Below are 57,671 nucleotides of genomic sequence, written 5' to 3' on the forward strand. Positions count from 1 at the left end.
ATTAGTGGTCAACAAAAAGATGGATAACCAATAAACGGTCAACACTTTTCAGGACGGGTCACTATCAAAACCGTTCAGAAAAACCTCCATATTTCTGAACGATCTGGAACTGTGTTACTCATTATCGAGAGTTCTATATGTTATTTAGATCGTTCATTTAAATAGATTGGTAAAAAAATTAAGCTGATAGGTAATAAAATCGATTTGAGATTAGCGGTTATTGGCCGTTCATAGAGAAGCGCATAACTATGCTTAGCGTTACTTTTCGGTCTTAGGCCCCTTTTTGTCGAGATCCACCGCAAAAGACTTTGTAAGCGCCTTTTTAGGAAAACGAATGGAGAGGGTATCCAGGGGCAGTTGAACAAAGACACTTAGTTGCTCCCCAACCGGTTGGCGGGCAGGCGATGTGGTAGGTAGGCAGTGACGAAGAATTAACTCAGCCAAGCTTATCTTTTGGGCCTGAGCTTGCTCGAGTAGGGCCTGTTTCTCCACTGCCGTCACGCGCATGTGGATGGTTTCAGATTTACAAATTGCCTTCCGGGGGCGACCACGGCCATCCATACACAATCAGGGTTATGACAAAACAAAGATGAAAAATTATTTATTGTCTCACAAAAAATAAACTAGAACATACTCATTAGCTTTAGCTACTCTGATGACAGAAACGTAGTTGGGGAATAATTCAACGGTCTCTCGAAAGCCTGCGGTTGTGGAGCGTGGACAACCCGCTTTGAATCGGTTCGGAACCTTTCTCCCAACTCAACCCCTTATATGACTAGCTAACAATCGCTTTAGCCAGTGAACCTATACGTATGCATGAACCCGTCTACACCGAGATTCCCGATACCTCCGACTCCACCTACTGGGAAGTCCAGGTCCGCCCCAATGAGCTCCGCAGCACCACGTTCCTGCCTCGGGACAAGGACTTACATTTAGTCTTAAAAAAGAAAGCCTGGGCCACCATTCAGGCCTCCTTAGGGCGGAACCGTAGACGCTAAACCAAGCCCTGCCAAGTCAGGTTAAGCATACGCCGAAAAATACCCCCTGGAGCAAAGTGTGTCCGTACTCACCAAGAATTAACTGCCACTCTACTCTACACGAGTGTAACAGCTTGGCGTATGGCCCTCACAAACAGAGCTATAGATAATCAACTTGTATTTCATTCGGACCGAGGCATCCAATATGCGTGCACGGAATTTAGGGATGAACTGAAGGACTTACCGGTTGAGCAAAGTATGAGTCGCAAAGGAAACTGCCGCGGTGGCGGACCACTGGGATAATGCGGTTGCCGAGAGCTTTTTCAGGACACTCAAGTGCGAAATGGCAAACCACACTTATTTTGCCACGCGGGCAGCGGCCCGGTTAGCTACCTTTGAGTATATCGAGGGTTGCGGGGCCGCCCGTGCGGTACAACCGCCGACGGAAACATTCAGTATTGAATTACCGCACGCCTAGTCAACAAGAATCCTATTTTTACACTTCCTCAATGGCGGCCTAAAAAATCTCCACTATACTATTGCAAGTCCACTTCTTCGGTTTGCAGGAATTGAGCCAGAGTGGCTTCGTCCTGCCGACGAATTCGCCCCCAGATGTCCACTTCCCAAGATAGAGACAGGTTAGCGGAGTAATCTTCCAGGTGCCGGGTGACGATAAGATTCTCCAAGCTTAGGCCGTTCGAACTGTTGCGGGATAGGCGTCACCGTCGAGCCTGCAAGCTCGGCGGGCAAACGCGTTTGGCGGACATAGGCCTGATTTCCCTCGATCCGTTTGATGGCTATCTGCAAATCAAAATTGTTGGTCAATGCCGTTCCGATCAGGTTATGCAACTCGGTATCTCGAAAGAACTGCCGCCAAGGAATCAGTGCTACGCTGGTGGTGTCAAATCCATTACGCCCGCTGAGCTGATCCGGCATCGGCACCGTTGGGCGCTGGTAGTTTTGGCCAACTTTACAACCTGAGTCAAACAAGGTAAGCGCAAACAGGACGATTGACAGGCGAGACGACGAAAATAAAGGTCGTGACATGATTAATTATGAGTTATCGGATTGTTGGCAAACGCGTCTTCGGCCAGTGCCTTCCGTTCTTCGGCGGTTTTGGGCCGCCTGATTTTCTCCTGAATTCCTTGAAAAATGACAAATAGGACCGGAACAATGAATAGCCCCAGCATAACCCCGGTCAGCATGCCTCCTGCCGTACCGATACTGATCGAGTGGTTTCCTTTAGCCGATGCCCCGTAGCGCTCATCAACGGCACCAGACCGACAATGAACGCAAACGAGGTCATCAGAATCGGGCGTAGCCGCAGTTTGGCTGCCTCCAGGGCCGATGCCAGTAAGCCCATATCTGCCTGCCGTCGCTGGATAGTGAATTCGACGATCAGAATCGCATTCTTGGCCAGCAAGCCGATCAGCATGATCAGGCCCACCTGTACATAAATGTTGTTGTCGATTCCGGCCAGATTAATAAACCCAAAAACGCCCAGAATTCCGGTCGAAATAGACAGTAACACCGCCCGGATGGCATCGCCTGTACTATAGATGGCGACCGAGGTAAATAGGTTATTACGGGTGATGGCTTCCGGTCCGTACACGCGTTTCAACGTAACCAGTGTTGTCATCGGGACCATCGGCCCCGATGCATCCTTCACATAAATGCAGTTCAGCGACGACGGATCGGCCCGATACTGAGCATTGGCCGGGGCAATCACGCGGTAGAATTTACCGAACCGGTTAAAGTCCGACGCGAATGTGCTGCCGTAATACACCTGCATTGTTTGCAGAATGTCGCTGGTCGAAACGCCGAGTTGTTTGGCTTTTTTACGTCCAGCTCCAGTTCAAACCGGGACGTACCCGTATCGAACGTCGTGAAGGCGGCCGCGATTTAGGGGCGTTTCTGTAGTTCCTCGATAAAGGCATTGGCCGGGGCGCTAAGTTTATCGATTTGCCACCGGTTCGGTTCTCCAACAGCAATTCGAAACCGTCGACGTTGCTAAAGCCCGGAACGGTTGGCATGGTGAACACATCGACTCGTCCTTCTTCTATGCCCGTCACCTGTTTACTAATCGAATCGACTACCTGCTGAAGGTCCTTGAGGGTTCCCCGGTCAGCATACGGTTTCATTTTGACGAACCCAGCCGCATAAGACGGGCTGGCCGAGTTGGCAATCATGTTGAAACCGCTAATTTCGATGTGCTGCTCAACAGCGGGCGTTTTGTGCAAAATACCTTCAATCTTATCGACTACTTTCTGCGTGCGCTGTAAGGATGCCCCCGCCGGAAGTTTCAGCGAATAGGCAATGAAACCCTGATCCTCAGACGGAATGAAGCCCGTTGGTGTGGTCCGCATCAGCATAACGGTTACAGCCGTTACCAGTGCCAGTCCACTCAGACCGACTCATTTGTTACGGATTAGAAACCGAAGACTCCTCCCATACTTGTTTGTGAGCGACGTGAATCCTGCATTGAACGCGTTGGAGAAGCGATTCAGAAAGCCTTTTTTCGGGTGACCGTCGTTATCTGATTCGCCGTCGCCGTGCGGATTTTTCAGTAGCAGCGCGCACAGCGCCGGACTCAGCGTGAGCGCTTTAATCGCCGAAATCAAGATGGCAATGGCTAGCGTGAACGAAAATTGCTGGTAGAAAACCCCCGCCGGTACATTCATGAACCCGACCGGCACGAACACAGCGGTCATCACCAGCATAATGGAAATGATTGCGCCCGAAATTTCCTGCATGGATTGGATGGTTGCCGACCGCGCTGACAGTCGGCTTTTCTCCATCTTGGCGTGAACCGCTTCGACTACCACAATGGCATCATCGACCACAATGCCGATAGCTAGCACCAGCACAAAGAGCGTCAGCAGGTTGGTCGTAAAGCCGAACAGCTGCATGAAAAAGAACGTACCAATAATCGCAACGGGCACGGCAATGGCCGGAATGAGCGTGGAGCGGAAATCCTGTAAAAACAGGAATACCACAATAAACATCAGGATAAAGGCATCGATCAGTGTGTGCGTCACCTGATCGATGGATTCGTCGAGGAACGTTTTGGTGCTGTAGCCGATGGTGTAGTTCATGCCTTTGGGGAACGCACCGGCGGCTTTGTCCATGATCGACAGAATCGCCACCTGAATGTCATCGGCATTCGAGCCCGCCATCTGGTTGATGGCAATGCCGACGCTGGGTTTCCCGTTGACGCGGGTATCACTACTGTAGGTGAATGAACCGAATTCAACCCGCGCAACGTCTTTTAATTGAATGGTCGATCCATCGCTATTGGCTTTCAGTATGATGTTTTCGTACTGCTCCGGCTGATTCAGCTTGCCTTTGTATTTAATCACATACTCGAACGCTTCGCGACTGTTCTCCCCAATTTTACCCGGTGCCGCTTCCAGATTCTGCTCCCGAATGGCCCCGATCACCTCCTGGGGCGACAGGCCAAGCGCCACCAGCCGGTCCGGTTTGAGCCAGACCCGCATCGAATAATCCTTCACGCCAAAGACCATTACTTGCCCTACCCCATTCACCCGCTGTAACTCCGGGATCAGATTTATTTTAGCGTAGTTCTGCAAAAACGTTTCGTCATAAACGGCCTCATCGCTCTGTTCAGGTTGAGGATCATGATCATGCTGCGTCGAAATACCCGCCTAAATTACTTCAGTAGGCAGCAAACTCGTCGCTTTGGCCACCCGGTTCTGTACGTTCACAGGCGCCAGATCGGGATTCGTGCACAGCTTGAAATAAGTGTTGATCGCCACCGATCCGTCGTTACCCGACGACGAGGTCATATAGGTCATATTCTCGACCCCGTTGATAGCTTCTTCAAGTGGGGTCGCGACGGAGCGAGCTACCACTTCGGCGTTGGCACCGGGGTGTGAGGCCGCTACCTGCACACTGGGCGGAGCAATTTCGGGAAACTGCGTAACAGGCAGCGAAACCAGGGAGATGACACCCAAGATAACCAGCAGGATAGAAATAACCGTAGCCAGTACCGGGCGTTCGATGAATAGCTTAAACATAGACGAACCAGAAGCGTCTCAACCCAATGTGCTGGGCCGAAACGGTGAATAGGAACTTGTAATTACTGTACGCGAGCGGCTGTCAGGCTGTCGGTTGCAATGAGTCGCGGCTCATTACGTATTACAGCACTACGTTGAGCAGGTAGACCGACTGGCTCTGGTCGGCAGTTGCTATCATGCACTCGAAGCCATCAATTTCCTGCATCGTCAACCCGTCGATCTGTTATTTCTGGATATCAATATGCCCCAGATGAACGGCCTCCAGATGCTGGAAACGCTGACCCATCCACCCAAAGTCATTCTCGCAACCGCTCATTCGGAGTTTGCGCTGGAAAGCTACAATTACAACGTAGTGGATTACCTGCTAAAGACCATCGAGTTCGCCCGGTTCCTAAAAGCGGTCGATAAAGTTGTTACGGCACACGCTGAGGAAGAAACGCAACGGGTGAGTTTACCTGTACCCACCCCGGCCTCGTTCGTGATCAAAGTAGACGGCGACTGGGTACGATTGGCCCACGATGATCTGCTGTATGGCCAGAGCTGGGGCAATTACGTCAAGCTGTTTACGACGCAGCAGGTCTATGTAACAGCGTTGACCATGACTGAACTAGAGCAGCGATTACCCGCTAATCAATTTTATACGCATTTATAAATCCTACCTGGTTTCTCTGAAGAAAATCAGGCGCCTGAGCGGCAACGAGGTTCTGGTGGGCGAAGCAGCCCTTCCCGTTGGGCATACCTACCACCGGGAATTAGTAGACCGGCTCCAGTGAGGATAAGTCACCAAGTCAAAACGGTTGTTTACTCGAAGTGGGCGTCAGAAGAACACCTTCGCGGGGCTCACGAAGCAGGATACTTTTTTCGTCGATCAGTGTTTTCAAGGGCTCGCTGGCTAAGGTATCCAATAAGCGGTACTTCAACTGAAACGTTTTGGTTTGTTTGTTCGACTGTACCCATTTCATGATCTTACAATGGCAGTTCGCATTTTCCGGTGTATTAATAATTTCTTCCAGTGAACCACCTTTGCCCTGTTTGATAAACACATTTCGGATACCGATCATATCATTGCCACTACCCATGTCAAAGCTCCACGTAGTAGCAATACTAGTGAGGTAACGTTCCTCCTTGTCCAGCCGTAAAAGAGCATGGATGGGCGACTCTACGGTGCCGCTCTTGTTCTTCACCCGTGAATAAATGGATACCAGCGCTGGTGCTTCAAACTGCATGTAGCCGATATGATCGATGTTGGCACCATGTCGGTTAAAGATAAAATAACCATCCTTGTACGTGATTTCCACCAGGTTATTTGCCACCTGATGAAATCGATTAGGGTCATTGGCCCGTGCCTGGGGTGCCCCAGTATAGTATAGCCAGATGCCTGACAAACTGTCAATCTCGGCCTGGCTGGGTTGGTAAGGCAGAATGTTCAGGTCTTTACGAACGGTAGCCCATTCATTCCGGTCGGCCACCCAGCGGGTACTAACAAGGCCGAGTAAAGCCAGACAAATCAGCAAACTGGCCATCCATACTCTCTTCTGTTTCCCCAAAGCCTCCTTTAATTGATGCGTGATGGCCTCCTGTTCCTGCTGACAGGTAGCTAACTGCTGCCGGAGTGCTGCTTGCTCATCCAACCGTAACGCGACGGAGGCATCTACTCCTTCGATGAGATTGGTGTCCAGCGGATTTTGTTCGAATCCTCTCCGTCCTACCCCGTACAGATACAGGTAGCAGGCATCGATCAGAAAGGGTCGAGGATTAGCCACTAGTTGGTTGAAGGCGTCTTTCACCTGAACGCCCGTTATGTCGTACTTCCGGTGGGGATACTCTACCTGTTTTGGATTGGGGTCTGGCGGATAGGCGTCATGGTTGAGCGGCTGGGCTGTGTTCGGTAATTCGTTGCTGATCGTGCTAAGCAACCGGGCGATATCCTCGTAGTTTTTCGGGTTGGTGTTCCGTATAACGCCCTGACCAGTCGCACGCTCGTACGTGTCAATGACTTTTCCGAGTAGGTACCCGACTTCCTCCTTACCCGTCTTTATTTTCATGCAATATGCTCGTTTTTAACTGATTAGGAAATTTCATTAACCCTGCTGAATTTTCCTAAAGATACGGCTTCATTTAATAAGCCTGATAACTACACATTCATACTCGACACAGAGTGATTGGACTGAACGAGCACCTATATTTGGCCAACTCTGTTTTTTGTACAAAAGAATAACAAATAAAGCTTAATCAATATGCCCCGTCCGACAATGGCATTAAACCGGTATCAGCGTCAAAAAATCACCCAATCAGTACGTACAGTGAAGCAGTCTGAAACATCTATTCGCCAGCTACTATTCTTTTTTGGCTTCTTTCTTACCCTTCCGCTGCAGGCGGCCAAAGTCGATTCACTGGATGTGCCCAGCGCGGTTATGAAAAAGAACCTGCGGGCGGTAGTCGTTTTACCCGACTCCTATGCATCCTCGGCCAGAAACAAAACGACATACCCGGTGCTCTATCTGCTCCATGGTGGCTATGGACACTTCAATGACTGGATCACTAAAACGCCGGACAAGACACTGATTCACCGGCTCGCCGATCAGTACAACCTCATCATCGTCATGCCGGAAGGCGAAGTGTTCAGCTACTATCTGGACAGCCCCGTCGTCAAGGACAGCCATTTTGAAACCTACCTGACCAAAGAGGTCATCGACAAAATTGACAACACATACCGCACCGTTCGCACCCCAAAAGGCCGGGTTATTACGGGCCTGTCGATGGGTGGCTACGGGGCGTTGTACCTGGCTACTCGTCACCCTGACCTCTACTGCGCAGCTGGCAGTATGAGTGGAGCACTGAATCTGGACATGAACACCTGGAAACTACCACCCGATGCGTTCAAAAATATCAGAGCCGAATTTGAAAAGATTCTGGGGCCCTTCAGCCAGTCGCCCGATGGGTGGGCCGCTTATTCGGTAGTGGGTATGGCCGACAAAATGAAAACGAACGGCCTGAAACTGGTGATCGAATGTGGCGTGGATGACTTTCTGATCGAACCGAACCGGGAGTTACATCGTCGGCTGGTTTTCAACCAGACACCCCATGATTACAGCGAACGACCTGGCGGCCACAGCTGGGAATTCTGGCAAAATGCCCTCCCTTACCAGGTACTGTTTTTTAGTAAGGTACTGAACGAAAACTAAGTTGTCAATTCGTTAGCACACTGACCTTCCCCTTATCCCAAGTTTCCCGAAATGATGGTTAACCCCGAGCATGCATGAACATCAAAACAACCCTTTCGTCCCTGTTAATGATCGCCTTACCCCTGCTGGCTGTTGGACAGGCTAAAACCGGATTGACCGACCCCATTGTGGCCGGTAAAGGCATCGCTACCGTACTAACCGAATCCGGTTCGGTTCGGGGTTATATCCACAACGGCACGTTTACGTTCAAAGGAATTCCCTACGCCAAGGCCGAACGCTTTATGGCCCCTACGAAACCCGATTCGTGGACGGGCGTTCGCTCGTCAATGACCTACGGGCCCGTTTGCCCAATGGACGTAACCACGACAACCTACGATGAGATTGAATTCCCGTTTCAACACAATTGGGGCTACACCAACGAAAACTGTCTAAGCCTGAACGTCTGGACGCCCGAAATCAACGGCAACAAAAAAGGCACTACTGAAGGGCGTCCCGTCATGGTGTGGCTACACGGGGGCGGGTTTACGGCCGGTTCTTCGGTTGAGCTACCGTCGTACGATGGCGAAAACCTGACCAAAAAAGGGAACGTGGTTGTCGTTACGGTCAATCACCGCTTAAACGTGCTGGGTTTTCTGGATCTGTCGGCCTACGGGGATAAGTACAAAAACGCTGCGAATGCGGGTCTGATGGACTTGGTGTCGGCCTTGCAGTGGGTGCAGCAGAATATCGCTCAGTTGGGGGGGGATCCCGCAAACGTAACCATCTTCGGCCAGTCGGGCGGGGGCGGCAAAGTAACCAGCCTCATGAATGCTCCTTCCGCGAAGGGCCTGTTTCACAAAGCCATTGTTCAGAGTGGCAGTTACATCACCAGCTTTACCGAAACCGATCTGGCCAGGAAAGTAAGTGCAGCCCTGCTTGCTGAATTAAATCTACAGCCCAACCAGATTGATTCACTGCAAAAAGTACCGTACGAACGGCTGAATGCGGCCAGCAGAAAAGCCATGCGTACGGTGGCCGAGAAGTTGAAAGCCGACGGAAAGCCAATCGCCGGCCTGGGCTGGGGACCGGTTCATGATGGAAGCTTTCTGCTGTATCAGCCCATCGAACCAGCCGCGATAGCCATGTCGAAAACGATTCCGCTGCTCGTAGGATCAACCAAAAATGAGTTTACGCCCTTCATGCCGGGCACCCGCGATCTGACGATGGAAGGCGCCCGGGCCAACCTACAGAAAAAATATGGCGATAAGGCAGAAACCTATATCGCAGCAGTGAAGAAGGCGTATCCCGAAACGGTTAAACCGTCTGATTACACAGACATTGACGTCAATTTCCGTCCGCTCACGGTTCAGCAGGCCAATGCAAAAGCCATTCCGGGGGCGGCTCCGGTGTACATGTATCTATTTACCTGGCAGTCGCCGGTAATGGATAGTATCTACAAAGCCATGCACTGTATGGAACTCCCCTTTGTGTTCAATAACATTGACTACTGCGAAGAAATGACGGGCGGTGGCAAAGCCGCTCATACGCTGGCCGATAAAATGAGCCAGGCCTGGATTTCATTTGCCAGAACGGGCAATCCGAACCACAAAGGCTTACCAACCTGGCCCGCCTACACGCCCGAAAATGGGGCGACCATGATACTCGACAATACGAATCAGGTGAAAAACCATCCGGACAAGGAACTGTTGCAGATCGCTACGGGCAAGTCGCTGTAGATGCATTTCGACAGTATTAACAGGATCGACAAGATTTCTATTGGCTAAAATTCTGCCTATTCTGTCAAAAATAACCTCACTCACCTATATGCCATATGCTTTCACTACTTGGCTTTACCACCATTGCCGTTTTCCTGGTGTTGATTATCACCAAGCGTCTGTCCGTCCTAACGGCACTGGTGCTGGTGCCGGTCATCATGGGCTTTCTGGCCGGATTTGGTCCGAAAGAATTGGGCGAGATGATTCTGGTAGGGATCAAACAAGTAGCGCCGACGGGTATTCTGCTCATGTTCGCCGTACTTTATTTCGGGACGATGCTCGATGTCGGCCTGTTCGATCCCATCATTGCGGCCATCATCCGTTTTGTGAAAGGCGACCCGCTCAAAGTTATTTTGGGAACGGCGGTATTGACCATGATTGTCCACCTCGACGGTGATGGAACGGCTACGTTTATGATCGTGATGTCAGCTTTTCTGCCCATCTATAAACAGTTACGTATCAAGCCGTTGATGCTGTCGGGGATCGTCGCGCTGAGTGTTGGACCGGTGCACCTGGTGCCCTGGTCCGGCACCTCGGCACGGGCTATCTCGACGCTGAAAACTGATGCCGCGCAATTGTTCAACCCGAATATTCCAGCGATTATAGCGGGCATTTGCTGGGTACTTTTTGTGGCTTACTGGTTCGGATTGAAAGAGCGAAAACGTCTGGGCATTATCGAACTGCGTTACATTCATCACGAAAATCTGACCTATGAGCAACGACAATTCCGTCGCCCTAATCTATTCTGGTTCAACGCCATCCTGACGGTTGGCCTCATCACAACCCTCATGAAAGGCTGGGTACCCGCACCGGCGCTGTTTATTTCGGCGGCTGTCGTCGCGCTGTTGATCAACTACCCCCGCTTACCCGATCAGCAGAAAGTGTTCCGAAGCCACGGGAACAACATTTTCATGGTGTCGAGTATGATCTTTGCGGCCGGTGTTTTTTCGGGAATCCTGACCGGCTCCAAAATGATCGACGCCATGGCAACATCCGTCGTTTCGCTGATTCCCCAGCAACACGCAGCCTGGCTACCCACGCTGACGGCCCTCACGAGCATGCCCGCCAGTCTGCTCTTCACGCCTGATGCCTATTATTTCGGCGTTGTTCCGATCCTGAGCCAGACCGCCACACAGTTTGGTGTCGACCCGCTGGAAATTGGCCGGGCCGCGCTGCTAGGCCAGATGACAGTTGGGTTTCCGGTAAGTCCACTCACAGCCTCGACATTCCTGCTGGTTGGTCTGGCCGAAGTCGATTTAGGCGATCACCAGAAATTTATTCTCAAATGGGCCTTTGGCACAACCGTCGTTATGACGCTGGCAGCTCTCTTAACCGGCTCGATTCATTTATGAAATCCTCTATTCGAATTGGGTGTGGGGCTGGTTTTTCCGGCGACCGGCTCGAACCAGCCCTCGTGCTAGTTCAGCAAGGCGAGTTAGACTACCTGGTGCTGGAATGCCTGGCCGAACGCACCATCGCACTGGCGCAGAAACGAAAACGGCAGGATGCCACGCTGGGCTACGACCCCTTACTGGAACGTCGAATCGACATGTTACTACCGCATTTACTGGCCAATAAGGTCCGCCTGATCACCAACATGGGCGCGGCTAATCCGCTGGCGGCTGCCCGAAAAATTGTCAAAATCGCCCAACGATTATCGCTTTCCGTAACGGTAGCAGCTGTCACTGGCGACGATGTGTTCAGCCTGTTGTCGGGTAACGAAACGGCTCTGGAAACGGGAAAGCCCCTAACCGATTCGGGGCTCCTTGTTTCGGCTAACGCCTACATGGGCATCGATGCTATTTTACCCGCGCTGGCAACGAATGCCAATATCATCATTACGGGTCGCGTCGCTGATCCGTCACTATTTTTAAGCCCGCTGGTTCATGAATTCGGCTGGTCGCCTGATGATTACAATCGCATTGGACAAGGTACGGTCATCGGACATTTACTGGAATGTGCGGGGCAGCTTACGGGTGGCTACTTCGCTGATCCGGGCCGAAAAGACGTACCTGATATGGCACATCTGGGCCACCCCTTTGCCGATGTCTCGCCGGATGGCGCAGCCATTTTTGGTAAAGTAGCCGGTACGGGCGGAATGCTGAGTCTGGCGACCGCCAAAGAGCAACTGCTCTACGAAGTGATGGACCCCAGCCGCTATATTACCCCCGATGTAGTGGCTGACTTTATGCAGGTAAAGTTGGTAGAAATTGGACCAAATCAGGTCCGGGTCACGGATGGGCAGGGCACCGCTCGGTCCAATACCCTGAAAGTGAGCGTAGGTTACGAAGGCGGTTTTATTGGCGAAGGCGAAATTTCATACGCCGGCTCAAATGCCCTTGCCCGCGCGAAACTGGCCGGAACCATTATCCAGGAGCGGCTACAAGACCGGTTCACCGATCTGCGAGTCGACTACATTGGTAGTACGTCGGTGCACCGAACCAACTTTGGTCAGTACTCTGACCCTTACGAGATTCGGCTCCGCGTAGCCGGAAAAGCTACTACAGCGCAACAGGCGGCTTTGGTTGGCGAAGAAGTCGAAGCCCTCTATACCAACGGACCCGCTGGTGGGGGTGGTGCCCGTAAATACATTCATGAAGTGGTTGGCATCGTCTCAACGCTCATGGACCGCAACAAATTAACGCCACAGGTAACACTATTTCACGCATGATTATCAAACTCTACGACATGGCTCACAGCCGGGCGGGTGATAAAGGCAATACGCTAACGCTCTCGCTCATTCCGTACAAGGTTGACGATTATCCCTTGCTTTGCGCTCAGGTTACGGCGGAGGCCGTCAAACAACATCTGGTCGATATTGTAGCGGGCGAGATCACCCGGTACGAATTACCGGACTTACCCGCGCTTCATTTTGTCTGCCAGCAGGCATTGACAGGTGGCGTGACAACCTCACTTACTATGGACACCCACGGAAAAAGTTTGAGTTATGCGCTACTGGAAATGTCGATAGAAAGCTATAAAGTCAGTTAACAGTGATAATTCGTATGCTCTCGGCTTATCATTGATAGTTGGTAAAAAGAGGTTCGTACGAACGAAGCAGAACTGGTCGGACTTGATAGTCTTCATCTTGCAAGTAATCTGCCTAATCGTCTGCCGAGCGATTAGGCAGATTACTCTTACACAACTACTTGTTGACCAGACGATTGAAAAAATTTGTAGCCAAGCTCCAAAAGTATGTAGTAACGAGTTAGTTGAGGTCTTATTCGAGTACCCGTACAGTAACATTGACTATTTGGTTAATCGGTTACAAACAGACCGGCGCACGGGGTCCAACTAGTTGCATAGCTTAGAGCAATTGGGCGTGATTCGAACCGAACAGAAGTGAAAAGAAGCCCTTTTTATTCATTTTGACCTCTTCAATCTATTGCGTCAATAGTCAGGTAATTAATCAGTGTTTAAAATGTAACTTATAGTTTTTGATTTATATAAGTCAGTTCGTTTGTAATCGTTCACAAAAAGGCCACTTCTCATCATTAATTAAACTTGTCATAATCAGCTATAAAAACCGTTCATTTAAGCGTCCGTGACTGATGCACAACCCTTTTGACGATGAGAAAGCCATTGCAGTAGCCCATCCAATAAGGGCAAAAAAAGAGTTATCTGGATACAAAGCCAACACTTGAGTAACCACTTTAGGCCAGCGCTTAGCCAACAGCCACTTCTTGAGATTGTAGGCCGTTGCCGCCATCACCATCCGCTTGTGAGCACTATCTTTCCCTCTGCCAGGAGATCGACAGGGCCGCCGGTGCGGCATTCCAAAGTAGTTTATTAAGCTCCCGAAAACTGGCTCAACCACCGCACTACGTCGCCTTTTCAGCCGCTTCCCTTTCTTACTCGTCAAACGAGCTTCCATCCGCTCATACTCCCGATAATACATGGTCTCACTGAGTGATTTACGATCTCGATTTCCACAACAACTTTCCTTGATAGGACAATTTTGGCAGGCGCTGAAGCTGGTAATGTAGCGGTAGTTACCATACCCACCCGCCATCTTGATACCATGATTACGTAAAATGGCTCCGTGAGTGCAGCGGTATTGATCCTGATCCGGCTCATATGTAAAGGGATATCCGGCAGGCGGAGCTTGCCCTGCAAGCCACTAATATCGATACTGAGATAGCCCGTGCCGAGTTTCTGCCCAGCCTGAACCTGACGGCGTACTTAGGACTGAACGCTTTCCGAACAGGTGTGCTGTTTAATCCGGCTTCCATTGCTGCGGGTTTGCTGGGTGGTTTGTCGACCCCCATCCTGAACCGGCGCTTTGTGAAAGTCAATTACCAGCAGTCAGTGGCCCAGAGTCGGGAATCGCTGTATCGGTATCAGCAAACCATTCTGACGGGTTTCAGTGAGGTAACGACCAGTTTGCGGGGCGTCGAGAATTATCGGACTGTCGCCGATCTTCAGGTGCAGGAAGTAGCCGTTTTAGAACAGGCCGTCTCGACATCAAATGATTTGTTTCGGGGTGGATATGCGTCCTATCTGGAAGTGATCACCGCCCAACGGAGTGTACTGGAAGACGAATTGGCCCTGATCACCACCAAACAGTCTCAGTTCCTGGCCCTAACGGATTTGTATCGGGCATTGGGTGGCGGTTGGGAATAATGGTATAGCCAGTAGGCAGAAAAACAATCAACCTGCCACAAGGTTAAAACCATAGCCGACCGTTTGGTTTGCCCATGTATTACCTAACAAAATCGGTTGATTATGAAACTCGCTTATTCGGTTATTTTTTGCCTCACCGGAGGCCTACTTGTATTCTTGAATAACCCCGTTACGGCCCAGACCCTGCCCTCATCGGCCTCACCAGATGCAACAATTAAGGCTAGTGGTGTAAAGACCGGCACCAATCTGGCGTTCAGTGCGGCCAAATCGCCCGACCACACGACCCTACTCCAGTTATTGAAAGCCTCAGGTTTAACTGAACAGGCATCGGGCAAGGGGCCCTACACTGTATTTGCCCCCAATAACGGCGCGTTTTCGGCTTTGTCAGAGCCTTCGTTGTCCGAACTATTACTACCATCAAGCAAAAATCGGCTTATCAACCTACTAGCTTACCACGTTGTAAAAGGTCGGATAACATCAGACCAGTTGAAAGACGGTCAGACGCTAACCAACCTGACGGGCCAGATTTTAACCATTCATAAACAGGGCAATGATATCACGGTGAAAGACGGGCGTGGTACCGTGGCCGATGTAATTCAAGCCGATGTCAGAGCCACGAACGGGGTGGTGTATTCGATTAACAAGGTACTTCAGCGCGACTCCCCCAAAGGCCCAATTGTTCGATAATTGCGGCTCTGGTTGACTCAATAGATCCATGCCCTTTTTATGCCGACCCGATTTCGCCAGTATTGGCAGCAATTGCAGGAATCCCTCTGGTTTGTACCGGGCCTGATGGTCCTGGCTTCCTTCGGACTCGCCTACGGACTGGTGGCGTTTGATACCCATACCAGTTGGCACGGCGAAAAACGGTTCCCCTTGCTATTCGCGTCAGGTGCCGATGGGGCCAGAGGGATGCTATCGGCCATTTCGGGCTCCATGCTGACGGTAGCGGCACTGGCCTTCTCCCTGACACTATCCACGATTTCCCAGGTGAGTAGTCAATATTCGCCCAGGGTGCTGCGCAATTTCATGCGCGACCGGGTCAATCAGGTTGTCATGGGCTATTTCGTCGGGGTGTTTGCTTACTGCCTGATTGTGTTGGGTACCATTCGAGGCACCGACGAGATTAAGTTTGTGCCCTCAACGGCGGTTTTGGTGGGACTGCTGCTTGCCTTGGGGGGCGTGGCGGCCCTGATTTTCTTTATTCATCATATCGCTGAATCACTCCAGACCGGCACGATTGTCCAGCACATTTTCCACGAAACTAACAAAGCTATTGATGAGTTATTCCCCGATCAGTTTGGGGAGCCTATCGACGACCCTGAGAAAGCAAAAGCGGCCCTGGCCTATGCTGATGAGGAGGCTGGCTGGCGACCCGTTTTTGCGAAGAAGACGGGCTATCTCCAGCAGATTAACACAGATGGTTTACTGAGTTGGGCAACCCGGCACCATGTAGTTCTACGGATTGAGAAAGAGATGGGCGCCTTTATCGGCGAAGGTTCTTTGCTCTTTAGTGTTCGCAGCGGTATGGAACGGCCTGAACCTGACGAAGCTGACTGGCCAAATGACCTGATGGACTATGTCAGTATTGGGCGACACCGAAACGTGGAGCAGGACGTAGCGTTCGGCATTCAGCAATTGGTTGATATTACCCTGAAAGCCCTCTCCCCCGGCATCAACGACACGACGACCGCAATTATGGCCGTGGATTACCTGGGAGCCGTTGGCGAACGACTGGCTCGACGGGAGTTTCCTGCGCGGTTGCGCTCCGATGGGAAGCACCTGCGCGTGCTGGTACGAAGTACAGATTTTGATGATTATGTACGGCTGGCGTTTGACCTGCCTCGCATTAATGCCAAAGGCAACCACGCTGTATTTCGGCGTTTACTGCGGGCACTGTCGCTAGTGGCCTCAGCCGCCTGCTCCGACGACCGTCAACCGATCTTGCGTCTACAGGCTTCGCTATTGATGACCTACGCAGGGCAGACGCTGGCCACGGACTATGAAAAGAAAGAGGTTTGGGCGTTGTATAGAAAACTTATGGAAACATGGCCCGGCTGAGGATGTACCGATGGAAGAATTCATCAAAACAATTATCGCTGTTACTGGCCTACTGGATTGAAGCTGGCGCGACTACAGTCCATTTATCGGGCGTTATTTAAACAAAAACCGCCTATTTGGGACAAGTAGCGTTTCGATTTCGGGATCGTTTCTGTTTTTTTTAATTGCAGTATATTCTGCCGGCTACTTACCAGAAAAGATTAATTCTAAGCACTTTATAAGCATTACTTAAGTCCTTTCCAATACGACTATCCGTACTTTACAATCAATTACTACAACTTAATACCAACGTTATGGCTTTCAAGCCTGAAACAGTCGCGAGGATAAGTCACGAACCGAAAAAGCGGTTGAAAATACGGGCGACGCTATAGAGGCAGACACCAAAGACGCAGCCGATCAGGTATCTGATGATCTCCAGACGGAGCGGTCTAAAGCCGTAGCTAATATGGAGGAGCAACGCGACAAACTCAATCAGAAAATCGACGAGCTAACCGATAAGATGAATGATAAAAGCAACAAAGCAGACAAGACAATGAGCCGACAAGTAGATAAATTAAAAACAGAGCGCCAGGACTTGGATAAAGATATTGATGTCGCTAAAAATGCAACGGCCGATGCCTGGCAGGACGTAAAAGCAGGCTTCAGGAAAGCAGGACGTTCCGTTGGCGACGCCTTTGATAAAGCGGGTGATAAGCTCGATAACAAGTAGTCATTGGCCCGTGAGCTGCGGCAGAAGGTGTATTTTACGTCTACGGTAGTCCCGTTGCCGTGGCATAAAAAAAGCAGCGACGAGTCCAGCAGAAGGCCGAATCAGCGGATGACTTAACTGAGCAACCAGTATAACCTGAATAGCATAATTAACTTATAGTTAAACGAGTCAATCACGATATGGAAAGCGAAGATAGAGAAGACATTATCCGGGCCAAACAGGCCATTTCGCCCAATGGGCTGGAAAACCAGTCGGCCGAAGGGCACAGTGGGGTTAGCAGTGAACAACCCGTCAGTGATTTACCCGATGAAAAACTTCCCAATGAAGAACTGAGGGATAAGTACACGGACGGCCCCGACGAGCCGAGTGAAAACGTGCGGGTCATGAATCCGAATCGGAACCCGAACGACAAGCCAAACATCGACAAACCAGCCTACGATTAGTCCGGTGGAAAGAAAAAAACTCATTTCAATACTCAATAAGTATGAAAAGTTTAGTGATTGCCCCCGGTTTATTCCTAGTGGCCAGCCGACACAGGTTCAGAATGTAACGGTGGACACCGACAAAAAAGTGAATACCGATTTCAGTAAGTACAAAACCTGATCTTCGAAAAATACACGGATAGGGCCGAGCCGATAAGTATTAACGGATCGAAGCGCATGAAACGACGGTTTCCCAATTCAGATGGATCATTGTTTTATGCGCTTCTTTACCTCTTGGCATTCGCTTTGACTGGCCGCTAACTCGGCAAACATTATATCCATGCAGGAAACAAAACTCCATGAATCTTTTATCATAAACCTTTTACGATGGCTACCGACCAACGAACGCACCAACCCACTTTTCCATCCGGCTCAAACACATTATATATACTCTACGGCGTTATCATCCTCCTGGTTCTGGGTGTGGGCTATTTGCTCTATAAGAACATAGCCTCAAATAAAGAATTCGAGCAGGAACGAAGCCAGTTACGCGAAACCATACGAAAAAATCAACTTACCAACGACCAGCAACAACTCCAGTTTGGTATGAAAACCTTTGTTTGGGCGGTTCGCAACGCCTTACTTCACAACAAACCCGGCGAAATCAATGAGTACTTCAACACACTGATCAAAGACCGGGGCATCAAGGAAATGTTGCTGGTTGACCCTGCCGGGCAAGTGACAATTTCAACCAATAAGAAAAACCAGGGTATCGCCTTCGCCAGCCGTTTTCCAGCCTATCTTCTTCAACAGCAGGATATTTATTTTAAGGAAAATGTACTTTATGAATTATCGGCTCCTGTTACCTCACCCAACAAACGGCTCGGTACGCTAATCATGTTTTATAAGTCTGCTCCCATCTTGCCTGATTCGTCAGTAGCAAACTAATTCCACTCGTTTTGACCTACTCCGCGTTTCTGTTTCTCCAGCCAAATGGTGTCAACGAGCCCCCGTTTACGTTCAATGACGGCATTACCCTATTCTGGCATACCGTTCGTGACTTTATGAAAGGGACCGTCGAACGGTTGCCATACCTCATCGTTGGCGCGCTTGTGTTTATGCTGTTCTGGCTGCTGGGAAAAGGTGTCAAGAAAATTATCAATAAAGTGGCTGTTCAGAACCACTCTATCGACGACACGCTGGCCAGCCTGGTGAGCCGTATTGTCAATGCATTCATTACCATCATCGGCTTTCTAGCGGCCTGCGTGGTTGTCTTTCCGTCCTTTAAGCCCGGCGACATTATTGCGGGCCTGGGCGTTACCTCAGTGGCTATTGGCTTTGCCTTTAAAGATATTCTCCAGAATTTCTTTGCTGGCATTCTGATTCTGTGGCGTCGGCCTTTCAAGGTTGGCGATCAGATAAAAGTCAAGGAGTATGAAGGAACTGTCGAAGAGATTAACATGCGTTCTACGCGGCTCAAAACCTACGATGGTGAGCGGGCCATTCTGCCGAACGGCGATGTATACACGAGTTCGATCCTGGTTCGAACCGCCTATCCTAAACGTCGCATAAAATTTGTGGTGGGCATTGGCTATCCCGATTCCATTGAAGAAGCCCGGCAAGTTATTCACGACGTACTGGCGGGCATTGAGAGCGTCCTGAAAGAGCCTGGCCCCTGGGTGTACGTAACGGAACTGGCCGGGTCGTCGGTGAATCTGACCGTTTATTTCTGGGTCGAATCCCAGCAGGCTAATGCGCTGAAAGTGAGCGATCAGGTGGCGACGGGCATTAAGCTGGCGCTGGATAAAGCGAGTATCGACATGCCGTTCCCACACACGGTGGTCTTATTGGAGAATCAGCCTGACGGCCCTGCCGTTCTATCCCGACCACCTGCAAAGTCAAAAGCCGTTGGCTAGTCCGAACGACACCTATTTCCATCCTGAATTACACGCCTAAACATCCGTTTCCTTTCTGGTATTTTTTCTCTACTTATAAACGTCTTAAAACAATGAAAACGATTCACACGGTCTCTATGATGTTGCTTACGATCATAGTACTCAATTCATGTACCCCTAAAATGACTTTTGTTACGTCGGCTATTGTTCCGGCAGCAACCGGATCAGTAAACATAAAAAAGGATAAGAACAAGAATTATGTCATTGACGTAAACGTGCAAAACCTGGCTGAGCCTAAAAATCTAAGTCCAGCCAAAAACACGTACCTCGTCTGGATGGAATCAAGTGAGAATTCAGCTAAAAAATTAGGCCAATTGATGCCGAATGGCAAGGCGCTAAAAGCATCCCTAAAGGCAACCGCCATAAACGAACCAAAAACAGTTTACATTACGGCTGAAGACAATGCAGACGTTCAAAATCCAGACGGCCAAGTCATATTGACGACCAAACGATAACAAATATACCCCTTCCAGAAATTGTAGTTAACCTTGGTCGGTGACCTCTGAAAATATAATGCCTATACACTCTACTCAACAAGAGATAATAGTATGGAAAAGAACATGAATATGCAACAGAGGAGTTACCGAAAATTCGGTCTAATGCTCGCCGTTTCCTACATTGTCATGCAGGCGGTTATGTACTTGAACGTGGACCAGTTCAGCCATGTCTATATTGGTCTTACCCGGCTCTATATGACCATACTGATGGTAGCTCCCATGGCACTGATCATGTTGGCTTTCATGGGATCAATGTATAAAAACAGGCGAACAAACGGTCTGATCATAGGCGCTAGTATTGTCACGTTTATTGGGGTGTTTATTCTGCTACGAACGCAGACTTTTGTGAATGACGAACAATATATGAAAGCCATGATTCCGCACCACTCCTCAGCAATTATGGTTAGTAGGGCAGCTGCGCTGAAAGACCCGGAATTACGTAAATTGGCAACGGGAATCATTGAATCGCAGGAACGCGAGATTGCTGAAATGAAAGCAATTTTAGCCCGAATGAACAAGTAGCCGAATCCATACGGTTGTTACCTGTGGCCGCAAATAATGTAATGCCAAATGCGCAACTAAAACCATAGGCGCTAGCTATTCGGCTTTCCGGGTAGCAATTTTTGAGAATGGCACTCTTACTGATAACTTGTTCGACAAAATCAGTATCTAAGTCCGGTAATACCTTTGCGAATTCTGATCGTTGAAGATGAGCTTAAATTGGCTATATCCTTAAAAAGGGGCCTCAAAGAGTTTGGTTTTCAAGTCGCTGTGGCATTTGGTGGGGCGGCTGCCCGCCGGGCAATTGATTTTAGCGAAGTTAATCTGGTCATTCTAGATGTCAACCTGCCTGACGTAAGTGGCTCTGCCCTATGCCGGGAAATTCGTACCCGTAATGTTAATCTGCCCATCATTATGCTGACGGCGCTGGGTACCATCGAAAACAAGCTAGCTGATTTTGACGCCGGAGCGGATGACTACGTGATGAAACCCTTTGAATTAACTGAACTCCTCGCCTGAATTCAGGCCATTCGAAAATGGGCCCATCAGGCTGGTAGTCCATTCAATATCAGTCGGTTAACAATTGCAGATTTAGTGCTTGACCTACGCAAAAAAACAGTCAGTCGAGCTGGGTACCCCATTCGTGTTACCCCCGGGAAATTGCGCTGTTGGAGTATTTTCTGAGGAATTAGGGCACGATGCTTAGCCGAAATGAAATAGCCGAGCATGTCTGGAACATTCGTTTCGACACGGGTACGGATCTGATCGATGTGTGCATTAATTCACTTCGTAAAAAAATCGATAAAGACTTTCCCAACAAGCTGATTCACACTCGAAAAGGTATTGGCTTTATCAAGAAGGAGTCCCACGACTTATAGCTGCCGATGACACTTCGCACGCAACTCTCGCTGACTTTTATTGCCGTCGTATCGCCGATTCTGTTACTATTATTAGTTAATTTCTATTACTATTTTTCGCTCTCGAAACAGGAAGACTTTCTGACAAAGCTTAAGAGCCGGGGCATTCCCATGACCCACCTACTGCTCGAAAAACAGTCGATCAACGAACCTCTGCTTCGGCGAATTGACAAGGATACGTACACAGCTTATTCCGACCGACGAGTCGCTATTCATGATCAGCGGAATAATCTGCTCTATGACAGCGGGGAGCTCGACAATCGGGAGCACCTGGTTCCTGCCTTCCTCATCACATTGACATTACTTGATCAAATTGGTCAACAGCACGAGGTGGCGCTAAAAGACAGTCGGCACCTGGGGTAGGTCTGTTGTTTCGATATCAGGGTCAATCGTATAAGATCGTTAGCTACGCGGTGGATGATTACGGGATACGCAAAACGCAAGAAGCTATTTTTGTGTCGGGAGCTTCATTTTTAGTGGCTTTCCTAATGGTCATCATACTGAGCCAGGTTTTGCCAAACGATCAATTAGGCCCATTTCGAATATGATGCATCAGATCGATCAGATCACCATATCGAATTTAGATACCCGATTGACGACCAGTAATGATAGAGACGAACTAGGTCGGCTGGCATATACATTTAACCAGATGCTCGACCGAATTTCATCCTTTGAACTCCAGCGTATTTTTGTTGCAAATGCCTCCCATGAATTACGTCCCCCCTAACGCTGCTGACGAATCAGATTGAGCCGGCATCAGTTCGTAGGTCCGACAGAAGCGGAGACACGATTGCCAGGCGGTTCGATTAAACGGTAAATGATTGGTCTATAAACGGCTGGTCTGCCTCCACAGGGTAGTCAGCACCACCACTAGTTATGCTTGCAGCATAACTGGACAATGCTAGCACCGCAATACTTCACTTGACTACATTTGATTTCAAGACTTTGAGCCATTCCAGTGAGAGAAGCTAATTAAAGTTAAACTTGAAAAGGGAAGGAAAAATACAACTGCACCGGACACGACAAGTCGATTACGGAGACTCGTTGCTATTGCCTTAAAGCTAGGTCGCTTCAAGGCAGCATGTAAAGGTCAAATGGAACTCTATCTGGGGTGGTTGAAACAGTATGAAATGTTAGAAGGCGAAGCTTCGCCGATTGGCCTAATTTTGTGCGCCGAGAAAACACGGGAGCACATCGAACTGCTGCAATTGGACAAGGGCGATATACGAGTCGCTGAATATCTACCCCATCAGTAGGTACCATGTCAACAGATTTTGTTCAGTTGACAGATTCTCAACTATGATTATTGAACTAGATCATTTTCATCTCGCCCTTTCTATGCATTAAGCCCCAGTCAATCATGGCATCAATAACAGTAATAATATTTTTGCCGGATTCTGTTAAGTTATACGCCACTAAAACAGGGGGGTGATTGGTTACCTTACGTTCTATCATACCATTGATCTCCAGTTCTTTTAGCTCCTTTGATAACATCCTGGGAGTTATCCCCTCTAGGCTGTCCAACAAATCTTTAAACCTGTTTTTTTGATAAAACAGGGCGGCAATGATGGGCAGTTTCCATTTGCCGCTTACAACATTCATCGTGTCTTTTAAGGCAAGGGTGAATTGTCGGGGACACTGATTCACCTCTGCCTGTTCTATCAACTCTCTAAAACTACTCATAATCAGACGATTATAGACTTACTATACAAAAGTATATCGTTTAGCACCAATAACGAATTTAGTTTTGCATCACATTCAACGAAACACAAACTATGATTCTTGTAACAGGGGCAACAGGACAATTGGGAGCTAAAACCATTGACCATTTATTGACCAAAGGCGTTAGGGCTGCTGACATGGCGGCATTAGTTAGAGATGCCGCAAAAGCACAAAGCCTAAAAGAGAAAGGAATTGAGGTACGAGTTGGTGATTACACGGACTACGATTCTTTAGTGAACGCTTTTACGGGTGTTGATAAGCTGTTATTGGTGTCCAGCAATGACAGAGGTGCGGTTGAAAACCGAACAGCTCATCACATCAATGTGATTAAAGCCGCCAAACAAGCAAACATTAAGCATATCGTTTACACCTCTTTTGTCAGAAAACCAACGTTTGACGAAACGGCCATAGCCGCTTTTCAAAACGCTCATGTTGAGTCAGAACTGTTTCTAAAAAATAGTGGCCTTGCCTATACTATATTGCAAAACGGCATTTATTTGGAGATGATTCCAGTTTTTGTCGGCGGCAACGTAGCTGAAACAGGGGTTATCCTGTTTCCTGCCCAGTCAGGTAAAGCTAGTTGGGTGCTTCGGGACGAATTGGCTGAAGCCGCTGCTCATGTGTTGGCTACTAATGGACATGAAAATAAGATATACGCCTTGACCAATACGGAATCGATTTCTTTCGACGAAATAGCCACCGATTTGTCTGCTACATTCGGGAAAGAAATCACGTATACATCTCCACCGGTAGATGAATTTGAATCCATTCTGAAAAAAGCAGGTGTGCCCGATTTGTATATAGGAATGTTTATGATGTGGGCTGTGGCTCAAGCACAGGGCGCCTTAGATGTAGAAGATACTACGTTAGCGTCTTTTTTAGGCAGGAAACCGACGAGTGTCAGGCAGTTTATCAATACTATCTACGGTTAAGCTGTTCTTACCCTCTCACCTACCGCTTACTTCAGAACAAAAAGTGTTTAGTAGCTTCAGGTTGCTACATTTACGCTTCCAGCCCGAAATCTGACTGGATTTACTCTATTTTTACTGGACACTAGATTAAGATTAATTCGAGTCGTGTCCAGTAAAAATAGAGTAAATCCACTAGACAGTTTGTTGCGGCAATTGCCAGATTATCAATCAGAATTAAAATATGACCTATTTTGCTCTATTTGCATAGATTAGTTCATTTGTTATCGTTCACGAAAAGGTCAATGATCATCATTAACTGAACTTGTAGTAATAAGCTACCAAAACCGTTCAAAAAAACGTCCTATTCAGATCGTGGTCCACTTCATAAATATTTTATTTATTCAACTACAATCAGTCGCATACGGCCTATTTCTAAATGGCCAAAGCCTTTCTGAAGTGAATTATATATCCGGGATAGTTACTAAACTAAAAACTACTGGTAACTGGAAATCAGCTAGTGTCGCATCGGAATATGCCACAGAAGTTGGTTCATTGGCCTCTATACTGGCAGAAGGTACTATTTATATCTTAAATGCAAGAGTAACCGAAATTGTAACTTGAAATGGTCTAATAAGTCGGCACAGTGAACTTGTCTAATTTTGCATGATTGAGTATTAAAGGTAGAGCCTACTCCCTGTTATAATAGGACGGCCCGGCTATCTGTAAAATCCATCTATGTCTCTGTGGATCTTTTGGACATCAGATGGATCTCTGGTTTTGGAAAGGTTCGCCTTGGCGTGAGTATAGACAAATTTGACTCTGAGTTCATATAACCTAAATTAATCCTGATCTGACACAAGAAAAGGGAGCAGATATACCAGTAACTGCTCAGGTTGTTCTTCCGCTAAATAATGACCACAATTCTTAATTAGTTGGGCATCGACTTTGCTTGCCAACGTTTCTACGGATTTTATACTAGCAGTTCCCAAGCCATGATCGCCACCTAATACCAGCGCAGGCATGGATAATTTGGCTCCCATCGTGTCTGAATCGGTCGGGCTGTTAAGCAGGCTTCGGTAATAGGAGAAGCCCGCTTTCATTCCTCCAGGGGCTGAGTAGCAGCGAACGTACTCCCGAATAGCTTCCTCTGTTATGGCCGATTGGGTAAATGTAGAATGCGTGAAGAACCAACGCAGGTAAATTTCTTCGCGCCCTTTTACCAGTAATTCGGGCAAATCTGCTACCATCTGGAAGGGGAACCACCACAATAATGGTTTATCGTTTGCAAAAAGCGGAGCCTGACCCACCTTAATTAGAGGAATGATTACGTCCAGAACGACTATTTTAGTAACGGTCGTGGCGTGCTTAGTAGCGTATTCATAAGCCACTTGCGCTCCCCAGTCGTGACCCACCAAGCGTATCTGTGAATAGCCAAGGTGTTGAATAAGTTAATGAATGTCTTCGCTGCGGGTGAGTGAGTCGTATCCGTGGGACATTTTTTCGGAGTCTCCGAGTCCGCGCAGGTCGGGTGCAATGACTGTATACTTTTGAGCCAATTGGGGCATAATGGTCAGTCTTGACTATCTCACAGCTACTTAGTAGCGAAGAAATGCTTTTGGGCCAGCATCGCTTCATCTAACGATTGCTGGATGTAGCTAATCCCTGCAATGGCCTCGGGGGTTGAGGCCCGCTTACCAATCTCAGGATTAGTAAAATCTACATCCTCTATCCGCTGATTGATCCACCACAGGTTACCAAAAGGATCTAGAATACGACACACTTTTTCGCCGAACCACAGCTCCGTGATGGCAGTCACTGAAGTAGCACCCAGTGCCAGCGCTTTCTGATAAGCCTGTTCAATATCGTCCACATACAGGTTGAGCAAACTAGGCGTAGGCCCCCATCCGGGGCGGGTATCAAAGAGTTGAAGCATCGCATCACCAAGACGAACGACAACATGAATAACCACGCCGGTGTTGTTGGTGATGCGACTGTTAGGCACTTCCTGGGCCCCAAATGCCGCTTGCATAAAATCGATTACTAGGGCCGAGGAGGGCGAAATAAGCCAAGGTGTTACGGTGGTATAGTGATCGGGAACCGTCTTGATTTTTGGCGTTTGATCAGCGTTCATTGTGCGTCTGGTTTTAGATGATAAGGCAAAGTAACGGATACTAAATGACAGCCTTATGTCAGGGGTTGCTGCTTATGTCGATACCTAAGTAAATATTCTTCCAGCGTCATTTTGTGAGGGGCAAATGTTGCTTCTGTAACCGACAGCTGTTGGATCCGGTCAAAGCGAAAAAGCCGGTAGTCTTTCCGCAGCTGGCACCAACCGATCAGGTACCAACTCTCCCCCACCCGATTGATGAAGGCAAACGGTTCAACCAGCCGAGAGGTAGTTTCAGGGCTGTTAGGCGACTGATAGTCCAGTCGGATAACTTTACGATCTGTCAGGGCCATTTGGATGGACAGCAATAAACGTCACATGGTTTATGTCTTCTGCACCAAAGAGGATGCGAAAAGCAGCGGTCTATCAAATCTGCTCGCTGTACTGAAAGCGACTCAACAGGTCGCGAATGTGGTCTTGCATAGTTGTCAATTTTAGGTGAAAATTGACAACCTATATCAGGCTAAGACAGCAAAATCACATTACCATAAATAAAACCGTGGGGTATAAGCAGGAATCTGTCACTTCGAAAAATCAAGATTTTCGGTGATGCGGGTACCCTCTTTCGCCAACGTATTCATGTATAAGTTGATCCTGTTCTTAGCCACATCAAGATTCGTATTGTTAAGGTTTATGTTTAGTAAATCAATAAACCAGGGAGGTTTTGTTCCGCTAAGAATGTAGGTGTCAGCTATTTCGCGGGCGATGGGTAGCGTAGTGGTTTTCGAAGAATCATAAACATCTTTATTCCCCGCATTTAGTAGTTTTTCATACTCTTGAACCAATAATTTTCTGTACAATGTTTCAGAAAAAACATCTCCGGCTTTTATATCAATTTCCGAATCATTTTCCGTGAGAATTGCCCCTTTATGAGCCCATTCCCAGAGAATACTTAACCGGATTTCGCCAGTGGCCATATCCTCCATTAAGTATAAGATATCATCATTGCCAAAGAAATCGGCTGGTTTCAACGCGGCTGCCTGCATCCCTTGCCCAAAGGCATTTCCGTATTGCAAGGCCACACTCAATAGGTTACGGGCACCACGAATATCGGTTGGAGCCGGTTCAATCAGAATCAGTCCATCAGCATCCTGCTGTGAGTAAGTTAGCCGGGCGAATTCTCTTCCCAGTTGGTTTGCTTCACCAACTTTCTCCCATACAGGTCTGACGATGTGAACCATTTTCCAGTGAGCAACCCATTTCCCGCTAGCCCCTTCGCCCTGTTCGCGTTCGGCACCAGCCACTGCTTTTTTCATACTAGCCGAAACGCCCGCTGCTGACCCAACTGGTATATCAGGTTCCATTCCACCCTGCCACAAGGCAAAATTACCATTGATATCAGGCGTATTGACGGCCCGGCGGACGCGGTCTTCGTAATTACGCATGTAGCCATATTTCATGGTAATGGCTTCAATATTGGGATTGATGAAGTCCTTATCCCACGCCATCGCATCAGACACACTATTGATATAATCCCAGCGTCCAGTGTTATAGCCCACAAAATGCTTCCCGAGAGCGGCCCGAATTTCCATCAACTGATAGGTTGCTTCAAGTTGTTCGACCAATACATATACCTTAATCGTTCCGATTTCCAGACCGAGGTGGTTTTCAAGTCCACTGAGCAGTTCATTCCATACACCAGCTTCTTCGGCAGTCTGTATTTTGGGTAGATATAATACGATAGACGAACCAGCTTTTTGCAGTGCTTTGTAATTATTTACCACATAGAGCATCGAGTCAACAATGGACGCGGCCATGGCCACACCATCCGCGTCGCGAATGTGACGGTCATCGAGATGAAGACCACGAGCCCGAAATATCTTGGTAGTGAAGTTTAGTTGTTCTTCCCAGTCACTAACAATGTCCCGCCCTAAAAAGGACCTCGACCAGCGGTTCATTTCCTCCGCCACGTTGGCTGCTACGATCAAAAATACCGGATCTTTATGAATAGCCAGTTTCAGGTTACGCTGGTTATCGAGCGACATAGTTGTAACCTGCCCTAGCGCATCTTCACCGTCGAACATCCAGCCGTCGGCACCAGATAACAGGGCATATGCTACATTTCGGATACTGTTTTCGACCGGCGTATTGGGTTTTGCCGCTGGTCCAGTTCCCTGAATCCATTGCCGTTGCAAATCGGCGGGAATTACTGACCCCTCAAATTTGCCCTCTCGCGCATCCTGAACGTTGATGGTTGTTCCGTGGATAGTACTCGCCGGATCGAGAAAGTCAATTCGTGTTTTATTTTGTTGACGCGCTGCTCTTCGCTGCATCCGCGTAGCCATGACCTCCTTGATACGTTTGTTGACGTGAGTTAATGCAGAAAGGGCCGAAAGGGTTTCATCCGTATAAACATCTTTGTAAGTATTTTTCAGATCGTTCCGAATGGTAATATTGCTGCTCATACGTCTAAATCAGAATGTAATGTAGTTTAATGATCGACTAAAGAGGTTTAGCCATTATTCAGCAAATGTGATCCCGACAAATACTGTGTCGGCGTTAGGCACAAATTGATTATCTGACGCCCAACATAGTAACGCTCAGGTGAAGATGAAAACTCATTGACTAATGCTTTAGGAAAGTCAAATCTTTCCCGAATACCTTCTCCGTTTTCCAGAGAAAGGAACTGGCAATCGTTGTAAGTTCTGCGAGATCGGCCCTGGTAAAGCCCTATAATAAGATTCCTGCTAGCAAGCCTCCAAAAATCAGCACATAAGACGGAATTTTCGTATATAAGAGTATACCAATCGTAAGAACCACCACTGCAACCGACGGCCAATAAGGAGCCATCGGCTCGAAAAGGGCAATGGCTGCTGCTGCAGTAAGTCCCGTACTGGCTGCATTAATACCCTCCAACGATGCACGAACCACACGGTAGCGTTTCAACTGTTCCCAAAAACGATAGACGAAAAAGATAAGAAACGTACCCGGCAGGAAAATACCGGCGGTGGAGACGAAGCTACCCCAGAACTGACCGTGCATACCGGCATCGCGCATGGAAAGCGCACCAATGTAAGACGCAAAGGCAAACACCGGCCCTGGTACGGCTTGTACTAGTCCAAGGCCCGACAAAAACTCTTCCCGCGTCAGATAATGCTTGAAGGCCACAAACTCGTTGTAAAGCATGGGCGTCAGCACCTGTCCTCCACCGAATACAAAACTGCCGTTCCGGTAAAAGTTCTCAAACAACCGAACCGGCAATGACTGCGTAAATGCCCCCAGCGTGGCCGCCCCAATGAATACGCCTAACCACAAAAAAAAGTTAGCCCACTGCACACGCAGGGGCTGCTTTTCCATTCGCTCCTGCTTGGCGTAAGTAAGCGCGGTAGTGAGCCCACCAACCAGAAGTACAATGGGCGTCATAACTGGCGACCGGAACAAATAGGCCACTACGGCGGCTGTAATAGCCAAGGCCAGACTAATCTGATTCTTAATAACTTTCTGCCCAATCCGGTACCCTGCCACCACCATAAACCCCACCGCCATCGGTTGAATAAACCGGGCGAATTGCAGCGATAATTTTTGTTGTTCGAGGTAATAGATACCCATTCCGGCGGCTGTCATGATGCTGACAGCGGGCAACACCCAAATGAACAACGTGATATAAGCGAGGTTCGGACCACCAATCTTAAAACCAATGGCCGTAATGGTCTGTGTGGAAGTTGGTCCTGGTAGTACTTGCCCGAGTGCATTTAGTTCCAGCAGTTCTTCTTCTGTTAAGTACCGGCGTTTTTGTACGAACCGGTCATAAAACATGGCCAAATGAACCTGCGGCCCACCAAAGGTCGTCAACGCCAGAATAAGCACATCTCTCAGAAAGATGATGTAGCGTATTCGGCGCACGGGTTTGGTGGTCGTCAGGTAAGGCAGCATTGGCGAAAAGTCAGGATTAGTCAAATATAGTCAGGCAATTGGCTTGCATCAATACCTGACCATCCTAAACCCTAACCGACTATTTCTTAAGGCCTAGTTCTATTAACCGTTCGTTCAGAAATTCGCCAGCCGTCATGTCCACGTAAATCTTCGGATGTTGAGTATCAATGCAACTATCCAAACTGGTCAGGTCCATGTTGGCGCGGGGGTGCATAAAGAACGGAATCGAATAACGCGATTGGTTCATTTTCTCGCGAGACGGGTTTACAACCTGATGAATCGTGGACTTTAGTTTATGGTTAGTCAGCCGGTCGAGCATATCGCCAACATTTACAACAACCTGATCGGGCAAGGCTGTAATTCCAATCCATTTGCCATCACGCCGGAGCACTTCAAGGCCATCAGCCGATGCTCCCATCAACAGCGTAATGAGATTAATATCACCATGTGGAGCGGCCCGAACGGCCCCGTCCGGCGTGGTGTTTGGGTCGAGTGGAAAATAGTACAACGCCCTCAGAATACTATCTCCGTTCTTTACTTTGTCGTCGAAATAAGTTTCGGGGAGTTCCAGATAAAGGGCAATAGCGCGTAAAAGTTGCTTACCGGCATTTTCGAGCGTCCGGTAAGCCGTCAAGGTAGCGTCGCCAAATTCGGGATATTCCTCGGGCAGCACGTTGCCGGGCATATCGCCTTCTGGTTCTGGTTGACCAATATGGTAAAACTCCTTTAAATCAGCTACTTTAAAGCCTTTGGCCGTTTCTTTACCTTTACCGATATAGCCACGCTGACCATTCAATTCGGGGTGCTCGTACTTCTTTTTTAGGGTATCGGGCGACGAGAAGAAAGCTTGAGCCGACTGGTAAAGTTGCTTGGTTAACTCGGAGGTTAAGCCGTGATTACGAATGGCAACAAAGCCAATCTGGTTAAACGCCCGGCCCAAATCCTGCACAAAGCGGGCCTTACGTTCGGGATCTCCTGAAGTGAAATCCGCCAAATCTAATGACGGTATTTCGTTGTATAATTCTTCGCCTGCCATAGAGTAAACTATTTTCACAAAAATACAAAAGATTGCGAAAACTACCGGTTGCTGGTTAACTGCATTCGTTTGTGTCGATGCTAAAATGAACCCTACTAAATTATTAAAGGGGTAAAAGTGTAAGTGGAAAACCTACGCCTTTTACCCCTTCTATAGAGTTTTTATATACCTTTTATGCGCCGAAGTTCTTACCGACTTTGTTCCAGTCAACTACGTTCCAAAATGCAGTCACGTACTCAGGACGGCGATTTTGGTATTTCAGATAATACGCGTGTTCCCAAACGTCGAGACCCAGAACGGGTGTTCCTTTTTTCTCAGCTAAGGCCATTAGCGGGTTATCCTGATTAGGGGTCGAAATGATTTCAACGTCGTTTCCGTTTTTGATGAGCCATACCCAGCCCGAACCAAAGCGACCCGTTGCGGCTTTGCCCCACTCGGTTTTGAAGTTATCGAACGACGTGTATTTTTTGTTGATGGCATCGGCCAGCGCACCCTTTGGCGCACCACCCGCACCTGGTCCCATAATGTTCCAGAAGAATGTGTGGTTCCAGTGCCCACCAGCATTGTTCCGAACAGCTGCCGGAGTCGTGCTACTCACACTTTTAACCAACGCTTCGATGTCCATCTTCGCCATATCGGTTCCAGCGACGGCTTTATTGAGGTTATCCACATACGCCTTATGGTGTTTGTCGTGGTGAATCTCCATCGTCATCTTGTCGATGTGCGGTTCGAGCGCACCAGCGTCGTAAGGCAGTGGAGCCAGTTTAAACGGCCCTTCGGCTTGAGCAGGCGAAAAGCCGAAGGATCGGAAGGCGATTAAACCGGCCGATGCACTAAAGGCCAATTTCATAAACTCGGAGCGATTCATACGAATGTTGGTTTATAGGGAAATAACAATGTTTTTCGATAACTTATCTTTAACCTCAAGTCTTCGATATTACGGCTTTAACTACAGAGCCGTCAAAACGAAACCTACCTGACAGGCAAATGTTCAGTAACCCATCGTTACAGGTCTAAGGTCGAAAACACAAAGAAAGGGACTTTTCTGAATCCAACAGCATTCTAGTCGTAGGCAATTCGACTAATGATGCTTCGTCCAAGCGTTACCTCATCGGCATATTCGAGATCGCCCCCGATGGGAATGCCCCGCGCAATGGTGGAAATTTTGAGATTAAATGGCTTGATTTTTTTCTGAAGATAAAAGGCCGTTGTGTCACCTTCCATCGTGGGACTGATAGCCAAAATGATTTCGCGCACTTGTTCTGCTTCGGCCCCACGCAGCCGGTTTATGAGCGAATCGATTTGCAAATCGCTTGGCCCAATTCCTTCGACGGGTGAGATAATACCCCCCAGCACATGATACAGCCCTTTATATTGCGCCGTATTCTCGATAGCTAACACATCGCGGGTATCTTCTACCACGCAAATTATTGACTGGTCGCGTCTGTTGCTGGCGCATATCGTGCACAAGTCGTTATCGGACAGGTTGTGGCATTTGCGACAATATTTAACTTTTGTACGCATAGCCGTTAGACTCTGAGCCAGCGTTTCGGTTTGTTCTTCATCGCGTTTGAGCAGGTGCAGTACCAGCCGGAGAGCGGTTTTCTTTCCGATTCCCGGCAGTTTCGACACCTCGTTCACCGCGTCTTCTATAAGTTTGGATGGATACTCCAAGAGGTTAGTGATAAGTTAAAAGTGAAGAGTAAAGAATACCGGTTTACGCAGCTATTCTTCACTCTTCACTCATCATTCTTAACTAATTTAAGACTTCCGCGCTGATGCCCCGGCGGCAAATTTCGTTGCGCATTGGCACAAGTTCTTCCCATGAGCCGTTCTTGACGGAACATTTTCCTTTGTAGTGAATGAGCAGCGTACATTGCTCGGCCTGCTCGGACGTATGTTTACAAACATCGATCAGCGTTTCGATTACATGCTCGAACGTGTTGACCTCGTCGTTGAAGACCACAAGGTTATGAACGTCGGTTTCAACGACTTCGTCGAGCACGTCCACAACGGTTTCTTCAAAAGGTTGCATAGAAGATAAAATGGTGTTTACTTAGCAAATTTACGGCAAAATGGGCACTTTTGAAAGCCATTGCCTTGCTTTAAAAGAACTCCATTTCGGCCCGAAAAGTTGCCTGATTCTCTATGAATACCACCCTCGCTTTAGTCATCCTGATCGCTTATTTCGGGATGCTGATTGCTGTTTCATTCTACACCGCCCGAGGAGCCGACACCAATGCTTTTTTCACCGCCAACCGGCAATCGCCCTGGTGGTTAGTGGCCTTTGGCATGATTGGTACGTCGTTGTCGGGTGTTACTTTTATTTCCGTACCGGGCGCAGTTGGTAAAATCGGCTTTTCGTATTTTCAGGTTGTGCTGGGTTATATCGTTGGGTATTTTGTGATTGGATCGGTACTGATGCCCCTCTATTATCGACTAAACCTGATCTCAATTTACGGCTATCTCGAACAACGGTTCGGGTTTTGGTCCTACAAAGCGGGGGCGGGCTTTTTCCTGCTGGCCCGCACAATAGGTTCGGCGGTTCGGCTCTACGTAGCCGCTGGGGTGTTGCAGATTGCTCTTTTCAATGCCTTAGGCATTCCGTTTGAGGTATCGGTTCTGATTACTATATTTCTGATTTGGATTTATACCTTTAAAGGGGGCGTTAAAACTATTATCGTCACGGATACGCTTCAAACCGTGTTTTTGGTTACAGCTGTTGTACTGACGATTGTCTTAATTTCCAGAGAATTAGGCTTATCGTTTGGCGAGCTGGTGCGGACGGTGAAAGATGATTCAATGTCTAAGGTGTTTTTCTGGGATGCCAATGACCCCAAGAATTTCTTCAAGCAATTTATTTCGGGAACGTTCATTGCCATTGTCATGACGGGCTTAGATCAGGATTTAATGCAAAAGAACCTGACCTGCAAAAACATCGGTGAGGCCCAGAAAAATATGTTCTGGTTTACGGTTACGCTCGTATTCGTCAACTTTATGTTTCTGTCACTCGGGGTGCTATTATACGTTTTTGCTAAACGAGAAGGCATCGAAATCCCCGCCCGCACCGATGATCTTTACCCTATGCTCGCGCTGAATCACCTCGGCTTAGTAGTGGGCATTACGTTCCTGCTAGGTATCACAGCGGCCACTTACGCCAGTGCCGACTCAGCGCTGACAGCGCTAACGACTTCGTTCTGCGTCGATTTCATGAACGTTGAAAAGAAGCCGGAAGCTGAGCGGTCACGAATCAAATACATCGTTCATATTGGATTTTCACTGCTGTTTTACGTCGTCATTCTGATCTTCCGGCAGGTTAATAGTAAGGAAGTCATTACGGCAGTGTTCGATATTGCGGGCTACACTTATGGGCCACTGTTGGGCTTGTATGCCTTCGGGATGTTCAACAAACGTCCGGTTATAGACCGCGCTGTGCCGTTCATTTGTTTAGCATCGCCGGTGCTGACCTATATTATCAATGAGCATTCGGCAGCTTGGTTTGGCGGGTATCAGTTCGGTTTCGAGCGGCTGCTGCTCAATGGTTTGTTTACGTTTGTCGGTTTATGGGCAGTATCGAAACCAGTTGTAAAAGAAGCAGTCATGGTCGTGTAATAAGCGTTACTGTTTGTTTTTGCCAAGGCTATTGTATCTTCGCTCACCGCCGACCCAGAGGGGCGGCACTACACTATAAAGCCCCCCTTCCGGGTCGGCGGTAGTATCGACAGCGTTATGAATAGTAAGACTTTTTTTACCCTGCTTCTCCTGGCCATTGCGGCTCCTGTTGCCAAAGCCCAATTCTGTTTTTTACCGGAACGCCCACAAGTTGGGCAAACGGTTTCATTTACGTACACCCCCCAAACTACACCCCTAGCCACCGACAGCACTATTGAGGGCCGTTATGTACGCTATGGTGCACCCAACGTAATGCAACTCAGCCGACCAGCAAGTGTCACGTTGGTACGAAAAGGAAACGAGTATGTAGGCGAGTTACTGATTCCCCGAAAAGATGTGTCAGGTATGATGCTGCTTTTTAGAAACAGTAAACTGCCACAGCGTACCGATGTAAATAAAGGACAGTTCTATGTCATTCCGGTTTGCGATGCCAGTGGCCGAATTGTTCCACACGCCACTGGTGGACAGGCATCGGTATTTACCCGTAGTCATTTTTTGTACGAAGCAGGAGCCCGACCCGATCCGAATTGGGTAGTTACGCTCTACGAGCACGAAATTCTGCAAAATCCAGACCTGCTTCCGTACTATTGGTCAGATTTGCTGGCGGCTCAGGTCAAGCAAAAAAAGCCCGGTTACGGCCCAAAAGTGAAAGCGGGAATCGAATCATATCTAGCCTCTCGACCAACGCCAACAATAGCCGATTTGACCACTGCCGCTCAGCTATACGAAAGCATGGGCGACTTCCCCAAAGCTAATGCGCTGCGCGAACGCCAAAAGCTGGTAGAACCAACGGGTTCATTAGTACAGAAAGATCGTGCGATGGCCATTCGTAACGAGTCGGACTGGACACGGAAGAAGACGGCGTATCAGGCGTTTTTGACTGAGTTTCCAACCTCGTCATATCTGCCGGCACTTACGGTTCTATTGACCGATGGCTACTTTAAAAATAATGATATTCGAGGTTTGGTAGCGTTTGTCGAGCAACAGCCCGCTTCGCATACAGACGCGTTGATGCTGAACACTATGGCTTTTCAGTTGGCCGACGAACGGCGGTCATTGCCCGAATCCGAACTGCTGATTAAGCGTGCAATGGACGTATTAAAAACACAACCTAAACCAAAAACGGCAACGGGCAATTGGGAAGCGGAAAAACAAACCCGGCAACGGCAATTACTAAACACGTATGCCCGTACTCTGGAACAGCAGGGCAAATACACGGATGCCTACCCTATTTATCAGGAGTTTATTAATCCCGATGATGTGGACAATAGTGATCCGCGCGTCACCGAACGTTACTACCTCTGCGCTCTTCGCACCAATCATGCCGCCGATGCCCGCCCAATGGCTGAAGTAGCTGTTCAGGTTGGGAAAGCAACGCCGGGGTTGAAAACGGCCCTCCGCGACTGGTACGCCAAACAACCGGGCAACACCATCGCTAAAGCCGACACATATCTGACTGGACTGGAAGCGGATTTGCGCGCTGACCAGCGTGATGAACTACAGCAACTGCTCATTAACGAACCGGCCCCGGCCTTCTCTCTAACCGATTTATTGGGCCGAACTATTTCATCGTCGGCCTTCAAGGGGAAAGTAATCGTACTGGATTTCTGGGCGACTTGGTGTGGACCGTGCATTGCCTCATTTCCGGCCATGCAACAGGCACAGACACGGTTCCAAAACGACCCGAACGTTAAGTTTCTTTTTGTCAATACCCGCGAGGGCGGACCGCTGCAACGCGTACACAACTTTATGGATAAGCATCCATATGATTTCGTGGTGCCGCTCGATGGGCAACAGAAAGTAGCGAACGCCTATAAAGTATTGGGTATTCCAACCAAAGTTGTAATTGGTCCCAATGGCCGTGTGCGCTACCGGACAATCGGCTACTCTGGCGATCCAGAAACAACAGTCAACGAGTTAACGCTGGTTGTGGAGATGCTGAAAGAAGGGAAGTAACTTGGCCCTGTTCGCTAACTGAGTGATAAAATCGGGTAAATATTTACTGCTGGTCTGCAAAAACTGCCACCAGCAGCTTTTCTAAACTCAGGCTATACCTAGCGAACGAGTCGTACTGGATAATTTAATGCCTATTAACAAGTATAAAGCTTATGACTATCCGACAAGCCACGACTGCCGATCTCCCGGCTCTGATGAACCTTATCCGGCATATTGTTCCCCTTATGCGCGAAGCCGGTAATTTCCAGTGGGACGATACCTATCCTAATGAAACTGTATTTGGGCAGGATATTGCCAAAAACCAACTTTGGGTTGCCGATATTGATGGACAACTGGCGGGTGTAGCAGCCCTGACCGAAGATCAGGAGCCTGAATACGCACAGGTTGGCTTCGATATCAGCCAGCGGGCTATTGTAACCCACCGATTAGCCGTTAACCCGGCCTTTCGCGGGCAAGGTGTAGCAGCTGCACTGTTAGCCCAGGCCGAGCAGATTGCCATTAAACATGGGATTGCCTTTTTGCGGATTGACACCAACTCGGAGAATCAGATTACGCAGAAACTCTTTCCCAAATTAGGGTATCAGTACGCGGGAGAAATCACACTCAGCTTCCGGCCCGGATTGCGGTTTATGGCCTATGAAAAACAGTTAAAGACAGCGTTTATGCCGTCAGCTTAGAATTTCTAAAGGTCAACTATTCAACTAGTTGACTCCATTATAGCATATATTATCACTAGCTTCAAGCCTACCCTAAGGTGCTAGAAACGCGAAACTCTTCCCCTGATAACGCGGTAAAGCTATACTCTTTCGAATCAGAGCAAACGATTGATAAGCACTCATAGACGCAGCTATGTTATCAAGCCAGGGTGGAATATCTCCGCCTGGATCAATCCGACATGTATAAGTAACCTGCATCTGTTGTTTTGATATTGGACGAACCAACCAGATGGCTAGCCAGTCGACTATGCGAACAGTACCGGGCTGAACGGCCACCAGGTTAGGTACGCCTACGCCCCGCACCTGCAAGAGTTTGGTGACTGGGTCCTGCTCAAAAGTCAATTGAACACTCATATCACGATCACTAACGGGCCAGGGCACTGCAGTGACTACATGATACAGCAGTTCGGTCTCACTCACTCGCCGTATTAACTCCGACGATTTGGTTTTATAAATGACGTTCTTGTAGTTTGCAATGTCTGATAATAGCGCTACCAGTTGACTCTGGGTACCATTCATCGTACACTCAACTTTTAGTTCGTTTGACCGACTGCCGGGTACATGGCGTGAATAGACCTGTATCTGGTCTTTGTCTTTCTCTAAATGCCACGCCTGCTGGGCTTGCGCCTGAACCGCCGTTGCACTTAACAAACACCCACCGAAGATCAACCCTAAATAGCACCCTACTTTCCGTAACTTCATATCGTATTTATGCCTGTTCATCAACGCTTTCTCCTACCACTATACTAAAACAAACGTATGACCATTGCTTTTGTTGGCAACTAAGCCTTACTTAAACACCATCGGGTGTCCTTCTTTCGGTACCAGAAACAGGTGTTCTGGGATATTCGTTGCCTGTAACGCTTTCCGCAAATCATCGGCGGGTTCGGCCAAACCATCATCTCCCTGCTGAAAGGTACCAAAATGAATGCTTACTGCCTGCATGGCTTTCAGATCAACAAATGCCTTCACAGCCCCGGCTGGCGAAACATGAACAGGTGCCATAAACCACTCTGGCCGGTAGGACCCAATGGGCAACAGAGCCAACTTGATAGGACCAGTCGCCGACGTACGGGCCTGCTCGGCAATTCGTTTGAAATGTGAGCCATAGCCGCTATCTCCGCAAAAATACGTTGTTCCAAAACTTGTGTGAAGCAGATAACCACACCAGAGCGTTTCGTTGCGGTCGCCAATGCTCCGGTTACTAAAGTGCTGTGCCTGTGTGCAACTTAAGGAAAGGTTGTCATTTATCCGAAGTGTATCATTCCAGTCAAGTTCGCGAGTTGTTCGTCCACCAACCGATTTAGGCAAATAGGATACACCGAGGGGCGCAATGAACAATGGATTATGCGCTTTTACCAGTTTTTTGATTGTGGGCAGATCAAGATGATCGTAGTGATTATGACTCAGCAATACTACGTCAATGGGAGGCAATTCCTCAAAACGTAACCCTGGTGGCCGTTTGCGCTTAATGCCTAACCACGACGTTGGTCCTACCCGTTTTGACCAAACAGGATCGGTCAGAATGTTGATCCCGGCTGTCTGAATCAGAAATGTAGAGTGATTCACAAATGTAAGCACCAGACTATCTCCCATAATACGTGTGGCGGGTCGAGCGCCCACAAAAGCGTCTGGTTGCTCAGGCCAGGGGCCTTTGTCGCGGTGGAGCAACCACTTTAACACCCCGCCCGATGATTGCTCAGCTATACCTGGATTGAAAAACTTCTTACCATTAAAATGGTTAGTAAGGGGCCCTTTGTAGCGCGGGGCGCAAGCTAAGATAGTTAGAAGTAAGCATGACAATACTAGCAAAGACACTGTAGTAGGCATTAGGTATAGGTACGTATTTTGTTGGCTACTAAGTTGATTAGCTACGTCAAAACAGCGACAGCTGTCCAGTACGGGCAAAGGCTCCTTCATGCTCCAGTAACCATTGCTTGCGCCACAGACCACCAGCGTATCCGGTGAGCGAGCCATCGGAGCCGATAATACGATGGCAAGGTACCACAATCCAGAGCGGATTTCGGCCATTAGCTGCTGCCACTGCCCGAATTGCTTTTTCGTCACCGATGCGCCGGGTCAAAGTCATATAGGAAAGTGTTTTGCCAAAGGGAACATCGAGCAACGCCCGCCAAACAGCCTGCTGAAAAACCGTTCCTACCGGATTTAGCGGAAAATCAAATGACTGCCGCGCTCCAGCGAAATAATCCTGTAGTTGCTCAACGGCCAACCGAACGGGCTCCGCAAGTGGCGTTTCCATCAGGCTTTCACTCATTGACCCATCGTTGCAGGAGATGGTAGAAACCCCACTATCATCGCCGGTGATACGTACTAAACCCAGTGGTGAGTCAAAAACGGTGGTCGTCATCAGTTACTCTACAGAATAAAGTCTCAAGATACAAAAAAAGCCCACTGCCTAAGCAGTGGGCTTCCTAATCAACTAGTATTGTTTTTGTCTGGCAAAAAGAATTAATCAGTTTCCAACCAGTTTCAGAATCTTTCCCGAGCCCAGATCGCAGAGGTACAGTTCTTTCTTCTGGTCTTCGCCAAACGCCGAAATGTTTCCCGCCTGCGTCACGATTTCCTGATTGGCGGCAGCTTTACTACCATTTGGCGTTAGTGCCCAAACACGTCCGCTGGCGTAATCAGCATAGATGTATTTTCCACGCAGAGCGGGACTTGCAGCCCCTCTATAGACGACTCCGCCCGTAATCGATACATCCCCACTATCGTGCGTGTACTGCCAGACTGGCGCGATCAAATCAGTTGCGTTCACGCTGTTATCCTTTGCGTTAAAATCTGCATTGGCTTCCTTAACTCGCCAGCCGTAATTGCCACCTTTGGTAACAATGTCAACTTCTTCAATTTTGTCCTGGCCTACATCGCCCGCCCACAGGCGGCCCTGTTCATCGAAACTAACCCGCCAGGGATTGCGTAGTCCATAGGCAAAAATTTCTTCCCGATACCCATTCGTATTACCTTTAAATGGATTGTCGGTTGGGATACCATATTGCCCTTTATCAGTACTATTTACATCTACGCGTAAGATTTTCCCTAACCAGCTGCTTCGGTTCTGGCCGTTGTTTTGCGGGTCGCCCCCACTGCCACCGTCTCCGGTAGAAACGTACAAATACCCATCTGGTCCAAACAGAACTTTGCCCCCGTTATGGTTGGCATACGGCTGTCCAAACTTGAACAGAATCACCTCTGACGCGGGATCAACCGTCAACGATCCAGCCGATTGCGCTTTAAATCGACTCACAATGGTTTCGCGGGGGTTGTCTTTGGTGTAGTTGACGTAGAAAAAGCCGTTCTGTTTAAAATCGGGGTGAAAGGCTAGTCCCAACAATCCCATTTCGCCACCAGACGCTACTTTACTTCGAATATCTACATATGTACCGGCTGAGGCTGTATTGGCATCGTTCTCAAATACTCGAATACGCCCTGCCTGTTCCACCACAAATACGCGATTACTGCCATCGTTAGCATATGTATACTCTACTGGCGATGAAAACGTAAGTTTAGGGTACGCGTTGACAACTTTTGCCGATAGGGTATTTGCACTGGTACCTGTTGAATCCGGCACCATTGTGTTCGTCTGTGTAGTAGACTGGCAGGCCGATGCGACCAGCCAGGAAACACCAGACGTAGCTGCCAGCGAAAGTGTAAATGCGATGACGGTTTTACTTAACATGATATTTCACTTCATTTATTTATCTATTTTTCACTGCAAATCAGGTTCCAATTAGGACCGTCGAACTTTGCGGCCCGCATTTTGTTTCAAATTCATAGAATCTATTGGTTATAAACCTCCTTTTTATTCGTTTAACGAACAGCCAGAGAGTGTACTATTTCCACAAAGTGGGGCGTAGATTCTACCGAACCTGCGTTCCGACGCACGAGCGGGCCTGCGCTTCAGCCTTCCGATACAGATACGAACAGTCATGACTACCGACACCAGTACCTTTCTTGATCACCTACAAACCCAGCGGGCGCGTTACCGCTATAAACTTCCATCGCGACCTGATGCCGGACGATTTATCGACCAAATGATGCGGCTGCTTTTTCCCGTTACGCAGGATTGCAAGTCCATTTCGCAACATGTGGAAGAAACGTATCAGAATCTTAATGAGCAGCTCATTTGCCTGTTGCATCCGTTAGAAAAAAATCTAACCGAAAGCCCAGCGACGATTACCGAACGTTTTTTCGAGCACTTACCCGGAATTTATGACAGGTTGCTGTTAGATGCCCATGCCATTGCGGACAATGATCCGGCGGCTGTTGGTATTGAGGAAGTGGTAGCCGTTTATCCCGGTTTTTATACGATCTCGGTTTATCGCATTGCTCACGAGTTACTTAAACTCAATGTTCCTCTTTTGCCCCGTATGCTTACAGAATATGCGCACGGTCAGACAGGCATTGACATTCATCCCGGCGCACAAATTGGCCGGTCGTTTTTCATTGACCATGGTACGGGCGTCGTTATTGGCGAAACAACCATAATCGGCGATAACGTCAAGATTTATCAGGGCGTGACGCTCGGCGCTACGCACGTGGCGAAATCCATGGCACAGAAAAAACGGCATCCAACTATTGAAAACAACGTAGTTATCTATGCGAATGCTACGATCCTGGGTGGTTACACCGTTGTTGGACACGACTCAGTAATTGGCGGCAACGTTTGGCTAACTACCAGCGTTGAAGCGCACTCACTCGTTTTTCATCAACACCAAACCGATGTGAGGTTAAGATCGCTGGAAAGCATCGAGCCAATCAATTTTGTGATCTAATCAATCAGGCAGACAAACTCGTTGACTACTCAGCGACTGATTTTGCTACCTACTTCATTGCCCCAATCTACTAACTATTCCTTTCCTGACACTAAATGAAAGCGACTTCCATTCTCGACACTATTGGCAATACACCCCATGTGCGCATCAATCGGCTATTTCCGGGTTACGAAGTTTGGTCGAAGCATGAGCGGGCCAATCCTGGCGCGAGCATAAAAGACCGCATTGCGCTGGCCATGATTGAAGATGCCGAAGCAAAAGGCATACTCACTACCGACAGCACTATTATTGAGCCAACGTCGGGTAACACCGGCATTGGGCTGGCGATGGTCGCAGCGGTGAAGGGCTACAAAATCATTCTGGTCATGCCCGAATCCATGAGCATTGAACGACGTAAAATTATGGCGGCTTATGGAGCCGAGTTCGACCTGACACCCCGCGAGAAAGGGATGAAAGGAGCTATTGAACGAGCACAGGAACTAGTTGCTCAAACACCCGGTGCTTGGATGCCGCAACAGTTCGAGAATCAAGCAAACATCGATGTGCACGTTAACAAAACGGCGCAGGAAATTTTGGCTGATTTCCCTGATGGGTTCGACGTACTCATTACCGGTGTTGGTACCGGTGGGCATATAACTGGTGTAGGTCAAGTACTCAAACAGAAATTTCCCAGGTTAAAAATTTACGCTGTAGAGCCTGAATTATCACCGGTCATCAGTGGTGGTGCACCAGGCCCCCACCCCATTCAGGGCATCGGCGCAGGGTTCATTCCCCAGAATCTACATACCGATATACTGGATGGCGTTATTCAGGTGAGCAAAGAAGAAGCCTATGAAATGGCTCGCCGGTCGGCTCGGGAAGAAGGTACGTTTGTGGGTGTCTCATCAGGAGCATCGCTGGCAGCTATCGCAAAGAAATTGCCAGATCTCACACCCGGCAGCCGAATTTTAACGTTCTGTTATGACACGGGCGAGCGCTATTTATCTATAGAAGGCTTATATTGAGAAGATAATCGAGTGGGCAAATGGTAGACTAGGTAAATAGATGCTATTTATTTAGTCTACCATTTGCCGTGTACTCACTCGGCTAATTACCTGCTCGCCACCCGTTTCAGTCCATCCACTCGTCAACTTATGCCCGGACATACCTCTTCTTACCGAATAATTAAAGATACCGTTTTTATTGTTGCTGGCGTGCTCAGTGCCGGTATGGGCATCAAAGGCTTTCTCTTGTCAAGTCATTTTATTGACGGGGGCGTTACAGGAGTTTCGATGTTACTAGCCTCGTTAATCAGCGTACCGCTACCGATCTGGTTATTAGTCATTAACCTGCCCTTTATTGGCTTGGGTTATCGGCAGTTTGGCCGTCAGTTTGCTCTCAAAAGTACGCTGGCCATCACAGGTCTATCCATCAGCCTGGCAATCATTCCCTATCCGGATGTAACACCCGATTTCTTATTAACAGCGGTTTTCGGTGGTTTCTTCATTGGCGCTGGCATTGGGCTGGCCATGCGGGGAGGGGCCGTATTAGACGGAACGGAAATTGCAGCTTTACTCATCAGTCGGAGTAGTCCTATCCTGAAAGTGAGCGATGTAATCTTATTACTTAATGTGCTCATTTTTGGTGCTGCGGCCTTCTTTCTAGGCATAAATCCAGCTCTTTATTCGATGATTACCTACTTCGCTGCGTCGAAAACTGTGGATTTTGTTATTCATGGTATTGAAGAATATACCGCCGTTCTGATCATCTCTAAACAAAATGAATTGATTCGGGAGCATATTATCGAACAGGGTTGGGGCATAACTATTCTGAAAGGTCAGGGAGGATATGGTAAACACGGGAGTCACCAGGACCTTGACAGTGTTCTTTACACGGTAGTGACTCGTCTGGAAATCAGCCGTCTGCGGACGATGGTCACCGAAGTTGACCCAAAGGCGTTTATCATTCAACACAGCGTGGATGATGTCGCTGGCGGCAAAGTAAAAAGCTTGCCTATGCATTAGGCGTATGGACGGGTCCGAAAATAAAAGCGTCTAATAGCCTTTGGAACAGTTTACTCTGTACTACTGCTGTCCAAACTGCTCCAGCGTAGTCTTGGGTTCTCCCAAATCGGCCCAAGTTTGGCCAGCCTCAAAGGCTTCGGGGTATTTGTTAATGGCTTCGGTTATATGCCAACCGTAATCGGCCTGTGCTGAAAATAGTCGTCCAACTTGCAGTAGTAATGGGGGAACTGTAAGTATACTTAATGTTTCCTTTTTGTGAGCTGCTACAAACCGTTCGGCGGCTTCGTGTTGAGTGACAGCTTCTGGTCCCTGAATAACATATTCCTGATTCTGCCCATCCTGCGCAATCAGGAAAGCCTGTACCACCTGTTTTCCGTAGTCATGGGCAGCTATGAACATGGGCCGTACAAATGATCGACCAATCAGAAGTACAAATCTTCCCACTCGTTGTGACCCATTTAGGGTTTCCATAAAACAGGATGGATAAAAAATACTATATGGAATACCCGATGCTTTAATAAGTTGTAGTGCCTCCCGTTTAACATCAAATGCCCACCAATTGAACCCGTTCATGCCCTGATACCGCATGACAATTGACGATAAATAGCCAATTCGCCGGATACCAACCATTCGAGCAGCTTGAAGTAGGTTTGCCAATCCCTCTGCTTCGGTATGAAAATAAGCTTTCTTCTCGTTTTGCTTGATGGACAGATTCAGATACACAACATCAACTCCACGCAGGGCGTTAGTCATACTCTGAGCATCGCGCATGTCACCAGCAACAATATCCGCACCAGGAAATAGCTGATTCGCTTTTTCGACATCACGGGCGATGATGCGAACAGAAAAACCAGCCTGGATAAACTCCTGCGTTACGGGCTGACCAAGCATACCGGTAGCGCCGATGATGGCAATATGCATGAGCTATAATCAAGTAGAGCGGACTTCTACCTACTCCATATTTACTAACAACGGGTTTCCACCCACATTACTTATCTATCTTAAATCACGTATAAACCGGCGCATTGTTTCGCGATAGGCTTGTTCGGACTGGTCAAGTGGTTGCTCGTCTTTTAGAAGCATGGACAACATAATCGTACCGTGTGACACCGACCACCACTGAAAATATAGTCGCTTGATACTCTCCTCTGCTTTAGGAATAAAAGAGAAGATGGCTTGGCGCACAATACGACCGACAGACTGCATTGGTTCTGACTGATAGACAGGTATTGTGCAATAAGCCCCGTCCAAATTGTACATAACCTGATAAATCTCCGGCTGCTGGCGGGCAAATTCCCACTGAACGAGCGAGATTTCATAAAGCCGCTTCTCGGGATCCCGGTACAGTTTCAGAATGCGTTCGTACTCCTGATATAAATGCAGGAAACCCTCATTCCGTATTTCGTCTAAAAGAACATCTTTACTGTCGAAGTATTCATAAACTATAGGGGCACTATATTCTATTGCGTCAGCTATTTTGCGGATCGATACGGCTTGCCAACCCTCCCGACGCGCAATTGATTTTGCCGTTTTTATGATCCCGGAACGGGTTTGTTCCCGACTACGTAACTTTCGTTCGATGGTTTCCATAAAATACCAGTTAATTAAGTCGTCGGTTAACGGTGTTAAATTGGTAGAAAACTACGGATTTACTATGATTTAATGCAATTTTTCTTAAAAAAGTTAAAGAAATTCTACAATAAACTACGCAAACAACTGACAAGCACTACATTAAACCAAAACTAGTTACATATTATTAAATTAATGTAAGAGGAACTAGTTGATATTAAGTACTCAACTTTTTTTAGCTACTATCCAAACCGCTTCGTCACCAAGTGTGAACATATCTCCTTCGACAGTACCATAACAATCAACGACCGTCAAGCCTGCTTCACTGAATAACCTACAGAGTTCGGCAAGCGTGTACACAAAATGCTGTGCCGTTCGGGTTTGGGTTTCACCCGCCCGCACATAAGTCAGATGTGAGTCGATACGGCTATCGCGGGGGTCATATTCATTCTCAACTAAAAATAGAATAGGTTCGTCTCCATCATGCCCAATAGGTTGCCAGCTACGAGCCTGATAGTCAGGCAAAATTGATTCGGCAATCATTTCGGAATGGGCCAGAAACTGTCCACCCTGCTTCAACAGTCCGGCAATGCGTGTTAGAAATGCCAGCATGTCGGACCGGGGGAAAAAACTAAAGCTGTTGCCTAAACAATAAGCCGCATCAAAAGAAGCATTGGCTCCAAGATCAGCTTCGGGCATAGTCATGAAATCGTCCATGATAGCAACCAAAGGCAATTTTTCGGCCTTAGCAACGGCCTTTATTTCGGCAATATATTCCTCCGAAATATCGACACCCGTCACGCGGGCACCCATCCGTGCCAGTGGCAACGCATGACGACCATAGCCACAGAAGATATCCAGCAAGCGATCATTGGGACCAAACTCCAACGTCTCAACGAGTAATTCGAGGTCAAGCTGTGTTTGTTCTTCCGTTTGCGCGGCCTTCCAGGCATCTTGCGGTAATCCATGAAAAAAGTTGTGATACCAGGCCATTTTCGAATGAAGAATTATGAATGATAGGTTATGAATGACCTCAGTCTCAAGGTATTCATCATCGAGCAGACGCGCCCGCTATTCGTCATACTTCAACATTAATTAAGTGAGGTCAGGGTTTCCTGAATAGCTTGAAAATCAGGAATGTCACCAGCACTTTCGAGCACTTCGGCATATTGAATTACACCGTCCTGATCAACCACAAACGCCGAACGTTTACTAACGCCCTTCAGATTCAGCACGAAGGTTTCGTAAAAGGAACCATACGCGGGTGAGACTTCTTTGTTAAAATCGGACAGCAAATCGAATGGCAGCTTCTGGTCTTCTTTAAATTTGGCCAGTGTAAACGGTGAATCAACCGAAATGCCCACAATTTCGGCGTTTAGGTCCGAATACGTATTAATATTGTCACGCATTTCACAAAGCTCAGCCGTACAGGTACTTGTAAAAGCCATCGGGAAAAAGAGGATAATAACATGTTTACCCTTGAAATCCGTCAGCGAAACTTCCTTCTTATCGCTGTTAAAGAGGGTGAACTCAGGAGCTTTCTGGCCGGGTGTAAGCATAGTATATTTTTAATTTTGACTTTATGATCGTTGATTTGATGTCAAATCTGTTCGAGATACGAAATTCCGAAAAAGCGAAGGGAAAACAAGCTCTTTTTCTATAGTAAATAATTCATATGTTGTGCGAATCTGTAGAAAGGGCTGTAGCGATTGCCAAACTTAGTTGTTGAGCGAGCAGTAGCAAACGAGTATAAACAGCAAATTAGCTACTATAAACCTTATACGGTTTGGCACAGAAATCAGAATCATAGACCATTTTTTTACATGCAAAATTATTGGGGCATTGACTTAGGCGGTACCAAAATTGAAGGTGTTATACTGTCCGCTCCCTCACCAAACGCCGTCATTATTCGCAAACGGATTGACACGGAAGCCCATAAAGGCTATGACCATATTATGGCCCAGATTGTTCGGCTTGTTGATATATTGAAAGCTGAAACCGGTCTGAAACCTGATCGCATTGGGTTTGCAACGCCCGGCACCTTCGATCCGACCCGGCAAACAATGAAAAATTGTAACACAACGGCGCTGAACGGCCGCCCGATGAAACAGGATCTGGCCCGGCTGCTGGGCGTTCCGGTTGCAGTAGCCAATGATGCGAATTGTTTTGCACTGGCTGAATCGACAATGGGTATTGTGCCAGATGTTGTTCCCGAGTTCCAAACCGTTTTCGGTGTCATCATGGGTACGGGCGTTGGCGGAGGAGTCGTCATTCGCGGGCGAGATGGTGTACCATTCGTATTAAACGGCTTGCAGGGCATTGGTGGCGAATGGGGCCATAATATTCTGGAAGAAAACGGTCCCCCTTGCTACTGTGGCAAACGCGGCTGCAATGAGCAGGTTATTTCTGGCCCGGCTCTGCAACGATATTATCAGCAGATAAGTGGCGAGGAACGGACGATGAAGGAAATCATGGATCGGTATCAGCAGGGAAACGACCTGGTGGCCAGTCAAACCGTTAACCGGCTACTTGAATATTTCGGGCGGGCAATTTCCGTCATTATTAATATTCTCGATCCAGATGCCATTGTTCTTGGTGGGGGTGTTGGTAATGTTGACCTGCTTTATACCGAAGGTGTTGAGCGAGCAAAAAAGTACGTCTTTAATAGCCGGGAAATAAACACGCGCTTCCTGAAACCCAAATTAGGCGACAGTGCAGGTGTATTTGGCGCAGCCTTATTGCCGTAGAGTGGAACAAGAGAAAGGGCAATAGGTGATACCTATTGCCCTTTCTCTTGTTCCTATTCTTGTCTTATCCTACCGAGGTCGGCGAGTACCACCAGCGGCTGGTGCTGCTTGTTGTTGTTCGCCACCACCTTCACCACCTTTCACGTCGTCGTTTTCGACCGAACGTCCTTTTTTACGCTGCGGCTGATCAAAGCTCAGCTTCCCAAACTTGTAGCTAAAGTTGGCTCGGACACCAGCATTGTACATGCTAGTCACGCTATTCTGAGCAAAAATGGGTGATGATGACTCCGACCGAATCGTGAATGGATGACTGAAAAAGTTCTCAGCAGCAATACCGAAGCTGCCACGTTTGTCTTTCAGGTCTTTCTTCACGCCAAGACTGTAGAAGGCAAATCCGCCCTGATAACCCTGCAATTGTATTTGCTTACCCCGAATAAAGCCAAAACCCTGCATTCCCCAGCCATTTTTGAGTGTCAGGTTTGTGAAGAACCGTCCAGTTACAACCCATCCCGAATTGGTAGCATTGTAAACAGACGCGGCATTGTTGTTGGTTAGATAAGAATAATAGAGATCGAATCCTCCACCAATTTGCCATCTCGAGAAAAATGTTGCGTTTCCAAACACGTTCGTCCCGTAGGCCGATTCACGGCCTATGTTTAAGTAGGATGTTTGAATAGCCTGCGCCAGCGTCGGGTTAGTCACTTGCCCCGCACCAGTAGTAACGGTATCGCGAACGCTGGTAATGGAGTTGTTTGTTTGCCGGGCAAACAGCGCAACATTCAGGTACACATTTTTGATATAGGCGCTGGTACTTAACTCAAGATTGTCGGTCAACTCAGGCGATAGCAACGGATTTCCCTTGGTAATACTGGTTGGGTTCGATGTGTTGACGTTCGGATTCAAGAACTGGATACCAGGACGTTGCAACCGCCGATTATAAGCCAATTTGATGGTTTTGCCCCCCTTCAATGACTTTGATATATTGATACTCGGCACCAGATTGCTGTAACTGGGAATACCCAAATCGGTTCCGGCAGCTCCGCCCTGCTCACCCGGCTGATTCTGGCTGTAGTTCGCCGTAATTGTGGTGTGCTCGTAGCGCGTTCCGGCCTTGATAGTGTATTTGTTTTTTGTTGTCAGCGTGTAAGAAACATAACCAGCCCCAATATTCTGGTCATAATTCAGCGTGTTGGCGGAGCGGGTCGGATCAACTAACAGTTCGCCGGATCCGCTACCAACTCTGTAGCTAAATGCACTTTCAACCTGCCGGAAAATGCCTTTGCCACCAAATTCAAGCATCTGATTTTTGCCGATCGGCGTTTGGTAATCGCCCTGTATCGTTGATTCCTGATTATAGCTGTTGTTCAGGTTCTGCTGACGAGCTACAATGGTCGAGAAATCGGCTGAACTTAAAATATCAGCGGTGAAGTCGTTATTACGATTGTTGCGGCTGAACTGTGCCGATAAGCTCAGCTCCTGCTGCGGCTTGTCAAACGTGCGTGTGTAATCAACGTTTGCATCGACTGTACCCGACAAATCTTTGGTGAGTACGTTACGATCCGACACGATTGGAAAATACGAACTTGGGGAGATCGTGCGTGTCAGGAAATTGTCCTGATTCTGGTAGTTATTACGTGCACCGTAACGCAAACTAGCAGTGATAGAGCTGGTTTTGCTGATGTCGTAATCCCACCCAAGAGTATACTGGCCAAAAATTCCGTGCATCCGCGTGTCAGCCGTTTGATCGGTGGTTGTCGTACCGTTACTGCCAAACGTTCTCTGGGTGTTAGCAAAGCGACCGAGTACGTTGTAATTCGCCCGCCCAAAACCGCTCAGGCTAAAGCCCATTTTACCGGTTCGCAGGTTACCGTTCAAACCAAGATTAGTACCCCGGTTACCCACACCCGAATCGACATTGAGTGTAAAGCCCTGTAAAGTAGTTTTCTTCGTGATGATGTTGATAATCCCCGCTGACCCTTCGGCATCATATTTAGCTGAAGGACTGGTAATTACCTCAACCGTTTTAATCATATCGGCTGGAATTTGCTTCAACGCATCAGCCACGCTGCTAGCAACAATGGTGGAGGGTTTGTTGTTGATCAACACCCGCACGTTGCTACTACCCCGCAAACTGACATTACCGTCTAAATCCACCGACAAGAGCGGCACTTTACGCATTACATCGGTGGCATCGCCCCCTTTAGCGGTAATGTCTTTCTCGGCATTATAGACCAGTCGGTCAACTTTTTCTTCCACCAGCGACGACTGCCCAACAACTTCGACTTCTTTCAGCGTCCGAACATCGGCACCCAATTTAATCGCCCCTAAGTTAATGTCACCTTTACGGTCGAGTTTAACACTCGAAATGGTTTTGTTCCGGTAACCAACAAACGAAATCAGGAGTTGAAAATCACCCTGTGGCAATTTGGTAAGCGTAAACTTACCCTTGTCATCGGCAACGGTTCCGTCAATTGGCTTTTTCGTCTGTGCATTAACCAGAGCGACACTGGCAAACTCAACGGGCTTACCCGTTGTTGAATCAGTCACTATACCGGTTAGTTTCGCACTGCCTCGGGGCGAATCATCGCTCGACGTACCGGGAATAGCAACTGCCGGTCTCTGCCCACCGCCCGGTAACGCCGGAAACTGCGCCCACACCACATTTGGGGCTGTTAACAAGGCAGTACCTACGCATAGAGAAAGTAATACTTTTTTCATATTCAGGTAAAAATCAATAAATAGAGTAAATCACTGTATATGTCAACTTGGGATAATTCCACAAAGACAACCTAGTTGACCAAAATTCGGGACAAATTTCCTGATAAAATCTAATTCTACACAAGCGGCCCGCAACATGGACGAGCGGATACGATTACTTAACTGAACAGTTGAGTGTTATTGTTTAATTCTGGATAATCGACTCGGGTTAACACATCGGGAACATCACTTGGCTCCGTTCGAGACGTGATACGCTTGCTGATGCTATAACTGTGCATCTTGCTTGCGGGGTATTGCTGTGCCAGCAACGCCAGGGCATCGGTCTCGTTCAGGTCATCATGTAACCAGGCTTGTTCAGCGTCAGGGGTCAATACACACGGCATTCGTTTTTTGGTATTATGAATGGCCGCCAGTAGCGGATTGGCTTCGGTAGTCAGCAACGTGTATGTCGGAATTAATTCACCCGTGTCAGGGTCCGGCCATTCGTCCCATAAACCCGCAATCGACGTAATTTTCTGGTCGCTGGGACTGATATAGAATGGAAATTTCTTACTTCCCGCTGTATACCATTCAAAAAATCCAGTAACCGGAATCAGACACCGTTTTCCACTCTGTGCCGCCGACCGAAATGATGGTTTTTCGTAAATCGTTTCCGACCGGGCATTAATGGTTTTGGTGCGAATCTCCTCAGCCGAATCCTGGCTTCGGGTCCAGCGCGGAATAAGCCCCCAGTGAATTAGTTGTAGTTTACCGGGCTCCTGCCGCGTTACAATAGGCCAGGCAGGAAAATTGTAGGCATTCGCATGATAAATCGGCTGAAAATTAGCCGAGGGCGGCAAAGCGGCTTCATACCGGCCTTCAAGCTCTGATGCCTTGACATTGAGTGATTTATGGAAACACATAAGACTGATAAGTATGTTGGCAGATGGTCGGCTGATCTACTAGATAAACAGATAAATACCCTCACTGGTTATGCCGCTTCTCATACTTTACCGATAACTTACTGCTGCAAACAAAAAAAGCATGTTACTCGTTAATCAGCCTTGACAGAGCTATTTTTTGTTTACTCGTATACTAATGACACCACCCGAACCATCCGTTTACCCTACTATTTCACTTACGCTAACTGACCTTGAGCAGGATAGCTGGCAGAAACTCGCAGCAGCCCTCGAGGGAAAGAAAGACATGGGGTTTAAAACGATGACCCTTGCCTGTCGTACAGCCAATGGAGCCGATGCCCGAACAGTAGTACTACGGCAAGTTGATGTGGTTCGAAAATATGTTTGGTTCCACACCGATGTGCGGGCGGCTAAGGTGATGCAGCTCGAAGCGTTTCCTGACGCTACCTTACTATTTTGGGATGACACCCAACAGATTCAACTCCGTTTGACAGTCGAAACTCGCCTACACACCAATGATTATCTGGCCGATGAACAATGGCAAACACTGGGAGTTGGTAATCGAAAAAACTACCTTTCGGAACATAAGCCCGGTAGTGTGCAACCCAGCCCCTATCCTGGCTTTCCTACCCACCTGGGCGCAGGTCTGCCGTCACTCGAAGAAAGCGAAAATGGACGCGATAATTTTGCCGCAATCGAATGTCGTGTACTGACGATGGACTATCTACACCTAAGTCGGGATGGGCAGGTACGGGCACGTTTTCAGTACGAACCCGATTCAAAAATGTCCTGGCTGGCACCGTAAGCCCAATTTACGAAATATCCAGCACAGCAAACCGGTCAAATGTCACATCGAAACCTTGTCCATCCGGCGCAGCTGCTACTAAACCAATTTGTAGGGTTACGTCGGGTGGAAAGTACACCAGCCTCAGCATCTGATACGTAAAATCATCAAACGAATAGTCAATTCGCACCGAGTCGTTTTGGCGAGTTAAGCGTAAATAAGTTGACGGCGGATTGTGATTTTGTGGACAAACTGACCAGTCAGAAAACTCACGGGTAACGACAGCGCTGACGTGTTGTCGCTCGTCAACGTACTCAATGCCGGTCTTTATCCAATTGCGCTCATCGAGCCGGATCATCAACCCAGCCTGATCGTATAAATCTTTATACTGACCCGTTATTTTAACACTGGCCACAAAATCACCGGCCTGCTCCTGGTAGTAGAAATGGCCGTTATCGCGAATAAAATCATAATGCGTCACGCGCCAGTAGTCGGTGTAGCCTTCCACCCGCACGTACAACGAATCGTTATCCTCCGACCAGATTGCTGGTTTATTGTACCAAGTCATACGTTTCCGTTTTGAACGAAAGTAAAAAATTATGTTGGTGTTGATGACAATCACCCAGAAGTTCCGGAAAAATAATGAGCTACCGTTAGGACTTTCACCAGTCAAACGTGTTATCTAATTACGCTTAATTTTAGCCTAAATGGCGTGTAGAGTATGCCCGAAAACGACCGCGCTTTCAACTACGACCTCGACTACCGAAATCTGAATCTGCGCGAACAACCCGAACTATACCGCGTGGGAAGGGGGGAAATGGGTGTTTTGCTTGTACAACCGTACAAGTCCGAAATTCTGCCTTATTGGCGGTTCAAGACACCAGAAATCGCTAGTGAGTCGTCCGAAAAAATTTATCAGTTATTTCTGGAGTATAAGGAAAAGAGGGACTTCATTGGTATGGATATGGCTCGTAAGTTTCTACAAATGGGCTATACACGATCCAGACGTTATGCCAATCACCGCACTGGTCAGAAGTATGATGGTCCCGTTCCCGACGAACAGAAAGGGCGCTCCGGTGCGCATGGCCGCGACCAGCTCCCCCGAAACGAAGACCCGGTCAAAGCCAAGTCGGCCCGGATTTTTTACGGCAAGTACCTTCAGGCGCGAGAGGACGAACAGTATAAGAAACTGAAAAAGGAATGGCAGCAGACATACGGGTAGTTTCCTAATCTTTGCGACCTTTGCGCCGTTCTTCGCGTCTTTTCCGTTCACAATACGTGAGCGTTGAAGATGCAAAGCTTCCGCTACCAACGCAAAGATAATTTTATGCAACTCCTTGACGGTAAGTTACTTTCGACACAAATCAAACTAGAAATCGCGGCTGAAGTCGCACAAATACGTGAGCAGGGCGGCAAGATTCCCCACCTGGTAGCCATTCTCGTTGGCAACAAAGGGGCATCAGAAACCTACGTAGCCTCTAAAATGAAAAACTGCGAAGAGGTTGGCATGCACTCAACGCTGATTCGCTTCGACCTGTCGGTTTCGGAAGCTGAGTTATTAGATAAAGTTCGCGAGGTAAACGAGAATCCTGACATGGATGGTCTGATTGTGCAGCTCCCCCTCCCCGATCATATCTCCGCCGATAAAGTCATGGAAACGATCAATCCGGCCAAAGATGTAGACGGTTTTCATCCCATCAACATTGGCCGCATGGCTAAAGGCTTGCCCGCCTACATATCGGCAACTCCGCAGGGTGTTTTGGAAATGATTAAACGTTATGATATCAAAACCGCCGGTAAACATTGTGTAGTTGTAGGCAGGAGCCAGATTGTCGGTTTGCCCATGTCTATTTTGATGCAGCGCAACACCTACCCCGGCAACTGCACTGTTACGATTACCCATAGCCGTACTCAAAACCTCGCTGAAATTTGCCGCTCGGCGGATATTTTAGTGGCCGCGCTTGGCAAACCGGAATTTGTAACGGCCGACATGGTAAAACCCGGAGCCGTTGTCATTGATGTGGGTCTGGAACGCGTGCCGGATGCCAGCAAAAAAAGTGGCTTTGCGCTCAAGGGTGATGTAAAATTTGACGAAGTCGCACCTAAAACGAGTTTTATTACGCCCGTTCCGGGTGGCGTTGGCCTAATGACAATCTGCTCGCTGATGCAGAATACACTAATAGCGGCACGCGGGGAGATTTATTGAGCCGCCTGATCACCAATGGCTTCGCAGGCAAATCAACGGAAAGCCGAGAAGAAGTGCCATACCGTGTGTTTACCGGCAATGCAGACGGCTTCGTCAGGTTTTCCATCAATAGTTTCCATCTAGGTATTGACCGTATCTGTTCGGCGAAAAACGGTGGCCAAATTTAGACAAGCTATGTGGCTGGCTACTGAACTGTATCAAAAACACTGGCCAATTGACCGGGACGCTGGAGCATTTCAACCAATCGGCCAAAATTGAACCGTTGTTAACAGAACTGGCATCGATACCGATAAATACACAGGTCACCTTAACAAACTTTAACAGCCCGTTCTGCCACGGACGGGCTTCTTTTTGCGTAATTTTGGCCATTACTTACACAAAAGCAGTTCGCTAATCCTTTATTTGTATGCAATCATTTAAACGCCTGAACATCCTAACGGGCTGGTTGGTTTTCGCGGTCGCGCTTATTACGTATGCGATGACAGTGGAACGTACCGCCAGTTTCTGGGACTGTGGCGAGTTCATTGCGTGTTCGTTTAAACTTCAGGTTCCGCACCCACCCGGTGCACCGTTTTTCCTGTTGTTGGGCCGGATTTTCTCCATGTTCTCCTTGGGCAACCTAACTAATGTGGCCTATTGGGTTAACATGGCATCCGTACTAGCCAGTGCATTCACGATTGCCTTCCTGTTCTGGACCATCACGATGCTGGCACAGAAATCATTAGGCAAATTGGAGAGTGAATACACTACCGCCGACACCTTGCTGGTTATAGGAACAGGAGCCGTTGGCGCGGTAGCGTATACGTTCTCAGATACGTTCTGGTTCTCGGCTGTTGAAGCAGAGGTCTATGGCATGTCGTCGTTTTTTACGGCTATTGTCGTATGGGCAGCCTTTAAATGGGAACGTATCGACGATGAAGCGGCTGCTAACCGATGGCTCATTTTCATTGCTTACCTCACAGGTTTGTCAATCGGTGTCCACTTACTGAACCTCGTTACATTGCCCGCCCTGGCGCTGATTTATTACTTTAAAAAATATCCAAAACCAACGTTCTGGGGTGGTGCCCTTGCGTTTGGCATTGGTTTAGTCATTCTAGGTATAATCAACGCAGGTATAATACCGGGTTTGCCGGGTATGGCCTTCACCGTCGAACGGTTCTTTGTGAACACACTTGGTTTACCGTTTACCTCTGGTGCTATTTTCTTCACCGTTGTTTTTATCGGTGCTATCGTGTATGGCATCATCTGGTCCGCTCGGCAGAAGCGCGTTATCCTGAACACGTCATTACTGGCCCTGGCGTTTGTGCTGATTGGCTACGCATCATATATGCAGGTGTTGGTACGGGCGGATTTTAATCCACCTATCAACGAAAATGACCCCAGCGATGAACTGAACTTTCTGTCGTATCTGCGTCGGGAGCAGTACGGCAGCCGCTCGCTGCTGTACGGACCAGTTTTTACGGCCCGTCCCATCGACCAGAAACCAGGGGCTGCTATGTGGAAAAAAGAAGGCAGTAGATACGTTGTTTTCGATCACCAGCCGGAATATATATATTCTCCTGGCGACGAAATGCTGTTTCCGCGTGTGTATAGCAGTCAGCAAAATCACCCCGCCTTGTACCGTCAGATGTTGGGCTTAGCCGAAGGGCAAAAGCCGACAATGGGCGACAACTTAAAGTATTTGTTCAGTTACCAATTGGGCCATATGTGGTGGCGGTATCTGATGTGGAATTTCGCCGGGCGTGAGAGCGATGAAGAAGGAGCGGGTTATCTACTACCCTGGTCATCAGACCAGAACGCGCCAGACTTATTAGTGCATAATAAGGCCCGCGACAACTTCTATATGTTACCGTTTGTGCTGGGCCTGTTCGGTATTACATTCCAGTATTTCCGTCGTCGGCGCGATTTCCTGATTGTTGGACTGCTATTTTTATTCACTGGCATTGCCCTGCAAATCTTCCTTAACTCGCCCCCGTCCGAGCCGCGCGAACGCGATTATATCTATGTTGGATCGTTCTATTTCTTTGCTATCTGGCTCGGGTTAGGCGTGATGTCTATTGCTGAAGGTTTACGAGCCTATCTCAAATCAGATATGGCTCGTAATGGGCTGGTAGCGGGTGTTTGCCTGTTAGTGCCGCTAATGATGGGCGCCAAAAGCTGGGACAATCATAACCGTGATAAGCGTTACCAATCGGTTGATTTTGCTAAGAATCTACTCAACTCCTGTGCCCCCAATGCGGTGCTGTTTACGGGTGGCGATAATG

General features: G+C 48.2%; 60 protein-coding genes and 3 pseudogenes (1 of these 63 running past the window's edge). 35 read left to right on the forward strand and 28 right to left on the reverse strand.

The features are described 5' to 3' along the window. Nucleotides 1-258: 258 nt before the first annotated feature. A complete protein-coding gene (locus ACFS25_RS20470) occupies nt 259-561 on the reverse strand; it encodes a hypothetical protein (protein WP_381504736.1) in 303 nt (100 codons plus the stop codon). A 699-nt stretch (nt 562-1,260) separates the two neighbouring features. Between ACFS25_RS20470 and ACFS25_RS20475 the strand changes: the two genes are divergently transcribed. Continuing rightward, entirely contained in the window at nt 1,261-1,455 is a 195-nt protein-coding gene (locus ACFS25_RS20475) for an IS3 family transposase (protein WP_381504738.1), read from the forward strand. A 161-nt stretch (nt 1,456-1,616) separates the two neighbouring features. Here the strand turns inward: ACFS25_RS20475 and ACFS25_RS20480 are convergent, their stop codons facing one another. From ACFS25_RS20480 to ACFS25_RS20495, 4 genes and pseudogenes are all read right to left on the reverse strand, one after another. Continuing rightward, a complete protein-coding gene (locus ACFS25_RS20480; protein WP_381504740.1) occupies nt 1,617-2,024 on the reverse strand; it encodes a hypothetical protein in 408 nt (135 codons plus the stop codon). 2 nt (nt 2,025-2,026) lie between these two features. Next, nucleotides 2,027-2,182: a hypothetical protein gene (locus ACFS25_RS20485; protein ID WP_381504742.1), complete on the reverse strand. Its 156-nt coding sequence runs from the start codon at nt 2,180-2,182 to the stop codon at nt 2,027-2,029. Next, on the reverse strand, nt 2,176-2,769 hold the full coding sequence (locus ACFS25_RS20490) for an efflux RND transporter permease subunit (protein ID WP_381504744.1): 594 nt from the start codon (nt 2,767-2,769) through the stop codon (nt 2,176-2,178). Before ACFS25_RS20490 ends, ACFS25_RS20485 begins: the two co-directional genes overlap by 7 nt. A 46-nt stretch (nt 2,770-2,815) precedes the next feature. Then, nucleotides 2,816-5,014 (reverse strand): annotated as a pseudogene (locus tag ACFS25_RS20495) (efflux RND transporter permease subunit). 199 nt (nt 5,015-5,213) lie between these two features. Here ACFS25_RS20495 and ACFS25_RS20500 point away from each other — a divergent pair. Both ACFS25_RS20500 and ACFS25_RS20505 read left to right on the forward strand, forming a co-directional pair. After that, a complete protein-coding gene (locus ACFS25_RS20500; RefSeq protein WP_381507019.1) occupies nt 5,214-5,666 on the forward strand; it encodes a LytR/AlgR family response regulator transcription factor in 453 nt (150 codons plus the stop codon). Nucleotides 5,667-5,700: 34 nt separating this feature from the next. Further along, nucleotides 5,701-5,787 carry a hypothetical protein gene (locus tag ACFS25_RS20505; protein ID WP_381507022.1) on the forward strand — a complete coding sequence of 29 codons (87 nt, stop codon included), beginning with the start codon at nt 5,701-5,703 and terminating at the stop codon, nt 5,785-5,787. A gap of 15 nt (nt 5,788-5,802) precedes the next feature. Here ACFS25_RS20505 and ACFS25_RS20510 read toward each other — a convergent pair whose 3' ends face one another. Beyond that, entirely contained in the window at nt 5,803-7,059 is a 1,257-nt protein-coding gene (locus ACFS25_RS20510) for a hypothetical protein (RefSeq protein WP_381504746.1), read from the reverse strand. A 258-nt stretch (nt 7,060-7,317) separates the two neighbouring features. Here ACFS25_RS20510 and ACFS25_RS20515 point away from each other — a divergent pair, with 258 nt between their 5' ends. The 6 genes from ACFS25_RS20515 (at nt 7,318) to ACFS25_RS20540 (ending at nt 13,251) form a co-directional block, all read left to right on the forward strand. Continuing rightward, on the forward strand, nt 7,318-8,199 hold the full coding sequence (locus ACFS25_RS20515; RefSeq protein ID WP_381504748.1) for an alpha/beta hydrolase: 882 nt from the start codon (nt 7,318-7,320) through the stop codon (nt 8,197-8,199). A 74-nt stretch (nt 8,200-8,273) separates the two neighbouring features. After that, nucleotides 8,274-9,914 carry a carboxylesterase/lipase family protein gene (locus ACFS25_RS20520; protein ID WP_381504751.1) on the forward strand — a complete coding sequence of 547 codons (1,641 nt, stop codon included), beginning with the start codon at nt 8,274-8,276 and terminating at the stop codon, nt 9,912-9,914. 95 nt (nt 9,915-10,009) lie between these two features. Then, nucleotides 10,010-11,305, forward strand: coding sequence for a CitMHS family transporter (locus ACFS25_RS20525; RefSeq protein ID WP_381504753.1), 1,296 nt, complete (start codon nt 10,010-10,012; stop codon nt 11,303-11,305). Further along, the gene (locus ACFS25_RS20530; RefSeq protein WP_381504754.1) at nt 11,302-12,624 is read left to right on the forward strand and encodes an acyclic terpene utilization AtuA family protein; all 1,323 of its coding nucleotides are present in this window, start codon (nt 11,302-11,304) and stop codon (nt 12,622-12,624) included. Before ACFS25_RS20525 ends, ACFS25_RS20530 begins: the two co-directional genes overlap by 4 nt. Next, on the forward strand, nt 12,621-12,944 hold the full coding sequence (locus tag ACFS25_RS20535) for an AtuA-related protein (protein WP_381504756.1): 324 nt from the start codon (nt 12,621-12,623) through the stop codon (nt 12,942-12,944). The genes ACFS25_RS20530 and ACFS25_RS20535 overlap by 4 nt, the downstream gene beginning before the upstream one ends. 97 nt (nt 12,945-13,041) lie before the next feature. Beyond that, a complete protein-coding gene (locus ACFS25_RS20540; RefSeq protein WP_381504758.1) occupies nt 13,042-13,251 on the forward strand; it encodes a hypothetical protein in 210 nt (69 codons plus the stop codon). Between the two features lie 219 nt (nt 13,252-13,470). Here the strand turns inward: ACFS25_RS20540 and ACFS25_RS20545 are convergent. Next, a pseudogene (locus ACFS25_RS20545) lies at nt 13,471-13,992 on the reverse strand (transposase); the annotation flags it as partial. 47 nt (nt 13,993-14,039) lie between these two features. Here ACFS25_RS20545 and ACFS25_RS20550 point away from each other — a divergent pair. From ACFS25_RS20550 to ACFS25_RS20615, 14 genes and pseudogenes are all read left to right on the forward strand, one after another. After that, a pseudogene (locus ACFS25_RS20550) lies at nt 14,040-14,576 on the forward strand (TolC family protein); the annotation flags it as partial. Nucleotides 14,577-14,678: 102 nt separating this feature from the next. Next, nucleotides 14,679-15,263 (forward strand): fasciclin domain-containing protein, encoded by a 585-nt coding sequence (locus ACFS25_RS20555; RefSeq protein WP_381504759.1) that lies wholly within the window; start codon nt 14,679-14,681, stop codon nt 15,261-15,263. A 39-nt stretch (nt 15,264-15,302) separates the two neighbouring features. Further along, complete coding sequence (locus tag ACFS25_RS20560) at nt 15,303-16,637, forward strand: DUF2254 domain-containing protein (RefSeq protein WP_381504761.1); 1,335 nt, start codon at nt 15,303-15,305, stop codon at nt 16,635-16,637. Between the two features lie 367 nt (nt 16,638-17,004). Continuing rightward, a complete protein-coding gene (locus tag ACFS25_RS20565) occupies nt 17,005-17,346 on the forward strand; it encodes a sll1863 family stress response protein (RefSeq protein ID WP_456243003.1) in 342 nt (113 codons plus the stop codon). Nucleotides 17,347-17,525: 179 nt separating this feature from the next. After that, on the forward strand, nt 17,526-17,789 hold the full coding sequence (locus ACFS25_RS20570; RefSeq protein WP_381504765.1) for a hypothetical protein: 264 nt from the start codon (nt 17,526-17,528) through the stop codon (nt 17,787-17,789). A 366-nt stretch (nt 17,790-18,155) separates the two neighbouring features. Then, nucleotides 18,156-18,716, forward strand: a complete 561-nt coding sequence (locus ACFS25_RS20575) for a hypothetical protein (RefSeq protein WP_381504767.1) — start codon at nt 18,156-18,158, stop codon at nt 18,714-18,716. An 11-nt stretch (nt 18,717-18,727) separates the two neighbouring features. Continuing rightward, complete coding sequence (locus ACFS25_RS20580) at nt 18,728-19,684, forward strand: mechanosensitive ion channel family protein (RefSeq protein ID WP_381504770.1); 957 nt, start codon at nt 18,728-18,730, stop codon at nt 19,682-19,684. Nucleotides 19,685-19,776: 92 nt separating this feature from the next. Further along, on the forward strand, nt 19,777-20,178 hold the full coding sequence (locus tag ACFS25_RS20585; protein WP_381504773.1) for a hypothetical protein: 402 nt from the start codon (nt 19,777-19,779) through the stop codon (nt 20,176-20,178). A 93-nt stretch (nt 20,179-20,271) separates the two neighbouring features. After that, complete coding sequence (locus ACFS25_RS20590) at nt 20,272-20,742, forward strand: DUF305 domain-containing protein (RefSeq protein WP_381504775.1); 471 nt, start codon at nt 20,272-20,274, stop codon at nt 20,740-20,742. A 165-nt stretch (nt 20,743-20,907) separates the two neighbouring features. Beyond that, the gene (locus ACFS25_RS20595; RefSeq protein ID WP_381504777.1) at nt 20,908-21,240 is read left to right on the forward strand and encodes a response regulator transcription factor; all 333 of its coding nucleotides are present in this window, start codon (nt 20,908-20,910) and stop codon (nt 21,238-21,240) included. Between the two features lie 179 nt (nt 21,241-21,419). Further along, nucleotides 21,420-21,599, forward strand: a complete 180-nt coding sequence (locus tag ACFS25_RS20600; protein ID WP_381504779.1) for a winged helix-turn-helix domain-containing protein — start codon at nt 21,420-21,422, stop codon at nt 21,597-21,599. Between the two features lie 6 nt (nt 21,600-21,605). Next, nucleotides 21,606-22,001 carry a hypothetical protein gene (locus ACFS25_RS20605; RefSeq protein WP_381504781.1) on the forward strand — a complete coding sequence of 132 codons (396 nt, stop codon included), beginning with the start codon at nt 21,606-21,608 and terminating at the stop codon, nt 21,999-22,001. 106 nt (nt 22,002-22,107) lie between these two features. Beyond that, on the forward strand, nt 22,108-22,365 hold the full coding sequence (locus tag ACFS25_RS20610; RefSeq protein ID WP_381507025.1) for a HAMP domain-containing protein: 258 nt from the start codon (nt 22,108-22,110) through the stop codon (nt 22,363-22,365). A 244-nt stretch (nt 22,366-22,609) separates the two neighbouring features. Next, entirely contained in the window at nt 22,610-22,894 is a 285-nt protein-coding gene (locus ACFS25_RS20615; protein ID WP_456243004.1) for a PDDEXK nuclease domain-containing protein, read from the forward strand. Nucleotides 22,895-22,949: 55 nt separating this feature from the next. Here the strand turns inward: ACFS25_RS20615 and ACFS25_RS20620 are convergent, their stop codons facing one another. After that, complete coding sequence (locus ACFS25_RS20620) at nt 22,950-23,321, reverse strand: winged helix-turn-helix transcriptional regulator (RefSeq protein WP_381504782.1); 372 nt, start codon at nt 23,319-23,321, stop codon at nt 22,950-22,952. A 92-nt stretch (nt 23,322-23,413) separates the two neighbouring features. Here ACFS25_RS20620 and ACFS25_RS20625 point away from each other — a divergent pair, with 92 nt between their 5' ends. Then, nucleotides 23,414-24,292 (forward strand): SDR family oxidoreductase, encoded by an 879-nt coding sequence (locus tag ACFS25_RS20625; protein WP_381504783.1) that lies wholly within the window; start codon nt 23,414-23,416, stop codon nt 24,290-24,292. 818 nt (nt 24,293-25,110) lie between these two features. On the opposite strand, the gene ACFS25_RS20630 is transcribed toward ACFS25_RS20625, so the two are convergent. The 9 genes from ACFS25_RS20630 to ACFS25_RS20670 form a co-directional block, all read right to left on the reverse strand. Further along, the gene (locus tag ACFS25_RS20630; protein WP_381507028.1) at nt 25,111-25,716 is read right to left on the reverse strand and encodes an alpha/beta fold hydrolase; all 606 of its coding nucleotides are present in this window, start codon (nt 25,714-25,716) and stop codon (nt 25,111-25,113) included. Between the two features lie 146 nt (nt 25,717-25,862). Then, nucleotides 25,863-26,402, reverse strand: coding sequence for a VOC family protein (locus ACFS25_RS20635; RefSeq protein WP_381504785.1), 540 nt, complete (start codon nt 26,400-26,402; stop codon nt 25,863-25,865). Between the two features lie 53 nt (nt 26,403-26,455). Next, on the reverse strand, nt 26,456-26,746 hold the full coding sequence (locus ACFS25_RS20640; protein WP_381504787.1) for a helix-turn-helix transcriptional regulator: 291 nt from the start codon (nt 26,744-26,746) through the stop codon (nt 26,456-26,458). Nucleotides 26,747-26,959: 213 nt separating this feature from the next. Beyond that, complete coding sequence (locus ACFS25_RS20645) at nt 26,960-28,843, reverse strand: malate synthase (protein WP_381504789.1); 1,884 nt, start codon at nt 28,841-28,843, stop codon at nt 26,960-26,962. 265 nt (nt 28,844-29,108) lie between these two features. Next, nucleotides 29,109-30,311 carry a chromate efflux transporter gene (chrA, locus tag ACFS25_RS20650; RefSeq protein WP_381507031.1) on the reverse strand — a complete coding sequence of 401 codons (1,203 nt, stop codon included), beginning with the start codon at nt 30,309-30,311 and terminating at the stop codon, nt 29,109-29,111. 79 nt (nt 30,312-30,390) lie between these two features. Further along, complete coding sequence (locus ACFS25_RS20655) at nt 30,391-31,347, reverse strand: isopenicillin N synthase family dioxygenase (protein ID WP_381507034.1); 957 nt, start codon at nt 31,345-31,347, stop codon at nt 30,391-30,393. A 172-nt stretch (nt 31,348-31,519) separates the two neighbouring features. Next, nucleotides 31,520-32,215, reverse strand: coding sequence for a superoxide dismutase (locus tag ACFS25_RS20660; RefSeq protein WP_381504792.1), 696 nt, complete (start codon nt 32,213-32,215; stop codon nt 31,520-31,522). Nucleotides 32,216-32,409: 194 nt separating this feature from the next. After that, a complete protein-coding gene (recR, locus tag ACFS25_RS20665) occupies nt 32,410-33,021 on the reverse strand; it encodes a recombination mediator RecR (protein ID WP_381504794.1) in 612 nt (203 codons plus the stop codon). 82 nt (nt 33,022-33,103) lie between these two features. Then, the gene (locus tag ACFS25_RS20670; protein WP_381504796.1) at nt 33,104-33,382 is read right to left on the reverse strand and encodes an ATP-dependent Clp protease adaptor ClpS; all 279 of its coding nucleotides are present in this window, start codon (nt 33,380-33,382) and stop codon (nt 33,104-33,106) included. A gap of 113 nt (nt 33,383-33,495) precedes the next feature. Here ACFS25_RS20670 and ACFS25_RS20675 point away from each other — a divergent pair, with 113 nt between their 5' ends. From ACFS25_RS20675 to ACFS25_RS20685, 3 genes are all read left to right on the forward strand, one after another. Further along, on the forward strand, nt 33,496-34,959 hold the full coding sequence (locus ACFS25_RS20675; RefSeq protein ID WP_381504797.1) for a sodium:solute symporter: 1,464 nt from the start codon (nt 33,496-33,498) through the stop codon (nt 34,957-34,959). Between the two features lie 117 nt (nt 34,960-35,076). After that, nucleotides 35,077-36,975 carry a TlpA family protein disulfide reductase gene (locus ACFS25_RS20680; RefSeq protein ID WP_381504799.1) on the forward strand — a complete coding sequence of 633 codons (1,899 nt, stop codon included), beginning with the start codon at nt 35,077-35,079 and terminating at the stop codon, nt 36,973-36,975. A 152-nt stretch (nt 36,976-37,127) separates the two neighbouring features. Continuing rightward, complete coding sequence (locus ACFS25_RS20685; protein ID WP_381504801.1) at nt 37,128-37,652, forward strand: GNAT family N-acetyltransferase; 525 nt, start codon at nt 37,128-37,130, stop codon at nt 37,650-37,652. A 72-nt stretch (nt 37,653-37,724) separates the two neighbouring features. On the opposite strand, the gene ACFS25_RS20690 is transcribed toward ACFS25_RS20685, so the two are convergent. The 4 genes from ACFS25_RS20690 to ACFS25_RS20705 all read right to left on the reverse strand — a co-directional run bounded on the left by ACFS25_RS20690 (nt 37,725) and on the right by ACFS25_RS20705 (nt 41,385). After that, nucleotides 37,725-38,393 (reverse strand): START domain-containing protein, encoded by a 669-nt coding sequence (locus ACFS25_RS20690; RefSeq protein WP_381504803.1) that lies wholly within the window; start codon nt 38,391-38,393, stop codon nt 37,725-37,727. Between the two features lie 87 nt (nt 38,394-38,480). Next, nucleotides 38,481-39,521 carry an MBL fold metallo-hydrolase gene (locus ACFS25_RS20695; RefSeq protein WP_381504805.1) on the reverse strand — a complete coding sequence of 347 codons (1,041 nt, stop codon included), beginning with the start codon at nt 39,519-39,521 and terminating at the stop codon, nt 38,481-38,483. Between the two features lie 46 nt (nt 39,522-39,567). Beyond that, nucleotides 39,568-40,059 carry a methylated-DNA--[protein]-cysteine S-methyltransferase gene (locus tag ACFS25_RS20700; RefSeq protein WP_381504806.1) on the reverse strand — a complete coding sequence of 164 codons (492 nt, stop codon included), beginning with the start codon at nt 40,057-40,059 and terminating at the stop codon, nt 39,568-39,570. Nucleotides 40,060-40,164: 105 nt separating this feature from the next. Next, nucleotides 40,165-41,385, reverse strand: a complete 1,221-nt coding sequence (locus ACFS25_RS20705; protein ID WP_381504808.1) for a PQQ-dependent sugar dehydrogenase — start codon at nt 41,383-41,385, stop codon at nt 40,165-40,167. 250 nt (nt 41,386-41,635) lie between these two features. On the opposite strand from ACFS25_RS20705, the gene ACFS25_RS20710 reads away from it, so the two are divergent. The 3 genes from ACFS25_RS20710 (at nt 41,636) to ACFS25_RS20720 (ending at nt 44,484) form a co-directional block, all read left to right on the forward strand. After that, entirely contained in the window at nt 41,636-42,481 is an 846-nt protein-coding gene (locus ACFS25_RS20710; protein WP_381504810.1) for a serine O-acetyltransferase, read from the forward strand. A 95-nt stretch (nt 42,482-42,576) separates the two neighbouring features. Then, a complete protein-coding gene (gene cysK, locus ACFS25_RS20715; RefSeq protein WP_381504812.1) occupies nt 42,577-43,485 on the forward strand; it encodes a cysteine synthase A in 909 nt (302 codons plus the stop codon). Nucleotides 43,486-43,614: 129 nt separating this feature from the next. Beyond that, on the forward strand, nt 43,615-44,484 hold the full coding sequence (locus ACFS25_RS20720) for a YitT family protein (RefSeq protein WP_381504814.1): 870 nt from the start codon (nt 43,615-43,617) through the stop codon (nt 44,482-44,484). Between the two features lie 60 nt (nt 44,485-44,544). Here the strand turns inward: ACFS25_RS20720 and ACFS25_RS20725 are convergent, their stop codons facing one another. The 4 genes from ACFS25_RS20725 to ACFS25_RS20740 form a co-directional block, all read right to left on the reverse strand. Next, nucleotides 44,545-45,405, reverse strand: coding sequence for an SDR family oxidoreductase (locus ACFS25_RS20725; RefSeq protein WP_381504816.1), 861 nt, complete (start codon nt 45,403-45,405; stop codon nt 44,545-44,547). Nucleotides 45,406-45,480: 75 nt separating this feature from the next. Then, nucleotides 45,481-46,074, reverse strand: coding sequence for a TetR/AcrR family transcriptional regulator (locus ACFS25_RS20730; RefSeq protein ID WP_381504818.1), 594 nt, complete (start codon nt 46,072-46,074; stop codon nt 45,481-45,483). Between the two features lie 204 nt (nt 46,075-46,278). Then, a complete protein-coding gene (locus ACFS25_RS20735) occupies nt 46,279-47,046 on the reverse strand; it encodes an SAM-dependent methyltransferase (protein ID WP_381504820.1) in 768 nt (255 codons plus the stop codon). A 98-nt stretch (nt 47,047-47,144) separates the two neighbouring features. Further along, nucleotides 47,145-47,612: a redoxin domain-containing protein gene (locus tag ACFS25_RS20740; RefSeq protein ID WP_381504822.1), complete on the reverse strand. Its 468-nt coding sequence runs from the start codon at nt 47,610-47,612 to the stop codon at nt 47,145-47,147. A 264-nt stretch (nt 47,613-47,876) separates the two neighbouring features. Between ACFS25_RS20740 and ACFS25_RS20745 the strand changes: the two genes are divergently transcribed. Next, nucleotides 47,877-48,800, forward strand: a complete 924-nt coding sequence (locus tag ACFS25_RS20745; protein ID WP_381504824.1) for an ROK family protein — start codon at nt 47,877-47,879, stop codon at nt 48,798-48,800. Nucleotides 48,801-48,869: 69 nt separating this feature from the next. Here the strand turns inward: ACFS25_RS20745 and ACFS25_RS20750 are convergent, their stop codons facing one another. Continuing rightward, nucleotides 48,870-51,518, reverse strand: a complete 2,649-nt coding sequence (locus ACFS25_RS20750; RefSeq protein ID WP_381504826.1) for a TonB-dependent receptor domain-containing protein — start codon at nt 51,516-51,518, stop codon at nt 48,870-48,872. A 158-nt stretch (nt 51,519-51,676) separates the two neighbouring features. Then, a complete protein-coding gene (locus ACFS25_RS20755; RefSeq protein WP_381504828.1) occupies nt 51,677-52,420 on the reverse strand; it encodes an SOS response-associated peptidase in 744 nt (247 codons plus the stop codon). 175 nt (nt 52,421-52,595) lie between these two features. Here ACFS25_RS20755 and ACFS25_RS20760 point away from each other — a divergent pair, with 175 nt between their 5' ends. Continuing rightward, entirely contained in the window at nt 52,596-53,222 is a 627-nt protein-coding gene (locus tag ACFS25_RS20760) for a pyridoxamine 5'-phosphate oxidase family protein (protein ID WP_381504830.1), read from the forward strand. Nucleotides 53,223-53,229: 7 nt separating this feature from the next. Here ACFS25_RS20760 and ACFS25_RS20765 read toward each other — a convergent pair whose 3' ends face one another. Beyond that, nucleotides 53,230-53,769, reverse strand: coding sequence for a DUF1349 domain-containing protein (locus ACFS25_RS20765; protein ID WP_381504832.1), 540 nt, complete (start codon nt 53,767-53,769; stop codon nt 53,230-53,232). A 153-nt stretch (nt 53,770-53,922) separates the two neighbouring features. Here ACFS25_RS20765 and ACFS25_RS20770 point away from each other — a divergent pair, with 153 nt between their 5' ends. From ACFS25_RS20770 to ACFS25_RS20780, 3 genes are all read left to right on the forward strand, one after another. Next, entirely contained in the window at nt 53,923-54,423 is a 501-nt protein-coding gene (locus ACFS25_RS20770; protein ID WP_381504834.1) for a DUF4385 domain-containing protein, read from the forward strand. Nucleotides 54,424-54,528: 105 nt separating this feature from the next. Then, nucleotides 54,529-55,407, forward strand: coding sequence for a bifunctional 5,10-methylenetetrahydrofolate dehydrogenase/5,10-methenyltetrahydrofolate cyclohydrolase (locus ACFS25_RS20775; RefSeq protein ID WP_381504837.1), 879 nt, complete (start codon nt 54,529-54,531; stop codon nt 55,405-55,407). Nucleotides 55,408-55,813: 406 nt separating this feature from the next. After that, nucleotides 55,814-57,671: the 5' portion of a glycosyltransferase family 117 protein gene (locus ACFS25_RS20780; RefSeq protein WP_381504839.1), read on the forward strand. The gene runs 1,100 nt beyond the window's last position; 1,858 of the gene's 2,958 nt are visible here — the first part of the coding sequence; the start codon lies at nt 55,814-55,816; its stop codon lies off the right edge, out of view.

It is taken from the genome of Spirosoma flavum (assembly GCF_042686045.1).
Classification (GTDB): domain Bacteria; phylum Bacteroidota; class Bacteroidia; order Cytophagales; family Spirosomataceae; genus Spirosoma; species Spirosoma flavum.

Coding starts and splice junctions, on each gene's coding strand:
- ACFS25_RS20700 (WP_381504806.1), bottom strand. CDS start 40,059: ATGACGACCACCGTTTTTGACTCACCACTGGGTTTAGTACGTATCACC.
- ACFS25_RS20755 (WP_381504828.1), bottom strand. CDS start 52,420: ATGTGTTTCCATAAATCACTCAATGTCAAGGCATCAGAGCTTGAAGGC.
- ACFS25_RS20710 (WP_381504810.1), top strand. CDS start 41,636: ATGACTACCGACACCAGTACCTTTCTTGATCACCTACAAACCCAGCGG.
- ACFS25_RS20600 (WP_381504779.1), top strand. CDS start 21,420: ATGCTTAGCCGAAATGAAATAGCCGAGCATGTCTGGAACATTCGTTTC.
- ACFS25_RS20620 (WP_381504782.1), bottom strand. CDS start 23,321: ATGAGTAGTTTTAGAGAGTTGATAGAACAGGCAGAGGTGAATCAGTGT.
- ACFS25_RS20750 (WP_381504826.1), bottom strand. CDS start 51,518: ATGAAAAAAGTATTACTTTCTCTATGCGTAGGTACTGCCTTGTTAACA.
- ACFS25_RS20560 (WP_381504761.1), top strand. CDS start 15,303: ATGCCGACCCGATTTCGCCAGTATTGGCAGCAATTGCAGGAATCCCTC.
- ACFS25_RS20590 (WP_381504775.1), top strand. CDS start 20,272: ATGGAAAAGAACATGAATATGCAACAGAGGAGTTACCGAAAATTCGGT.
- chrA (WP_381507031.1), bottom strand. CDS start 30,311: ATGCTGCCTTACCTGACGACCACCAAACCCGTGCGCCGAATACGCTAC.
- ACFS25_RS20680 (WP_381504799.1), top strand. CDS start 35,077: ATGAATAGTAAGACTTTTTTTACCCTGCTTCTCCTGGCCATTGCGGCT.
- ACFS25_RS20705 (WP_381504808.1), bottom strand. CDS start 41,385: ATGTTAAGTAAAACCGTCATCGCATTTACACTTTCGCTGGCAGCTACG.
- ACFS25_RS20725 (WP_381504816.1), bottom strand. CDS start 45,405: ATGCATATTGCCATCATCGGCGCTACCGGTATGCTTGGTCAGCCCGTA.
- ACFS25_RS20480 (WP_381504740.1), bottom strand. CDS start 2,024: ATGTCACGACCTTTATTTTCGTCGTCTCGCCTGTCAATCGTCCTGTTT.
- ACFS25_RS20570 (WP_381504765.1), top strand. CDS start 17,526: ATGGAAAGCGAAGATAGAGAAGACATTATCCGGGCCAAACAGGCCATT.
- ACFS25_RS20490 (WP_381504744.1), bottom strand. CDS start 2,769: ATGCAGGTGTATTACGGCAGCACATTCGCGTCGGACTTTAACCGGTTC.
- ACFS25_RS20765 (WP_381504832.1), bottom strand. CDS start 53,769: ATGACTTGGTACAATAAACCAGCAATCTGGTCGGAGGATAACGATTCG.
- ACFS25_RS20775 (WP_381504837.1), top strand. CDS start 54,529: ATGCAACTCCTTGACGGTAAGTTACTTTCGACACAAATCAAACTAGAA.
- ACFS25_RS20720 (WP_381504814.1), top strand. CDS start 43,615: ATGCCCGGACATACCTCTTCTTACCGAATAATTAAAGATACCGTTTTT.
- ACFS25_RS20535 (WP_381504756.1), top strand. CDS start 12,621: ATGATTATCAAACTCTACGACATGGCTCACAGCCGGGCGGGTGATAAA.
- ACFS25_RS20670 (WP_381504796.1), bottom strand. CDS start 33,382: ATGCAACCTTTTGAAGAAACCGTTGTGGACGTGCTCGACGAAGTCGTT.
- ACFS25_RS20690 (WP_381504803.1), bottom strand. CDS start 38,393: ATGAAGTTACGGAAAGTAGGGTGCTATTTAGGGTTGATCTTCGGTGGG.
- ACFS25_RS20645 (WP_381504789.1), bottom strand. CDS start 28,843: ATGAGCAGCAATATTACCATTCGGAACGATCTGAAAAATACTTACAAA.
- ACFS25_RS20760 (WP_381504830.1), top strand. CDS start 52,596: ATGACACCACCCGAACCATCCGTTTACCCTACTATTTCACTTACGCTA.
- ACFS25_RS20555 (WP_381504759.1), top strand. CDS start 14,679: ATGAAACTCGCTTATTCGGTTATTTTTTGCCTCACCGGAGGCCTACTT.
- ACFS25_RS20520 (WP_381504751.1), top strand. CDS start 8,274: ATGAACATCAAAACAACCCTTTCGTCCCTGTTAATGATCGCCTTACCC.
- ACFS25_RS20675 (WP_381504797.1), top strand. CDS start 33,496: ATGAATACCACCCTCGCTTTAGTCATCCTGATCGCTTATTTCGGGATG.
- ACFS25_RS20625 (WP_381504783.1), top strand. CDS start 23,414: ATGATTCTTGTAACAGGGGCAACAGGACAATTGGGAGCTAAAACCATT.
- ACFS25_RS20605 (WP_381504781.1), top strand. CDS start 21,606: ATGACACTTCGCACGCAACTCTCGCTGACTTTTATTGCCGTCGTATCG.
- ACFS25_RS20635 (WP_381504785.1), bottom strand. CDS start 26,402: ATGAACGCTGATCAAACGCCAAAAATCAAGACGGTTCCCGATCACTAT.
- ACFS25_RS20770 (WP_381504834.1), top strand. CDS start 53,923: ATGCCCGAAAACGACCGCGCTTTCAACTACGACCTCGACTACCGAAAT.
- ACFS25_RS20730 (WP_381504818.1), bottom strand. CDS start 46,074: ATGGAAACCATCGAACGAAAGTTACGTAGTCGGGAACAAACCCGTTCC.
- cysK (WP_381504812.1), top strand. CDS start 42,577: ATGAAAGCGACTTCCATTCTCGACACTATTGGCAATACACCCCATGTG.
- ACFS25_RS20525 (WP_381504753.1), top strand. CDS start 10,010: ATGCTTTCACTACTTGGCTTTACCACCATTGCCGTTTTCCTGGTGTTG.
- ACFS25_RS20530 (WP_381504754.1), top strand. CDS start 11,302: ATGAAATCCTCTATTCGAATTGGGTGTGGGGCTGGTTTTTCCGGCGAC.
- ACFS25_RS20695 (WP_381504805.1), bottom strand. CDS start 39,521: ATGCCTACTACAGTGTCTTTGCTAGTATTGTCATGCTTACTTCTAACT.
- ACFS25_RS20470 (WP_381504736.1), bottom strand. CDS start 561: ATGGATGGCCGTGGTCGCCCCCGGAAGGCAATTTGTAAATCTGAAACC.
- ACFS25_RS20655 (WP_381507034.1), bottom strand. CDS start 31,347: ATGGCAGGCGAAGAATTATACAACGAAATACCGTCATTAGATTTGGCG.
- ACFS25_RS20585 (WP_381504773.1), top strand. CDS start 19,777: ATGAAAACGATTCACACGGTCTCTATGATGTTGCTTACGATCATAGTA.
- ACFS25_RS20685 (WP_381504801.1), top strand. CDS start 37,128: ATGACTATCCGACAAGCCACGACTGCCGATCTCCCGGCTCTGATGAAC.
- ACFS25_RS20510 (WP_381504746.1), bottom strand. CDS start 7,059: ATGAAAATAAAGACGGGTAAGGAGGAAGTCGGGTACCTACTCGGAAAA.
- ACFS25_RS20485 (WP_381504742.1), bottom strand. CDS start 2,182: ATGCTGACCGGGGTTATGCTGGGGCTATTCATTGTTCCGGTCCTATTT.
- ACFS25_RS20740 (WP_381504822.1), bottom strand. CDS start 47,612: ATGCTTACACCCGGCCAGAAAGCTCCTGAGTTCACCCTCTTTAACAGC.
- ACFS25_RS20575 (WP_381504767.1), top strand. CDS start 18,156: ATGGCTACCGACCAACGAACGCACCAACCCACTTTTCCATCCGGCTCA.
- ACFS25_RS20660 (WP_381504792.1), bottom strand. CDS start 32,215: ATGAATCGCTCCGAGTTTATGAAATTGGCCTTTAGTGCATCGGCCGGT.
- ACFS25_RS20745 (WP_381504824.1), top strand. CDS start 47,877: ATGCAAAATTATTGGGGCATTGACTTAGGCGGTACCAAAATTGAAGGT.
- ACFS25_RS20735 (WP_381504820.1), bottom strand. CDS start 47,046: ATGGCCTGGTATCACAACTTTTTTCATGGATTACCGCAAGATGCCTGG.